Source organism: Alteriqipengyuania abyssalis (assembly GCF_019857185.1).
Taxonomy (GTDB): domain Bacteria; phylum Pseudomonadota; class Alphaproteobacteria; order Sphingomonadales; family Sphingomonadaceae; genus Alteriqipengyuania; species Alteriqipengyuania abyssalis.
The window spans coordinates 226,443-283,209 of sequence record NZ_JAHWXP010000001.1; the positions used below are offsets into that span (position 1 = coordinate 226,443).

A 56,767-nucleotide genomic window follows, 5' to 3' on the forward strand; every position below is an offset into this window, starting at 1 on the left:
CCAGAGGATGGGGGTATCAATGGGGGTATTTCTTAGACGTTCGCCAAATTAAATGAGTAGAAACAAGCGGATAAATGTTCACTATATGTTCCTCCTCCGCTACCATTGGATTGGATTGATTTTCCCTCCTAAGCGTCGATGTGTCCGCCGTTGTCAGCATTCCGACGCGTCGGGCGAGCGGGTGTGCAGAACTGCGAGAGGCATGTTCCTCGTTCTGCGGTGAGGGACTAGGGCGCTCGCGCGCCAGATTGCGGCGCGTCCTCATCGACGAGTTTCTTATGAAATCCTCCGGTTACGCCGTCTTCTCGCTGGTTGCCTGTTGCATCCCTGCTGGTGCCATGGCGCAAGGGGCAAACGAAGAGCTCCGCTCCGGTAACGAGGCGATCGTGGTCACTGCCACGCGGCAGCCCCTGTTGATCGAGCGTGTCCCCGGCTCGGTCCTGCTGCTCGATGAAACTGCGCTTGAGCAGGCGGAGGGGGCCACAGGTGCCGAAGACCTCGCCGAACTGCTGCCCGGGGTCGAAGCTGCAGTGGCGAATGGTACGCAGGTTGCCTTCCAGATTCGCGGCATCGGGGCGGTCGACCATCAGGCGCTGACCCCGACCGCCGCAGCGGTTTATGCCGATGGCGTATTCCAGGCGACGAATGTCCAGACCAGCGCGCTGCTTTACGACCTTGAACGGGTCGAGGTCCTGAAGGGGCCGCAAGGCGCGCTTTACGGGCGCAATGCGTCTGCCGGGGCGGTCAATCTTATCAGTCGTCGGCCCGATGCCGAGGGCGCGAATTACGCGCGTCTGGGATACGGGAATTTTGATCGCGTCGATCTCGATGCAGCGTTCGGCGGACGCATCGGCGAAGGGGCCTATGCGCGTCTTGCGACCACTTATGTGCGTCGCTCCCCGGTGCTTGAGAATGTCGCCGGTCCGGCCGAGGCTGGCGGAGAAACTGACGAGTTCGGCATTCGCCTTTCGACATTGCTCGATCGGGGCGGGCCGAGCCTGCTGCTGCGCGGGCACTACGAGCAAGACAGAGGGATCAACACGATGCCTCGCAACTCCTCTCTCGAACTCGGAAAGCATCAGATCGAGTCGGCGGGCGATGGCGTGCAGGACAGCGACAACGCCTTCTATGGCGTGTCGGCGGAGTACACGGCGCCTCTGGGCGATTGGGAGCTGTTCTCGCTCACAGCGTTCGAGGGCTATCGCCAGAATTACGGGTTCGACTTCGACGGAACGGCGGCGCCTTTCGGCGACCCTTCGCTGAACGCCAACCTCTCCTACGCGCGCGACTTTGCGCAATTCTCGGAGGAAGCGCGGCTGAGCCGACAGTTTACCGGCGGGTCGGAGATGCTGGGCGTCGCGGCCTCTCTGGAGGATTTCAGCCAGCGCTACACCATCTGGTGCGGCGAGCTCGATCCGCAGACCCTGGTCGGCTCGTGCGACTATGTCGGTGCACCAGGTCGGGTGGGGCCGACCCCGGCCAGCACATCGCCGGCTTCGACGCTGGTGACCGATATTGCACAGGAGCGCGTGTCGCTCGCCGCATTCACCTACAACACGCTCGAACTGACCGAGCGGCTGACGCTCACCGCGGGGCTTCGCCTGACCTACGAGGATATTCGCGGGCAGGGCGAGGGCGTGCATGTCTTCCGCGACGGGGTGCGTGCGCTCAACAATCGCGATGGCCTGGGCCCGGCGATTGGCGGCAATGTGATCGAGACGACCCGGCTTAGCGGTAACGTCGCGCTGAGCTACGCCTTCGGAGGCGCAAACGCCTATGTCTCCATCGCCAATGGTTACAAGTCGGGCGGCTTCAATGGCGAGATCGCGAACAACGCACTGCATTACGCCGACGAAGGACTGTTCGCGGCCGAGACCGTCACGACGATCGAGGCGGGAGTGAAGGGCAAGACGGCTACGCTGCGTTATTCCCTCGCGGGTTTCTACAGCGATTATCAGGACCCTCAGGCGAGAATCTTCGTCGAATTCGCATTGCCGGACGGATCGAGCATCGTTTCGAACTCACTATCCAACCTCGATGAGGCGCGATCCTATGGTGTCGAAGCGCAGCTGGGCTGGACTCCCGTGAGCGGGCTCGATCTCGAGCTGGGAGGGGTCTGGAACCGAGCGCGCATCCGGCAGGACAGCGCCATCGGCGGGAATGCCGACCTGTATGATGGCCAGCCGCTTCCATTCGCACCGGAATTCTCGGCCAACGCCCGTGTCGCTTACCAGGCTCGGGTGAGCCGCGAGGTCCGGCTTGGGCTCAGCGGAAGCGCCAATTTCCGCAGTCGCTTCTATCTCGATCCGTCGGGCTTGCCCGAGCGCAGCCAGGGCGATGTGCTCACGCTGGCAAGCCGTGCAAGCCTGGCCTTCGAGAGGTCCGGGATCGAGATAAGCATCTGGGGTCGCAACCTTACCAACCGCGACTACGCGGTCTCGGGCTATGGATTCATCGGCTACAACACCTTCCGTTCGGACCCCCGAACCTTCGGAGGTTCGGTGTCCATCACGTTATAGGGCAATGCGCTGGATCGAGGGGGCTCGCCGTTATCCGGCTCGCCACCAATTCAGCGATCCCGCGGGCGAGCCTTCTTCGGCGCGCCCTTGCCTTTCGGGCCCGGCCTCGCGCCCGCGGCGTTGTTCTTGCGATGCGGTTTGGGCTTTCCGTTGTGCCGGCCCTGAGGCGGGCCCTTGCGGTTGGCGCGCGCTGCATCTCGCGGAGCCTCGGCCGATGCTTCGATGCGGATGTCGTCGCCATCGGCCCCGTCATCGGCGGTGCGGGCGACGGCAGCGGAGAACTTGTCTGCGATCGCCCGAGGAATCTGGAAGAACGTCTCGTCCGGGCCGATCCGGATCGCGCCGACTTCGTTGCGGGTGATGTGCCCGCGGCGGCACAGCAGCGGCAGGATCCAGCGCGGGTCGGCATTGCGGCGGCGGCCAATGTCCATCTTGAACCACACCGTATCCTCGAACCCGGGACGGTGCTTCTCCGCCTGTGCAGCGCGCCGTGCCTCGGGCGTGTTGGCGATCAGGTCTTCCGGTTCGGGCATCTTGGCCCGGTGCGAGGCGACCAGCATCGCCGCGAGTTCGCGCGGAGTACGCTGCGCGAGCAGGGCGTCGACCAGGTCGGCGTCGCCTTCGTCAGGCTCCGCCGCAGTCAGCAGGGTCTGCATCAGGCGGTCGCGATCCTTGGCCCTGATCGCCTCGCGATCGGGCGCGTCGGTCCACTTGGCGTCGATCTTCGCATTACGCAGCATCTGCTCAACCCGGCGGCGGCGCGAGAACGGCACCACCAGCACCGCAGTGCCCTTGCGGCCTGCACGGCCCGTGCGGCCCGAGCGGTGCTGCAGCGTCTCCGCATCGCGGGGAATTTCGACATGAACCACCAGGCTCAGCGTCGGCAGATCGATACCGCGCGCGGCGACATCGGTCGCGACGCACACACGGGCCCGCCGGTCGCGCAGCGCCTGCAGCGCCTGGTTACGCTCCGACTGCGAGTTCTCGCCCGAGAGCGAGACGACCGCAAAGCCGCGTTCCTGCAAGGTCGCGTGCATGTGGCGGACCTTTTCGCGCGTCCCGCAGAACAGGATCGCGGTCTCCGCTTCGTGATAGCGCAGCAGATTGACGACCGCGTTCTCGACCTCGGGCGGAGAGACGACGACCGCTTCGTAGGAGATGTCGCCGTGGCCGCGATCGGCACTGACGGTCGAAATGCGCAACGCGTTGTTCTGGTAACGCCGGGCCAGCGCCTCGATCGGCTTGGGCATGGTTGCGGAGAACAGCAGCGTGCGGCGGCCTTCCGGCGTCGCGTCGAGGATCGTCTCGAGCTCTTCGCGAAAGCCCATGTCGAGCATCTCGTCCGCTTCATCCAGCGTGACCGCCTTCAGGGCCGAGAGGTCGAGCGCGCCGCGCTCCAGATGGTCGCGCAGGCGGCCCGGGGTGCCGACGACGATCGTCGCGCCCGAGCGGAGCGCCTTGCGCTCTGCGGACGGGTTCATCCCGCCCACGCAGGTCGCGACGCGGCCACCCGCCTTGGCGTAGAGCCACGAGAGTTCGCGGCTGACCTGCAGGGCAAGCTCGCGCGTCGGGGCGATCACCAGGGCGAGCGGTGCGACCGCGAACGGCACCTTGCCGTTCTCGTCGAGCAGCTGGCGGGCGACGGCCAGCCCGAAGGCAACCGTCTTGCCCGAGCCGGTCTGCGCGGAGACGACGAGGTCGCGGCCGCGCGCTTCGGGCTCGAGGACGGCGGCCTGCACGTCGGTCGGCTCGGAATAGCCGCGCTCTGTAAGGGCGGTCTGCAGGGTGTCGGGGAGTTCGGAGAAATTCATATCAAAACCTTGGCAAGCAATGCACGCGCGGCAGACGCCTCATGCGGCTGAAAGTGGCCATCGACTATATGGGATGGGGTATCGTCGAGCGTCTGCCGGTCGGCGATGTTGAAGGCCCCTTACGCTATTATTGTTCTTTTGGCTTGCGATTTCTTGCGCGCCCTAATTCGCTCCCGTTGGGGTGCCCGAAGCTCAGCCCGCCTGTTCGGGCTTCCCTTGCAGCAGACCTGCAAGCAGGGGGTTGGGAAAGCGCCGCCTGAGCGTGATGGCGTAGAATATCTCTTCGAGGCCTGACAGGCGCTCGACCTCGACCAGAGCGGCACTCTCCAGCTCGTCCTTGACGACGATCGGCGGCACGATGGCGAGGCCCACACCCTCGCGGGCAAGCAGCCGGATCATCGCCATGTCGTCCACCTCCGCCGCGATCTTCGGGCGGATGGCGAGCCGGTTGAACAGAGCGTCGAGGCCCGAGCGAATGCTGGTGTCGATCGTGGGCAGGATCAGCGGGCGCTCTGCCAGCAACGTCTCCAGCTGCGCAGCCTTGCCGACAAGCTCGGGCGTTCCGATCAGGCTCACCGGCTGGTCCGCGATCGTATGGGTGATCCAGGGGGTCGCCGCGTCGCGCTGCGGGGCGATGTTGGCGAGCACGATATCGATCCGGTGCGCCTCCAGCCCGGCGAGCAGTTCGCCCAGCGCGCCGGAGCGGATCACGATCTCGACATCGTCGCGCCCGATCAGCGGCTGGAGAAAGCCGATCTGGAAGTTGCGTGACAGTGTCGCCTGCGATCCGACCCGCAGCACCTGTCGCTGGCGCGAGTGACGCTCCCCCAGAGTATTGAGGAGCTCATCGCCGGCGGCGAAGATTGCGTCCGCGTGATCGAGCGCGATCCGCCCCGCCTCGGTCAGGATCAGTGTGCGCCCGCGCCGTTCGAAGAGGGGGTAGCCCAACCGCTCTTCAAGCAGGCGGATCTGGGTCGAAACGGCGGACTGCGACACGTTGAGGCGCTGCGCGGCGCGGGTCAGGTTCCCCTCGTGCGCGACCATGTGAAAATAGCGCAGGTGATGGAAGTTCAGTTCGGCCACTCGTTCTTTTAAACAGAACGAAATACTCTGAACAATGTATTTTTCTTATTATCACAGCACGCATAGCTCCCGGCCCGTCGTTCACAGCCACGGGAAGACGCCTGCTCATGACCCTCGATTTCCTGCTCCTTGGCGCGCCGGCGCTGCTGTTGCTCGCCGCCGCGATCGCGCCCTTCGCATCAAGGCATCGCTGGGGGCTTATCCCACGCTTGGTCGAGGCCGCATCGCTCGGTGCGCTGGCCATCAGCGTGGCGGCTCTTGTTTTGCTCGTCGTCGATGGTCCCCAGACAGGGGTATTGCTTGGTGTGGGAGGTCTGGGCTTCTCCGCGCGGCTCGATGTGGTCAGCGCGACCATGCTGGCGCTGGTCGCATTCATCGGCTGGATCGTGCTGCGCTATTCGATCACCTATCTTGACGGTGAGGCGCGGCGCGGGCCGTTTCTCGGATGGATGGCTGCGACGCTGGCGGCGGTGCTGCTGCTGGTACAGGGCGGCAACCTGTTCCATTTCGTAGTCGCCTGGATCGCGACGAGCCTGTGCCTCCATCGGCTGCTGCTGTTCTACCCGGACCGGGTGCAGGCCGTGCGCGCCGCTCGCAAGAAGTACCTTGTCGCGCGGATCGGTGATGCGGCGCTGCTCGGCGCCGCAGCGTTGCTGTTCTTCGGCTATGGCACCGCCGATATTGCCGCGATAGCGGACGCTGCCCGCGCGGGCGTGGCCCCCGGGGGATCGGGACTGGCAGCAGGGCTGCTGGCGCTCGCCGCGATCCTCAAGTCCGCACAGTTCCCCGTCCATGGCTGGCTGACCGAGGTGATGGAGACGCCAACGCCTGTCTCCGCACTGCTCCACGCAGGCGTGGTCAATGGCGGCGGGTTCCTGCTGGTCCGCTTCGCCGATGTCATGCTGCTGAGCCCCGGCGTGCTTGCCGTGCTGGTCATCATCGGCGGCTTTTCCGCCCTGCTCGGCGGGCTCGCGATGCTGACCCAATCGGCAGTCAAGAACTCGCTCGCCTGGTCGACCATCGCGCAGATGGGCTTCATGATCATGCAGTGCGGCCTCGCGCTGTTCCCGCTCGCGCTGCTGCATATCGTCGCGCACTCGCTCTACAAGGCACACGCGTTCCTGTCCTCGGGCGGAGCGGTGGAAGTTGTCGCTGCGATCCGTCGCCCCGGGCCGATCGCGATCCCCGATGGATGGGCGGTCGCGCGTGCGTTCGCGCTCGCGCTGGCGATCTATGCCACCATCGGCCTTGTCTTCGGGATCGGGCACAAGTCGCCCCAGGCGATAACGCTGGGCGCGATCCTGATCTTCGGCGTTGCCTACCTGCTCGCGCAAGGGCTCGCCGATGCGGCGCCACGCGTGCTCACCCGGCGCACCGCGCTGGCCGCCATCGCAGCCTCGATCAGCTATTTCGCGCTCCAGACCATCACCGAGTGGCTGACCAAAGGCGCGCTCCCGTCAACGCCCACGCCGGGGCCGCTCGAATGGGCGCTGCTGGTACTGACCGTGTGCAGCTTCGGCGTCGTCGCGGTGGCGCAGGCGATGTTTCCCATCTGGTCGAACCACCCTGCCGCAGCAGGCCTGCGCGTCCACCTGTCCAACGGGCTCTACGCCAATGCCGTGTTCGACCGTCTGATCGGCAACTGGACCACCCCGCGCAGCCCGCGGTGAAGGAGAGAAAAGCAATGCTGATGTCCTGCCAAGACCCCGTGAACGAGGCCATCGTGTCCCGCGCGGCCGAGGCCGCTGCCCGGCAGATCCCTCCGCTATGGCCGCTGTCGTCCTCGGTCGCGGTCAATCCCTTCCTCGGCCAGAGCGAGGCCACGCTGGCCCAGGCCGCGGCCCGCCTGTCGCGGGTCGGAGAGGTGCCGGTGGTCATGCCGCGCAGCTGGTATGCAGAGCGGATCGCTTCGGGCGAGATTGCGCAGGCCGACCTGGCCGCCGCGCTCGCCAGCTCCCCGCACGAAAACAAGCCGCGTGACCTCGCTATGCTTGAGTCTGAGATGGACAAGGATCTTCCGATCCCCAACGCGCTGCGGACCGTGGCGGACCTCGTCGCAGCGCGCAGCGGGACGGACTGGCCGGGCATTGTCGCCGAACGGATCGGGCTCTGGGCGGGTGGCTATTTCGATCGCGGGCAGGCGCTGTGGGCCGCCCCGCGCGACCGCTCCGCATGGGCCGCTTGGCGCGCCTACGCGACGCATGATCTCACGCCCGAAATCATGGGGCTGAGAGGGTTCGCGCGCTTCGTGGCGGAGGCGCCCGAGAACGCGCGCCACGCCATCGCCCGCTCGGTCGCGCGGCTGGGGCTGGGCGAGGCGGCGCTCGACACGGTTTTCCATCAGCTGCTGATGTCGCTGGGCGGCTGGGCGCAGTTCGCGCGCTACGAACTGTGGCGCGCGGAGCTTGCCGGGACGACCGACGAGACGCTGATCGATCTGCTCGCGATCAGGCTCCTGTGGGAAGAGGCGCTGTTCCTGCAGCACGCGACGCAGATCGACGAAGACTGGACCACCATGCGTGCCGCGCACTCCGCACCGATCAGGCCCTCGCGCCGACAGGTGGTGGACGAGATCCTGCAGGAGGCCGCCGAACGGGCCGCACAGCGCAAGCTTGCCGCGACGCTCGCCACCGCGCTGCCCGACCGCGCGCCCGATCGCCCCGCGCTGCAGGCAGCGTTCTGCATCGACGTGCGCTCAGAAGTGTTCCGGCGCGCGCTGGAGGCGGTCGATCCCGCGATCCGCACGCTGGGCTTCGCAGGCTTCTTCGGCGTTGCTGCCGAACACCGGCGGTTCGCATCCGATGTCGACGAGCATCGCCTGCCCGTGTTGCTCAATGCTGCCGTCACCTCACGCGCCGGCGACTTGCAAGATGCGGAGGCTGACCTGGCCCAGCGCTATCGCGCCAGGGCAAAGCGCGCCTGGGGTCGCTTCAAGCTTGCTGCAGTGTCCTCCTTCGCCTTCGTCGAGGCGATGGGGCCGGTCTATATCGGCAAGCTGGTGCGCGACGGTCTGGGCTTGGCTTCGGCCCCGGCTCGCGATGATCCAGCCCCGCGCTTCGATCCCGAACTCGCGCCCGAGGCGCGGGTGGATGCGGCGGAAACCGTACTGCGGGCGATGTCTCTGGTCGATGGGTTCGCGTCCGTCGTCCTGCTGGTGGGTCACGGCGCCAACGTGGTCAACAACCCGCATGCGAGCGGCCTGCACTGCGGTGCCTGCGGTGGCTACTCGGGCGAGGTCAACGCGCGGCTGCTGGCGCAGCTCCTCAACGATCCGGCGGTTCGCGAAGCGCTGGTCGAACGGGGCATCGCCATCCCGCGCGATACGCTGTTTGTCGCCGCGCTACACGATACCACCACCGACCGGGTCACGCTGTACGATCGTGACCGGCCAAGCGATGCGCATAGCGCTCAGCTCGACCAGGTGCGACAGTGGCTGGCGGCGGCTGGCGAGATCGCACGGGGCGAGCGCGCGCTGCGGCTTCCCGGCGCAGAGCGGGCGCGGGATGTGTCTGCGCGCGCGCGCAACTGGGCCGAGGTGCGGCCCGAATGGGGGCTTACCGGATGCCAGGCGTTCATCGCCGCACCGCGTCAGCGGACCTCCGACCGCAACATGGAAGGGCGCACCTTCCTGCACGACTACGACTGGCGGCTGGACGAGGAGCGCGGCTTCCCCGTGCTCGAACTGATCATGACCGCGCCGGTCGTGGTGGCGAGCTGGATCAGCCTGCAATATTATGGCTCGGCAGTTGCTCCGCAGGCGTTCGGTGCGGGTAACAAGCTGCTCCATAATGTCGTGGGCGGGGTGGGCGTGCTGGAGGGAAATGGCGGCCCCTTGCGTACAGGCCTGCCGTGGCAATCCGTGCATGATGGGGAAAAACTGATCCATCAGCCGCTGCGTCTGTCGGTGTGCATCGAGGCACCGTGCGAGGCGATGAGCGATATCCTTTCCCGGCACGACGGGGTGCGCAGCCTGTTCGACAAGCGTTGGCTGCATCTCTTCGCGATGGGAGCGGAGGGCCTGACCCATCGCTATCTCGGCGGGTTGCAATGGGAGGCATTGCCTGCGGACAGGGAGGCGTACGATGCCGGTCGATGAGCGCACGCAGGAAGTCAGGCTGGTCAAGGATCGGCTCGCCTGGGCGCTAGCGCATCCTGCTGTCAGCGATTGGGTCAAGCGTGGCTTGGCAAGCGCGCGGCAGCGCGACCCGGTCGAGGTGCTCAACGATCTGGAACTGATGACCCATGTGGTCAGGCAGTGGGCCAGCGCCGACGCCGACACCAGGAGGGCTGAGACGATGCGCGCCGAGTCGCTCCCATAGGGTGGGCAGACACGGCCCGAGCGGTCGCAATAACCTATCGCATCGTCATTCGGACATCCGGTGACGCTCTGCGGGTGGGCTCGCCTTCCGCGCCGCGGGAAGGTCTCGCATCTGTCCGATGGCCCGGCTGCTTTCACCTTGCGGCGCTCGGGATATTGTGCGACGTAAATGTAAATAGACACTCTATTGTGTCTGGTATGTTGTACATTTGCTTAGGGGCCTTGCCGTGTCGATGCTCAGTTTCGAGCGCAAATATCGGGTCGCAGGGGGCACGCTGGTTGGCGGCGATCTCTTCGACTTCTGGGTCGGGCCGTTCTACGTCGGCTTCTTCGGTGTCACGACCGCGTTTTTCGCGCTGCTCGGCACCAGCCTGATCGTTTATGGCGCTGCCATCGGCGGCACGTGGAATATCTGGCAGATCGACATCGCGCCGCCCGCGATCGAATATGGTCTTGGCCTAGCCCCCTTACGCGAAGGCGGGCTGTGGCAGATCATCACCGTCTGCGCGATCGGGGCGTTCGTTTCATGGGCGCTGCGGCAGGTCGAAATATCCCGCAAGCTGGGCATGGGCTTCCATATCCCGATCGCGTTTTCCTTCGCGATCTTCGCCTACCTCAGCCTCGAGGTCTTCCGGCCGATCATGCTTGGCGCATGGGGGCATGCGTTCCCCTACGGCATTTTCAGCCATCTCGATTGGGTCTCCAACGTCGGCTACCAGGGGCTGCACTTCCACTACAATCCGGCGCACATGCTGGCGGTGACGTGCTTCTTCGGCACCACCTTGATGCTGGCGATGCACGGTGGCGTCATCCTGTCGGCTGTCAATCCGCCCAAGGGTGAGGAGGTCAAGCACGGCCAGCACGAGAACCAGTATTTCCGCGATACCATCGCCTACTCCATAGGGCCGCTCGGTATTCACAGGCTCGGCTGGTTCGCGGCGATCAATGCCGGGTTCTGGAGCGCGATCTGCATTCTCATCAGCGGTCCCTTCTGGGTCAGCGGCTGGCCCTATTTTTACGACTGGTATCTGCAGCTGCCCTTCTGGAACGACATGGGGCTGGGGGGGCTCGGCTGATGGCTTCGTTTCACTCTCTCTATTCGCAGATCCAGATCCACGGGCCATACGACCCTGGGCTCCCGCTGAAGGGCCATGAGTCTCCGCGCCTTATCAAGCCGGTCCTCAACCGGTGGATCGGCAAGATCGGTGATCCTCAGATCGGGCCAACCTATCTGGGGTTCTGCGGCATCGCCTCGCTGATCTGCGGCTTCATCGCGATCGAGATCATCGGTCTCAATTTCTGGGCCTCCGTCGACTGGAATCCGGTCGCATTCATCGAAGGGATCGCGTGGCACCGGCTCGATCCGCCGGAGGCGAAGTGGGGCTTCACCCCCTTCGTGCCGCTGACCGAAGGGGGCTGGTGGATCTGGGCTGGCTTCTTCCTCACTGCCTCGATCCTGCTGTGGTGGTGCCGAATGTACCTGCGCGCCAAGGCGCTGGGGATGAGCACGCATGTCGCTTGGGCCTTCGCCAGCGCGATCTTCCTCTATCTGAGCCTCGGTTTCATCCGCCCGATGCTGATGGGGTCATGGCACGAGGCACCGCCCTTCGGGATCATCCCGCACCTCAACTGGACCGCGTCTTTCTCCGTCCTGTACGGCAATTTCTACTACAACCCGTTCCACTGCTTCTCGATCGTGTTCCTGTACGGATCGGTGCTGCTGTTCGCGATGCACGGCGGCACGATCCTTGCCGTGTCGCGCTTCGGGGGCGAGCGGGAGACGGAGGAGATCGTCGATCGCGGCACTGCGGCGGAGCGCGGCGCGCTGTTCTGGCGCTGGACCATGGGCTTCAACGCGACCTTCGAGTCCGTTCATCGCTGGGCCTACTGGTTCGCCATCCTGACGACATTCTCGGGCGCGATCGGCATACTGCTGACCGGGACCGTGGTCGACAACTGGTATCTGTGGGGCGTCAAATGGGGCCTCGCGCCCGAGTACCCCGCGACCTATCCCGACATGACGCTTCCGCCCGAGATCGCAGAGCAGGTTCGCGCGGCCACCGGCGGAACCGGCGCTTCGCTCGATCTGTCCGCACCGCCTGCACCTGCTCCTTCGCCGGAGGTATCCCGATGACCCCGCTGGAAAAGCGTCCGCGGTCGAGCCTTCTCGGCGTATTCCTGCTCGCTGCGGCATTCGCGACGCTGCTGTTCGTCGTGCTGGTACCGACGTGGGATGCCCCTTGGGATCCGATCGAATCGCGCGAATGGGGCTGGCGCGGTATCGCCATGAACACCTTCACCTCCGAACGGACCCGCAGCGATCCGCTCAATCTCGTGCCGGCATCGATCGAACCGTTCGAGGCACGCGGAGTATCCGCTGGTGAGGCGTATGAGAACATCCAGGTATTGGGCGATCTCGACGCCGCGCAGTTCGATCACCTGATGCTGTCGATCACCGAATGGGTCGCGCCCGAAGAAGGCTGCGCCTATTGCCACAACCCTGACGCGAGCTTCGCGGCGGACGACATGTACACCAAGAAAGTCGCCCGGCGGATGCTGACCATGGTCCGCGATATCAATGCGAATTCCAGGCACGTCGGCAATGTCGGGGTAACCTGCTACACCTGCCACCGCGGGCAGGGCGTGCCGCAGCGCCACTGGTTCAAGGCAGCCGAGCCCAAGCCGCCTATGGGCGGTATCGTCGGCAAGCCGCCTCCATGGAACAGAACGGCAAAGACGATGCGCGATTTCTTCCCGCGTGCGCCTTTCGAAAATTATCTGCTGGACGATCAGCAGATCATGGGGGCGCAGGCCCGTTCGGTCTCGGGTGAAGTCACCGATCTGGCCGATCTCGAAAATATCTACATCCTGATGATGCAGATGTCCGACGGGTTGGGGGGCAATTGCAACTTCTGCCACAACAGCCGCGCCTTCGCCGACTGGTCGCAGAGCACTCCCAAGCGGATCACCGCGTGGTACGGCATCCGCATGACGCGGGGGATCAACCGCGACTATCTGACCAAGATGCACGACCTGTTTCCTGCCGATCGGCTTGGGCCACTCGGAGATGTTGCCAAGGTGGATTGCGGCACCTGCCACAACGGCATGTCGCGCCCGCTGGGCGGTGCACCAATGGCGCGCGGTTACGAGGGATTGCGGGGCCCGGGTTCGGGCAGCGCGATCACACGGGAGACGGCGTTTGAGACCCGACTGCCGTACGAAGCCGAAATTACCGAACCCGCGCCAACGCCCGCCAGTTTGCAGCAGGGCGGCGAGTAGGGGACGGAACCTCGGCCAGGTGCCGCGAACACGGCCTGGGAGTCTAGCGGGTTGGAGAGATGTGGTGCGTTACCTGAGCGCAGCCACAGCGATCCGGCGCGCTCAGCCGGGTGCGTAGTGCCCGTCACCGGCGTCGAGATAGCGAGCGAAGGCCCTGGCGCTCGCCTGGCCGAAGCCCTGCAGCTTGACCGTACGCCCGGTATCGGGATCGGCTAGTTCGACATGCCCGGCACCATCACGCTGGACGAGCAGGCGAAATTCTTGCGCGAACTCCCGATCATCGCGCTGCATGGCGAGGGCGCGCACGGCCGCCATCGCGAAGGTGTCTCCTTCGATCACGAGATGCGCGACCGGCTTCCGGCGCTCGCTCAGCACCATCATTTCGCCATTGGGAAGCGGTTCGAAGATCAGCATGCGGCGTTCGCCTGCCTGTGCCGTCTGCACGGTCAGCCGTCCGACATCGTAATGGCGTGAGGTGGTGATCGCGGTTACGGTAAAGCCGATCAGAAGCGCCGCACCGATCAGCGCGCCGCGCGGGACGGTGATCTCAGACATGCTGCGGCCTTGCGCTTATCCCGAGGGGGCTTCGCTCAATGCGGGGAACGTGGACAGCGCCCGCCGCCGCCCGCCTGACCGCGTCGGCAAGGATGGCGGCTGCCGGGCTTGCCGGTGGCAATGCGCGCAGCATCGGCACCGGTGCGGAAAACTTCGTGCTACGCGCATGCGGCCACAGGGCGAGCCACGCGATCTTGTTGGGCCGGCGCAGCGTCAGCGCGATGTCGATTCCATGTTTGCGCTCCCGCGAGGATACGTCTGTCACCAGAGCCAGCGGAATGTTGATCGTGCGGGTAAATGCCACGCCAACCTGGAAGACGACCCGCCTGTCGGTGATGACATAGGTGGTGGTCCGCGACATGAGCCAGGCGAACAGCAGCACCAATCCGGCGATCGGCAGTGCCACCGGCAGCAGCAGCAGCGGGCTGAACGCGATCTGCGCGACGCTGGCGCCAGCGCGGGCGGTGGCGGCAATCGGCAGCAAGGCGAATAGTGCGAAGTACCCGGCCAACCATGGCCAGCGAAAGAGGTAGCGTGCGAGCGCGGCGCGATCGGGTTTTCCGTGCCACAGGATCTGCTCGCCATCGGGCAGCGGCCCGGGGAGGCCCAGAGCAATGTCGATCGGCAGGTCGTTCGGGGCATCACTGCTCGAACTCTCGGTCTCGTGCGTCCCGTTGGTGGCCGTCGCAAAAGGCATCACCGTTGCCATCAGGCGGGATCGTGGATCTGGCCGTGCCCGGTGGAGAAGCGGAGGCCACCGGCAAAGAAACCGTTGAGCCGGTCTTCCTCGCGCATGGTGATGCAGCTGTCGTCGGCGCGTATCGGCGCGCGCCGCAGATCGCGGGCGATCAGCGTCGTTGCTCGAACGGCGCTGTCGCGCGGCAGGGCCTCCGCGAAGAAGGATGGAATCAACCGCCGTCCCTCTGCTCCGTCGATCGAGACCTCGAAATAGCGCAGGAAGAACTCTGCACGGTTGAACCACAGGTCATGGACCTTCCCGACAATCTTCTCGTCGGCGGAAACCAGCACCCACCCGCGCGGATCGGGATCGCCGGTCGGGATGTAATATTCAGGGTGATCGTTGAGAGAGATCAGCTTGGGTTCGCCTTCTACATCGAGATCGGGCTCGTCCTCGCGCAGGGTCGTATAGGCTGCAGCGCCTATCCCTTCTTCGAGCGGGTCGTGCCCCGGATCGAGCGGGAAGGCCATCGGCGGCAGCGTCCGCCCGGGGCGGACCGTTTCCGGTTCCTCCACCCGCGGGGCCTGCGCCACGCCGCGGCCATGCGGGCGGTAGAAGAGTTTGGGTCTGGGCATTGCCGGAAAGCCTTCTGCGGCGTGCGTGCGGCCCATGAAGCCCGACACCTCGACAGGATATCCCTCGCGCTTGTCCTCGCGTCGCAGGTACACGACCAGACCGACAAAGAAGGTCACGAAGGCGATGACGCACAAGATGGCGACATCGAGATTGCCGACGACGTTGCTTTCCATGCCTCGGATATACTCTACCCCTACTCGGGTGTAAATATAAACGGACATAGAAAAGTGTCAGGATGGAGGATCATCCGGCGAATTCCGGCTGCCATTCCAATTTCGTGGTGCGCGCCACATGCGGGTCTGGCGGGCGCACGCAGATCGCGATAGGGCCGGGGCATGAAGTCTCTGCTCGCCGGAATGACCGTGGTCGAGGGTGCGGCCTTCGTCGCCGGCCCGTCATGTGCGCTTTACCTCGCGCAGATGGGCGCGCGGGTTATCCGTATCGACCAGATCGGCGGAGGGCCCGACGCGCGCCGCTGGCCGCTCGGCCCTCAGGGGGAGAGTCTCTATTGGCAGGGTCTCAACAAGGGCAAGCTGTCGATCGCGCTCGACTATCGTAGCGCAGAGGGGCGCGAGCTTGCCCAGCGAATTGCCACGGGTGGGACGGGCCTGTTCGTGACCAATTTCCCGGTCGACGGCTTCTTCGCACACGAGGCGCTGCAGGCATTGCGCGCGGACCAGATCACCCTGCGCGTGATGGGCTGGCCCGATGGCTCGCCTGCGGTGGACTACACGGTCAATGCCGCCGTCGGCCTGCCGCTGATGACAGGCCATCCGGACGACGACAGACCGGTCAACCACGTCCTGCCTGCGTGGGATCTTCTCGCCGGAGCCTACGCCGCCTTCGCACTGCTCGCCTCCGAGCGGGAACGGCAGGCGAGCGGCCAGGGGCGGGAAGTGCGCGTTGCGCTGTCGGACATCGCCGCGACCAGTCTCGCGCATCTGGGCAATGTGGCCGAAGTGATGCTTTCCGGGCATGATCGCGAGAAGGCGGGCAACAACCTGTTCGGTGCCTTCGGCCGCGATTTCTCCGCCAGCGACGGCGCGCGTTTCATGCTGGTCGCGATCACGCCCAAGCAGTGGGGCGGGATGGTCGATGCGCTTGAGATAGCCGATGAGATCACACAGCTGGAGCGAGCGCTGGGCATCGATTTCGCTGCGGATGAAGGCGCGCGCTTTACGCATCGGGACAAGCTCGATCCGGTGATCGAACGAGGGTGCGCCAGGTTCAGCTCTGCCGAACTGGAAGCGCGGTTCGATCGCGCCGGGGTCACCTGGTCGCGTTATCGCAGCCTGCACGAAGCGGTGACGCAGGATGCGCGGTTGTTCGCGGACAATCGCGCTTTCTCGACGGTCGAGCACGCCGGTGGCGTAGCCTATCCGACGCCCGGCGCGGCGGCGCATAGTCCCGGTGTGCCGCGCGAGCCTGCAAGGCCCGCGTCTACGATCGGGGCGGACACAGATCAGGTTCTTGCCGAGCATCTCGGCCTTGGTAGCGGCGAGATCGGGCGTCTGCATGATCGGGGGATCGTTGGGTGAGCGACATTATCGACCTTTCGCGAGAGGCGTGTGCGGCAGGCCAGCGTTATATCGAAGCTGCACGCGCTGCGACCGCCGGGATTGTCGCGCCGGATGGCTCGCCCGACCCATCGCTGATCGAGCGCGAGCAGCGCCGGGTGCACGGTCTTGCATGGGCGGCGACCACGCTCGCTGCGCTGGAGGCGCTTGCCGACTGGGCCGCGCGGGCCCGGCGCGCTGGGCGTTTCGGTGCGATCGAGGAACAGACGCTGCGGATCGGGTTCGGCGAATATCTGCACCAGCTGACGTCGGCCTTGCCGATGGGGCAGGGCGAGTTTGTGCGCCCGGTCGATCTGGACGCTGGCGCCGCTGCCGACGCAATGCGCGCGGACCCCGCGGTGGCGCACTTCTTGACCCAAGGGAACACAGCCCAAACCCGCGCCCAGCTGGCTCCGCTGCTCGCCGAGGGCGCGTTGCCGGACGAGGCTTTCGGCGACGAAACGCTCGACATGATCCGCGCCCAGTTCCGCACCTTTACCGCCGAGCGGATCGCGCCTCACGCGCATCAATGGCATCTGGCGGACGAGCTGATCCCGATCGAGGTGGTCCAGCAGATGGGCGATCTCGGCGTGTTTGGCGTCTGCATTGCGGAGGAATATGGCGGCCTCGGCCTTGGCAAGACCGCGATGTGTCTCGTCTCCGAAGAGCTGTCGCGCGGGTGGATCTGCGCGGGTTCGCTCGGCACCCGATCGGAAATCGCGGGCGAGCTGATCGGAGAGAACGGCACGCCGGAGCAGAAGGCCGCGCTGTTGCCCAAGCTCGCCGATGGATCGATCCTGCCCACCGCTGTTTTCACGGAGCCGGATACCGGCTCCGACCTGGCATCGGTTGCGACGCGCGCACGCATGCAGAATGACGGAAGCTGGCAGATCACTGGCGCGAAGACCTGGATCACCCACGCCGCGCGCGCCGATCTGATGACCGTGCTGTGCCGGACCGATCCCGACACACCCGGCTATGGCGGCCTCTCGATGCTGCTCGCGCACAAGACGCGCGGGACGCAGGACGATCCGTTTCCCGACGAAGGGCTCTCGGGCAGCGAGATCGAGGTGCTCGGCTATCGCGGGATGAAGGAATATACGCTGGGGTTCGACGGGTTCGCGGTCGCTGCGGACGGTCTGCTCGGCGGTGCGCAGGGTCGCGGCTTCAAGCAGTTGATGCGGACTTTCGAGAGCGCCCGGATACAGACCGCGGCGCGGGCGGTGGGGGTGGGGTGGAACGCCTTCGATCTCGCGCGGCGTTACGCGCTGGAGCGCAGGCAGTTTGGCAAGCCTCTGATCGAGTTCCCGCGCGTCGCGGACAAGCTGGCAATGATGGTCGCGGAACTGGTGATGGCGCGAGAGCTGACCTATTCCGCCGCGCGTCACAAGGATGCGGGCAAGCGCTGCGATATCGAGGCGGGGCAGGCCAAGCTGCTCGCCGCGCGGGTCGCGTGGACCGCTGCCGATAACGGCGTGCAGATCCACGGCGGCAATGGTTATGCGCTGGAATACCCGATCAGCCGGCTGCTGTGCGACGCGCGGATTCTCAATATCTTCGAAGGCGCAGCGGAAATTCAGGCGCAGGTGATCGGGCGGGGACTGCTGGTCGGCCAGCCCTGAGCGCGCCCTCTGCCTTCCCCAGATAAGCGAAGGGGCGCGTACGTTTCGGTGCGCGCCCCCTCAAAAATGGCCTGCGTAGTCCGATTGAATTGATCAGAACGCCGCGGACAGAGTGAACACCACGGCCCCGTCCTGACCCGCAATGTCCGGCAGGTCGGTATCGACATAGGCGACCCCCAGGGTGAGGATGTCATAAGACACGCTCGCCCCCAGCGACCAGTCGAGATAGCCGCCCGATCCGTAGTCCAGGCTGCCGTCCGAATAGCCAAGATGCGCCGAAAGGCTGATCGGGGTATCCGGAATGCCAGCGCCCAGATCGCCGTAGACGTAGATGTTGTCGTCGGTCAGCGCGCTGCCCTGTTCGGGCGCGTAGGCCGCGCCGACGGTTGCTTCGACCGGACCCAGCGCCGCAGTGATCGAGGCATAGGGTTCGAAGTAGTCGCTGTCGCCGACAAGGTCGTTGCCGTTGGGATAGATGTAGTAGAGCACACCGGCATCGATGCTCAGCCCGGTGGCGACATCGCCCGACCACCCGGCATAGATGTCCAGCTCCGAGTTGCCGTACAGCGCGCTATCCTCGAGCGACGAAGCCCATGCGCCGACGTAGAAACCGCTCTCGTGAGCGACGTCGAAACCGCCCTGGATCGCGATGTCTTCACCGCTGAAGGAAACGCCGCGGAACCGGTAGTCGGTGGTCAGCGCGACGTTGGCGCTGATTTCGATCGGGCGGGATTCCTCGGCTTCTGCCTCTTCGTCCTGAGCCAGCGCGGGGCTGGCGAACATCGTGGTGGCGAGCAGCGCCACCGGGGCAATTCTGGAAAAACGCATTTTCTCATTCTCCTTGAACAATCGCCCTCTCCCCCCTCATCCGGAGGGGGCCGCGTCCCGATCTGGTTTGCCGGGATCACGGACCCCTCCGGTCCTAAGTCACTCTCAGTAATTATAGGCGCGTTCGCCGTGTTCGCTGAGGTCGAGGCCGTCGCGTTCCTTCTCTTCGGAGACGCGCCCGCCGGTCACCAGCTTGGCGATGAACCATGCGATTGCTGCACCCACAGCGGCCCACACGATCGCCACACCCACGGCCTTGGCCTGGATGATCAGTTGCGCGATCGCGTTATAGTCCGCATCGCCCGGTCCGCCGATCGCGGGCATCATGGTGAAGGCAGTGCCGAGCGAGCCGACGATGCCGCCGATCCCGTGGATGCCGAAGACGTCGGCAGTATCGTCCAGCCCCAGCTTGGGCTTCAGCATGGTCACGAACCAGAAGCACACCAGCGCGGCAGCCGCACCGATCAGGATCGCTCCGAACGGCCCGCTGTTGCCTGCCGCAGGAGTGACTGCGACGAGACCTGCGATCGCGCCCGAGCAGCCACCCAGCAGCGAACCCTTGTGGCCGGTCACCTTCTCGCCCAGCATCCAGAACAGCACGCCCGAAGCGGTTGCCACGAAGGTGTTGAGCACTGCGAGCGAGGCGACGCCGTCGGCTTCCAGCTCGGAACCGCCGTTGAAGCCGAACCAGCCCACCCACAGCAGGCCGGTGCCGATCAGCGTCATGGTCAGCGAGTGCGGCGGCATCGGCTCTTTCGGATAACCGATACGCTTGCCCAGGATCAGGCAGCCGACCAGCGCGGAAACGCCCGCGTTGATGTGGACGACGGTGCCGCCTGCGAAGTCGAGTGCGCCCCAGTCGAAGATCAGGCCGCCGGTCGCCCACACCATATGCGCGATCGGGAAGTACACGATCGTCAGCCAGATGGCGGTGAACACCATCATGGTCGAGAACTTGGCCCGCTCCATCGTGCCGCCCACGACCAGCCCCGCGGTGATCGCGGCGAAGGTCATCTGGAAGGCGATGAAGATATATTCGGGAATCTCGACGCCGTCGCTGAAGGTCGCCGCGCCCGAATCAGCCGTAACGCCCTTCAGGAAGACTTTGCCGAAATCGGCGATGAAGGCGTTGCCGGTGTCACCGAACGCCATCGAATAGCCGTAGGTGACCCAGATAATCATCGCGAGGCACGCGACGCCGAGCACCTGGGTGAGGACCGAGGCCATGTTCTTGGTCCGGGCAAGCCCGCCGTAGAAGAGGGCGAGGCCCGGCACGATCATCAGCATGACGAGCACGGTGGCGATGATCATGAAGGCGGTATCGCCCTTGGCGATGGTCGTCGCAGCCTCGGCCGCGGCCATCGCAGGCGCGGTCGGTGCCGGTGCTTCGAGTGCGAAGGCGGGAGAGGCAGCGAGCGTGGCAAGCCCCGCTGCGGCAAAGTATTTTATCTTATCCATCATGTCTGGCCCCCTCAAAGCGCGGTGTCGTCGGTTTCGCCGGTGCGGATGCGCAGCGCGGACGAAACGTCGATGGTGAAGATCTTGCCGTCGCCGATGGCGTCGGTCTTGGCAGCGGCGGAGATCGCTTCGACCGCCTTGGGGGCGACTGCGTCGTCGACCACGGTTTCGATCCGCACCTTGGGCACGAAACTGGTCGAGTATTCGGCCCCGCGATAGACTTCCGTGTGGCCCTTCTGTCGCCCGAAGCCCTTGGCTTCGGTGACGGTCAATCCCTGTACCCCCACACCGGTCAAAGCTTCGACGACCTCGTCGAGCTTGAACGGTTTCACGATTGCTATGATCAGCTTCATCGATTCCCTCCGCAACAAAACCTCGTGTCCGCTCTCGCGAAGCTAAAAAGCTTGCTTGAAACGTAACTCCTTTGTCATTTATGGTGCATCGCACAACACGGCGTAGATCGTCAATCGCTCAAAGATGATCGGCAAATTGCGTCGAGGAGGCTGATAAAGAAGGGGAAATCGAGCATGAGTGCGGCGCAAAACTCGCGTGAAATATTCACACGGCCTGATTGCAGTGCACAAATCGCTGCGAGTGCGAAGTTAACCGGCGAACGCGACGCCATGCTCGTGTCGATGCACCCGGAGGAACTGCGCGAGACGATGGAGGCGCTGGGATGTACCACGCAATCCGCGCTGGCCGCCGCGATCGGGGTCGACCGTTCGACGATCAGCCTGTGGCTCGACGGGCGGGTCGGCGTGCCGCGCCCGGTTTCCAAGCTCCTGCGGCTGATGCGCGCGCTCTGATCTGCTCCGCCGCCGACCCGTCGGGCGCGCGTTCACAAGTGTACACAGGTGCGCACAGACGCACACACAGGTGACTTAACTTCAGCTAGGTACGCTCACCGGGGGTTTACCGGCCTGTATGGTGCTGTATTTCAGCATGTTTGAGGGATGCCGTTGGATTAGGGGCCTCCATCGGACGGGAGCGGTTCATGAAACGAGGGGTGCGCTGTGCCCAGGCAGGGCGGGGCGACAATTCGCCACGCACGTGCCGCAGGGTGCGTGGCGCGGCCATGTGGCTGGCGACTTGTGCGCTGCTGGCGTTGATGCCGCTGCCGGCAGCGGCGCAGGACTCGATCGTCGGGCCGGTGGCAGATGATGGCGACGATCCCGTCCTCGCTTTTGCGCGCGAGGCGTCGGACCTCGAGGAACTGCGCGCAGCGGTGCTTTCCGCGATCGAGCGCAGCGGATCGCTGGGCGAGGCGCGGGCTGCGCGGGACGAGGCGGAGGCGCGCCGCAACGAGGTGCGCACGCAGGAGACGCCGACCCTCGAACTTGGCGTCAGTTCCTTCCGCGTGATCTCGCGCGACTTTTCCAACGATCCGCAGAACTTCCTCGAGCGCTCGCGTCCGTCCAAGCGGACCGACGCCACGCTGCGCGCGAGCCAGCTCCTGTTCGATTTCGGCGCGACGGTGCAGCGGATCGAGGCGGCCAATGCGCGTATCGAGGTCGCCATCGCGCAGATCGACGACACTGCCAACCAGACCGCCCTGCGCACGGTTTCCGTCCAGAGCGATGTCCATGGCCGGCGTACCCTGGTGCAGCTGGGCAGCGCCTTCGTCGCGAGCCTTTACGACCTGCGCGCCAAGATGGTCGAGCGGGTCGGCGAGGGCGTGTCCTCCGAAGTCGATCTGGCGCAGGTCGATGGCTACATCGCGCAGGCAGAGGCGCAGCAGGCCGATTTCGAGCGCGGGCTGGCCGCCGCCGAAGCCGCCTATTTCGAGCTGGTCGGCGCTCCTGCGCCACCCGGGCTGGGGCGCCCCCCGGTGCCCTTCGTGCTCGCCGGATCGGTCCCCGCAGAGGGTGGGCAGACCGCCGCGCTGCTCGATACATTGCCCCAGGTACGCGCCGCCAGCGCGGGCCTGCGCGCTGCCGAGCGGGAGGCGAAGGCGGCCCGGGCCGACATCCTGCCCAAGGTCACGCTGTCGGTCGATGCAGGGCGCTACGACATTATCGAGAGCACGCGGGACTACGACATCCGCGCCACCGTCAACCTCAATTTCCGCCTGTTCGGAGGTGAGAAGCAGCGCGCCGACCAGGCCGAGGCGCGGCAGGCCGGCGCGCAGGCGCGGCTCGACCGGCTGCGCGACGAAGCGCTGCGCAATGCGCGAATTGCCGCGACCGACGTGGCCGCGCTGGAGAAGGCCGAAGCGGCGGTGCGGATGAGCTACTTGTCCAGTCGCCGCGCAAAGAGCGCTGTTTTCGAGCGGTTTCAGGTGGCGCGCGCAGCCCTGCTTGATGTACTGGTCGCCGAGTCGAACTATTTCGATGTCGCCACGCGCTATCTGCAGACCGTCACCGAGCTTGATGTTGCGCGCTATGTTTTTCTCGCCCGGACCGGTAGCCTTCAGGATGCCCTGGGTATCGACAGCGCGATGATCGCGGACACACCATGACCGACAGTGCGATCCCCGATCCCAAGCCGCGTTTCGCGCGCTGGCTGATGGAGCCGATGCTGGCCAACAAGGCGATCTACATAAAGGTCGGCCTGGCGGCGACGATGATCAACCTGTTCGGGATCGTCACCTCGCTCTACACGATGACGGTCTACGACCGGGTGCTGCCCAACAACGCGTTCAATTCGCTGCTCGCGCTGTCGATTGGCCTGGGCATCGTGATCGTGTTCGATTTCGTGCTGCGGGTGCTGCGCGCCTATTTCATCGATTTCGCGGGCGTGGATATCGATGCCAAGGTCGGCGCGCAGGTGTTCGACAAGCTGCTGACCATGCGGCTCGACGGCAAGCGCCGCTCCACCGGCGCGATCACCGGGGTGATGCGCGAGCTGGAAACGCTGCGCGATTTCTTCGCCTCGGCCACGATGACCGCGCTGGTCGATATTCCTTTCATCCTGCTGACGCTGGTGATCATCGCGATGATCGGCGGGGTGGTGGTGTTCGTGCCGCTGGTGCTGATCCCGATCGTGATCGCGGCGGGCTGGATCACCAGCCCCGCGCTCGACCGGCTCGCCGCGCGCTCGCTGGGCCAGGCGCTCGACAAGCAGACCGTGCTGGTCGAGACGGTCGGCTCGCTTGAAATGGTCAAGAGTGCGGGTGCGGGCGGTCTGCTGACCGAACGCTGGCTGCGCTCGCTCCAGATGCATGGAGACTATTCCTCGCGCCAGCGCCTGATCTCGACCATGTCGGTCACCATCGCGGCCTCGGCCAACACGATTTCCTATGCCGGGGTGGTCGTCGTGGGCGTGTTCCAGATCGCGGACGACAAGATGACGATGGGCGCGCTGATCGCGTGCTCTATCCTCGGCGGGCGAGCGATGCAGCCGCTGGCGCAGATCGCCTCGCTGCTTTCGCGCATCTCGACCACGCGGCTGGCCTATCGCCAGATCGACGAGATGATGGAGCAGAAATCGGAGGCGGGCGGGGACGATGCGCTCAAGCCCGCCCGGCTGGATGGCAGGGTGGAGCTGCGCAATGTCACCTTCACCTATCCTGGGGCTGCGGAAAAGACGCTCGACGGGCTGTCGCTGACGGTCCAGCCGGGCGATCACATCGCGCTGCTGGGGCGCGTGGGGTCAGGCAAGTCGACCATCGCGAAGCTGCTGCTCAATCTCTACGATCCGCAGGAAGGCCTCGTGCTGGTCGATGGGACGGATGTGCGCCAGTACGATGCCAAGGCCGCGCGCCGCCATGTCGGCGTGGTGCTGCAGGACCCCTCGCTGCTGACCGGGACCGTGCGCGAGAATATCGCGCTGGGCCGGCCCGAGGTCGACATGGAAGAGGTGCTGCGCGCGTGCAAGGTATCGGGCGCGCACGACTTCCTCGGCCGGATGGCCAATGGTTACGACCTGCGGCTGGCCGATCGCGGCGACAGCCTTTCGGGCGGGCAGCGCCAGTCGATCGCGATCGCCCGCGCGCTGGCGGGCAAGCCGCCGGTGCTGGTGTTCGACGAGCCGACCAGCGCGATGGACAATGCCACCGAATACGAGATGATCACGCGGCTCGAGCAGGAAATCAAAGGGCGTACCTTCATCCTCATCACCCATCGGCCCGCGCTGTTGCGGCTGGTGAACAGGGTCGCGGTGATCGAGAACGGGCGGGTCGCGGTCGATGGCCCGCGTGATGCTGTCCTGAAGGAACTGCAGCGGCCCAAGTCGGCGACGGTATCTGCATCGTGAACGCGAATACGCCTCCTCCTCCCGCAGACGGCGCAGGCCAGAACCGCTCGGCAGCCGAGCCGGCGCAGCTGCTGCGGTCGCCCTTTGCGCCCGAACCCGAGGTGCGCGAGGTGGGCGCCGCGCCGCCCGAGGATCAGGAACCCAGCGGGCTGGAAACGCTGATCGAACGGTTCAGGCCGGGCGGGGCGGCCAATCTGCTGCTGGTGATGATCCTGCTGTTCACCGTCGCGGCGGTGACATGGGCTGCGGTGACCGAACTCGACCGCACCGTGCGGGCCACCGGGCGGGTGATCCCGCTGGGGCGGTTGCAGGTCGTCTCCAACCAGGAGGGCGGGATCGTTTCGGAGATTCTGGTCGAGACCGGCGACCTGGTCGACAAGGGCCAGCCGATGGTGCTGCTCGACCTGACCGAAGCGGGGTCCGATCTGCAAAGCAAGCAGGCGACGCTGGACGCGCTCAACGCCAAGATCGCGCGGCTGGAGGCAGAGATCGCCGGGCGGCGGCCGGTCTATCCGGTGGCGGATAATCCCGAAACCGCGGCGCAGATCCGGATCGAACAATCGCTCCATGCCGCGCGGCTTGCAGAGCTGGCCGATGCTGAGTCCGTGGCGCGCGCGCGGATCGGCCAGGCGCAACGCTCCGTGACGCAGGCCGAGGCGGCACTGGCGGGGCGGCGCACCGCGGCGCAGCTCGCCCGCAGCGAGGCGGATACGATCGCCGGGCTGGTTGCCAAGGGCATCGAGCCGCGCCTCGCCGGGCAGCAGGCGGAAGCGCAGGCGTCGATGGCGCAGAGCGAGGCGGAGCAGGCGCTGGCCGCGGTCACGCAGGCGCGCGATGCGGTGTCCGAAGCGCGCGCCGGGCTGACCCAGGTGCGCAATTCGTGGCGCGCGCAGGCGGGCGACGAACTCGCCACCGCGCAGGCGGAACTGGCGAGCCGGCAAGAGGTGATGCCCGCGCTGGTCGCCCGCGTCGAACGCTCGACCATCACATCGCCGGTGCGCGGACGGGTCAACCGCGTGCTGGTGACCACGATCGGCGCGGCGGTCGCTCCCGGTGCCGAAATCGTCGAGGTGGTCGCATCGAGCGAACAGCTCGCGATCGAGGCGAGCGTGGCACCGCAGGACATTGCCTCGGTGCGGCTCGGCCAGCGTGCAACGATCGACATCAGCGCCTATGATTCAGCGGTATACGGCTCGATCCACGGAGGGGTGATCTCGATCTCTCCGGATGCCACCGTCAACGAGCGGACGGGCGAAAGTTTCTACGCGGTGCAGGTGCGTGCCGATCTCGACGAACTGCGCGAGAAGACGGGACGCGAGCAGCCATTGACTGCGGGTATGACTGCCTCCGTAAACTTACTCGGCGACAAGCGATCGGTTCTGTCCTATATCCTGACGCCGATTACGCGGCTGAGAGACCGTGCGTTCCGCGAATAGACCCGAGGCGTCAGCGCTCGTCTGATTGGCGGATATCGGCCCGGGGAGTGGGATAGCTATGCGGACATTGCGGCCATGCCAGCGACCCATGCGGATCGTCCGGTCGAGTCTTCTTACCGCCGGGCTTGTGGGAGGGATTTTGCTGATGACGACCGGCTGCACCGCTGCGACCGTTCCGGGCGACACCCGTTTCTACTGCTCGATCGAAGGGGCCAAGCTGTTCGAACAGCGGATGACCCGCGACCAGATCTGTGCCCGGCTGAAGGCCCGGCTGGATGCCGCGCTTGGTCGACAGACGGTTATGGCCGAAGACAGCGCGCCCGCCGGTGACGGCGGCGACTGGGTCCAGGCGAGCGCAAGCTTCTCGGCCAACGGCATTGCCAGATTGAACATTACCCGGTCGCAAGCGGGCGACAGGACCGAATTTCCCGAAGTCGAATACATGCTGCTGGATCGTCCGGCAGATGGCGACTTGGTAGATCGCTTGGCCGATCAGGCAGTTAACACCATTTCGACGAATCAGTAACCGTGTTATCCACGATCAGTTTTTCTTTGAGGGGAGAGTAAGATGCCCGATGGCGTGCTGGGGTCGACCGCGACGACGACCAATGTTTCCGTACCTGGAACCTACAGCGGGGAGGCGATCGACACTTCGGGTGACCACGACTGGTATCGGGTCTTTCTGACTGCGGGGCAGACGTACTCCTTCACCACCAGCGCGCCGCAGAGCGGAAGCGGTGTCGATACGATCCTGACCTTGCGCGACGCCAACGGCAACCAGATCGCGACCAACGACGACATCGCCTATCCGGGAAACACCTATTCGGAGATCAGGTTTACAGCGACCACCTCGGGCGGATATTATCTCGATGTCGGCGCCTACAGCACCGGCACCGGCGGCTATACCCTCACGACCGCGCTTGCCGAAGCGCTGCCGATCTTCACCAACGACCAGATTTCGGACCAGCTGACCTCGGGTTACTGGGGCGGTAGCACCCGCCGCTGGAACGTTGTCCCGGGCGGTACGATCACCGTCAACCTGACCGGTCTGACCGCCGAAGGGCAGTTCCTCGCCCGCGAGGCGCTCAACCTGTGGACCGACGTCACGGGGATCAATTTCAGCGAGATCACGACCAGCGCGCAGATCACCTTCGACGACAACGAGTCCGGTGCCTTCGCCGGCGGCTCGACGTCCAACGGGTTCTTCACCGGCAACAGCAGGGTCAATGTCTCGACCGATTGGCTGACGAATTACGGCACCACGCTGAACACCTATTCGTTCCAGACCTATATTCACGAGATCGGCCATGCGCTGGGGCTTGGTCACGGTGGCAACTATAACGGATCGGCCAACTATCCGGCCGACGCCCTGTACCAGAACGACAGCTGGAACACGACGATCATGTCGTACTTCTCGCCGGGCGAGAACACCTATTTCAGCCAGCAGGGCTTCACCTATCAGTACACCATCACGCCGATGGTGGCCGATATCATCTCGACCAATGGCGGGCTCTATGCCTCCTATGCGGGCACCCGCACGGGCGACACGACCTACGGGTTCAACAATACCTCTGGCCGCGCGGTTTACGACGCATCGGTCAACGCCAACGCGACCGTGGCGATCATCGACCATGGCGGGATCGACACGCTCGACTATTCCTTCACCAATGCTTCCTACACCCAGCTGATCAACCTCAATCCTGAGGTCTTCGGCAACACCCGCGGGCGTGTCGGCAATCTGGTGATCGCGCGCGGCACGGTGATCGAGAACGCCATCGGCGGAGCCGGGGTGGACACGATCATCGGCAATAGTGCGGACAACATCCTGCGCGGCAATGCGGGCAACGACACGATCGATGGCGGTCTGGGCACGGATACCGCGGTGTTCTCCGGCAACCGTGCGGATTACACCATCACCAACCTGAGCGGTGGCCGCGTACAGGTATCCGGGACCGACGGCACCGATACCCTGACCGGTATCGAGCGGCTGATGTTCGACGACATGGTGCTGGGGCGCAGCGGTGCCAGCTTCGGCAACGCAACCCAGGCCTATGCCGGCTTTGGCTACAGCCAGTCGGCCGGTGCCTGGTCCGATGACACCACCTATCCGCGCATCGCGCAGGATATGAACGGCGATGGCCGGGCCGACCTGGTCGGGTTCGGCGGAGATGGCGTGTACGTCGCCTTGTCGAACGGTTCGGGCGGCTTCGGCAATGCCTTCCTCGCCTATAACAGCTTCGGTGCCAGCCAGACCGGTGGCGGCTGGAGCAGCAACGACGTCTATCCGCGCACCATTGCCGATGTGAATGGCGATGGCCGTGTCGACCTGATCGGTTTCGGTTCGGCGGGCGTGTACGTGGCGCTCGGCCAAGCGCCGTCGGGTGGGCAACAGCTTGCCTTCGGCGACGTTGCGCTGGTCTATAACGGCTTCGGTGCGAGCGATGCGGCCGGCGGGTGGACCAATGACTCCACCTATCCCCGTACGGTCGCGGACGTAAACGGCGATGGTCGTGCGGATCTGATCGGCTTTGGCGCCGCGGGCGTTTACGTCTCGCTCGGCCAGGCCAATGGCACTTTCGGCGCAACCAATCTGGCGCTCAACGGATTTGGTGCGAGCGATAGCGGCGGCGGCTGGTCGTCGGTCGATCGCTTCCCGCGGCAGATCGCCGACGTCAACGGCGATGGCCGCGCCGACATCGTCGGCTTCGGCGGCAATGGTGCCTACGTATCGCTGGGTCAGGCCGACGGCACGTTCGGCTCCACGATCCTGGGCATTGCCGGCTTCGGTTATTCCGCTGCCGGTGGTGGCTGGGCCAGCGACGATACCTATCCGCGACGCGTGGCCGACGTGAATGGTGACGGATATGCCGACATTGTCGGCTTCGGTTCGGGTGGTGCCTTTGTTTCGCTTTCGCAGGGCGACGGCACCTTCGCCTCTCCGATCCTCGCGATCGCTTCTTACGGGGCCAGCGATGCCGCAGGTGGCTGGACCTCCAATGATCGCTTCGTGCGCACCATCGCGGATGTCGATGGCGACGGGATCGGCGATATCGTCGGCTTCGGTGGGGACTGGACCTACGTCTCCTACGGCGGGTCGGACTTCACCCAGGTCCAGGCGACCTCGGGCGAGCTGCAGTTCGCTGCCGAGGCCGCGGCGAATGAAGCGAACCTCGCCAATCGCGGGATCGAGATCGAGCCCGATCTTACCATCCCGATCGAACAGTATAGCGGTTGCCCGTGCGGCGGCGCGGCCTGCAGCCATGGCTATGATGACGCGGTGGCCGCGTTGCAGAACCTGGGCGAGGGTGATGGTGCCTTCGTGGCGGAGAACCCCGCCGACGTGTTCTACCCCGTGGCAGATTATGTGCCCTCGCAGGCAGTCGAAGGCATTATGTTCGCCGATGGTAATTTTGCGGCACCAGGCATGATGTTCATGGGCGGCGGCCGGGGCGGCATGATCGATCCCGATCCCGTGCTGATCTACTGACGCCACATCCTATTTCTCAGGGCGACCCCACCGGTTGGCGCAGGCCGACCGGTGGGGTCGTTTCGTTCTGCCGCGCGCAAACTCCCCCCTCAACCGGTCGCCTCTCTATCGACGTCGCGGCTTGACGGTCGGGGCGCGGGTTGCAAACTTCCTCCTGCGCAAAGGTTCTGCGAACCGCTGTGGAGGGGGAAAGGCAATGGTTCACAAGATCGCACCGGCTGCGGTGCTGGCGGCGCTATGCGCCTGCCCGTCGATGGCGCAACAACCGCAGAGGGCCGAACTGGTCCGGGTCGAGCGCGGGGTGGAGAGCGCTTTTTTCAGCGACACCAGCGAGGCGCGGCGAGAGCTGGCGGCGAAGGTTGAGATGGCGGCGCGCATGGCCTGCGCGGATTCGTGGACGCCACGCACCACGATCTACGAATCGATCGATTATCAGGTCGACTGGTCGGAGGGCGACCGTGCGCATCCGGACAAGCGCAAGGCGATCGCGCGCAATATCAGCGTGCGCTGTCGCCTCTAGCGGGCGCTCTGGTTACTCGGGCGTGGCCGCGCTAGAGCCGTGCGGATGAACACGCATGCACCGAAGGCGGCCGCAACGCCCGCCGCGACCATCCGCCCGTGGACCGCACGTTCGCTCCTATTCGTGCCCGGCGATTCGCCGCGCAAGCTTGAAAAGGCGCTGGCGGGCGAAGCCGACCTGATCATCCTCGACCTGGAGGACTCGGTCGCCGAGAGCGCCAAGCCTGCCGCGCGCGAGCATGTGGCCGGGGCGCTGGCGGAGCAGGGCGAGCGGGCCAAGCCGCTATGGGTGCGGATCAACCCGATGGATACGGCCCACGCGCTGACCGATCTGGTTGCGATCGTGAAGCATCGCCCCGACGGGATCATGCTGCCCAAGGCGACGCCGGACGAAACACGCCTGCTGGGCCACTATCTCACCGCGCTCGAGGCCGCCGCCGGGCTCGAGGCGGAGAGTATCCGCCTGATCGTGGTCGCGACCGAAACCGCGCCTGCGCTGTTCCGGCTGGGCGACTATGCCGGCGTGCCCCGGCTCGACGCGCTGACCTGGGGCGCGGAAGACCTCGCGGCGGCCTTCGGCGCGGCAGCCAACCGCGATGCGCAGGGCAATCTGCTCGAACCCTTCGCGCTGGCGCGCACGCTGTGCCTCGCGGGGGCAAGCGCGGCAGGCATTGCCCCGATCGAGACGATCGACCCCAATTTCCGCGATGAGGAGCGGATGGACCGCACCGCGCAGGCGGCCCGCACGCTCGGCTTTCGGGGCATGATGTGCATTCATCCCGCGCAGATCGGGCCGACCAACCGCGCCTTCACACCCTCGGACGAAGATCTTGAGTGGGCACGCCGGATCGTCGCCCTGTTCGAGGAGAACCCCGATGCAGGCGCGCTCCAGCTCGATGGCGAAATGGTCGACATTCCGCACCTGAAACAGGCGCGCGGCTTGCTGGCGCAGGCGGGCGAATAGACGCCCGCCTCGCGCGGCATATCTCGCGCGGCGACTAGCGCCCCTTGAACTGCGCCTCGCGCTTGCCGAGGAAGGCTTGAACGCCTTCCTTGAAATCCTCGCTGTTGCCGGCGATCCGCTGTGCCTCGGCCTCGGCATTCATTGCGTCGGACAGGCTTTGCGACTGCGCATTGCGGACCAGCCGCCGGATCTGCCCCATCGCAACCGTGGGGCCATTGGCGAGCCGGGTGGCCAGCGCGCGCGCCTCGTCCATCACCGCCGCATTCTCGACGCAGCGGTTGATCATGCCCAGTTCGTAAGCGCGCTCTGCGGGAATGCGCTCGCCCAGCAGCATTGCTTCCATCGCTGCCGGGATGCCCGCTGCCTTGGGCAGCACCCAGGTCGCGCCGCCATCGGGCACCAGGCCGATATTGATGAAGGCCTGCAGGAAATAGGCGGACTTGCCCGCCACGATCAGGTCGCCCGACAGCGCCAGCGTGCAGCCGATACCGGCAGCCGCGCCGTTGATCGCTGTCACCACCGGAATGTCGAGCCCGGCGAGGCTCAGCATCAGCGGGTTGAAACTGGTCTGCAGCGACCGGCGCGAGGCATCGCCTGGATTGCCGCCATCGAAGGTGCGCCCGCCCAGTTCCGCGCCCGAACTGAACCCGCGTCCCTCTCCGGTGATGATCAGCGCGCGCGCGCGCATCGCGGGCAGTGCATCGAATGCCTTGAGCATTTCGCCGACCATCTCCGGCCCCATCGCATTGAGCTTGTCCGGCTTGTTCAGCGTCAGGGTCACGATCCCGTCGGTCTGTTCAACGCGAATGGTTTGGTAGTCTGCCATGCTTTGCTCCTCGATCCCGCTTTCGTTTGGGCCATCGGTTCGGGCAAATGAGCGGATTTGGCAAGGGTTGCGGTTTGCAATTTGTCGTCGGTGGTTGCGCGCGCCCGGCGCTCCTGCCAACCGATCCAGCATGAGTACAGAGAGCGACGCCACCTTCCTCGCCACCGAGGGGATTCACAATTTCCGCGATTACGGCGGTTATCCCACGCAGGGCGGGGGACGCGTGGTGAGCGGGCTGCTCTACCGCTCCGGCCAGCATGTCGAGGCGACCGACGCGGACCTGCGGACCTTTGCCGATCTGGGCATCCGCACGGTGATCGACCTGCGCGGCAATGGAGAGCGGGAACGCCACCCATGCCGCCGCCCCGATCTGTGGGATGGCGAGGTCGTGTTCTACGACGGCGAAACCAGCTCCAGCCCGCCGCACATCCCGCAGGAAAAGCGCGAGCTTACGCCGAAAACCGCGCAGGAGCGGATGCTGACGCTGTACACCCGTATGCCGGAGAACCCGGCGATGCAGGTGATTTTCGGGCAGTACCTGCGCACTCTGGCGGAGCGGGACGGGGCTAGCCTGGTCCATTGCTTCGCGGGCAAGGACCGCACGGGGATAGCGGCTGCGCTGCTGCACCATATCCTGGGCGTATCGCGTGCCGACATGGTCACCGAGTTTCTGCGCACCAATGACGCGCCCACCTACGACATCCTCGAGAGGCAGTCCCTGCCGGGGATCGAGGCGCGGCTCGGCCCGCTCGACCGGCCGACGATCGACGCGCTGATGCAGGTGCGCGAGAGTTACTTCGAGCGCTTCATCGGGACGGTGGATCAGCGCTGGGGTTCGCTCGATGCGTTTCTGGTGCAGGCGATTGGTGTGGATGACGCGCTGCGCGACCAGCTTCAGGCGCGCTTCGTGGCGTGACTCTGCGCGCCATGATCCCCATATTCGCCGCAAGACTTTAGACTGACAGGAGACGCTTCGCACATGGCGACGCACCGCACCAAGATGCTCATCATCGGTTCCGGCCCGGCGGGTTACAGCGCGGCCATCTATGGCGCGCGCGCGATGCTGGAGCCGATCATGGTTCAGGGCCTGCAACCGGGCGGGCAGCTGACCATCACCACCGATGTGGAGAATTATCCCGGCTTTGCCGATGTGATCCAGGGTCCATGGCTGATGGAGCAGATGCGCGCGCAGGCCGAGCATGTCGGCACGCAGATGATCTGGGACACGATCGTGGAGATTGATCTCAAGTCGGGCCCGCCGTTCCGCGCCAAGGGTGACAGCGGCGACGAGTATATCGCCAGCACGGTGGTGATCGCGACCGGCGCCTCGGCCAAGTGGCTCGGCGTGCCGGGCGAACAGGAGCTGGGCGGGAAGGGCGTGTCGGCCTGCGCGACCTGCGACGGCTTCTTCTACCGCGGCAAGAAGGTCGCGGTGATCGGCGGCGGCAACACCGCGGTCGAAGAAGCGCTATACCTGACCAACCACTCCGACGACGTGACGCTGATCCACCGTCGCGACGAACTGCGCGCGGAGAAGATCCTGCAGGAACGGCTCTTCGCTTCGGACAAGATCACCCCGCTGTGGAACAAGGCGGTCGAGCGGTTCGTGCCGGGCGAGAACGGCGCGCTGGATCATCTGGTCCTCAAGGACACGCAGACCGGCGAGGAATCGACTCTGGAGGTCGACGGTGCCTTCGTCGCGATCGGCCATGCCCCCGCGACCGAGCTGTTTCAGGGCCAGCTGCCGCTGGAAGACGGCGGTTACCTTAAGGTCGAGCCGGGCACGCCGAAGACCGAGATCCCCGGCGTGTTCGCCTGCGGCGACGTGATGGACCACACCTATCGCCAGGCGGTGACTGCGGCGGGGACCGGCTGCATGGCTGCGCTGGATGCGGAGCGGTTCCTGTCAGGGATCGAGATCGACCTGCACGGCCATGTCGAGGAAGCTGAAGCGGCGGAATAGCCTGCAACTCCTCCCCCTTGAGGGGGAGGTTGGGTGGGGGTGTACTGCGATCGTGGCTTGGGCCATTAACGTCGAACCCCCACCCCCAACCCCTCCCCAAGGGGAGGGGAGATATGTGGTAGGGCTGCTACCGAATCAGCCCCCAAACACCCGTACGGCGGCGATTCCGATCAGCGCCATCAGCACAGCGCTGGAAACCGCGAACAGCACGAAGCGGACCAGAACGCGGTTGGCGGTGACCTGCACAATGGTGTGGATCACCCGCAGGCCGGTGTAGATCCACGCCAGCAGCGCCGGAACGCCGTCACCCGCGCCGATGATCGCGAGCACGATCCCGACTGCGTAGAACACCGTCGGCTGTTCGTGCAGGTGGTTGTAGTTGTCCGCCTTCCAGTTGACCCGATCGGGCAGCATCGCCCGCAGGCTGGCACCCGTCGCGCCGACCAGCCGGTTCGCGTCGATATCGGGGTGCTTCTGCATCGCCGGAATGCGGGTCGCGTACATCCAGACCCACATGATCATGGTCCAGATCATCAGCGCGACGACGGGTTGCAGGATATCCATGCCAATCATGAGGGCGCTCCGAGAGTTGCGATAAGTGCGTGCACGGCTAGCGCGGCCAGCACCAAGGTCGACGCTATGAAGAGCAGGAAGCGGACCATTACAATATTGACCGTAGCCTGCCAGAGCGAGTGAACGATCCGGAGCCCGACGTAGATCCACGCGAGCAACACATTGATCGGATCGGGCTGGAGGAGCGCGAGGATCACCACCACCGCATAGAACAGCGTCGGCTGTTCCATCAGGTGGGCATAATTATGCGATTTCCATTGGACCTTGTCGGGTACCACGCCTTCCAGATCCTGCCCGCGACCGCCGGGCTTCGAGTTGCCGAAGCCGACCTGCGCCTTCTTCATCGCGGGGAGGCGCGTCAGCGCCATCCAGATCAGCATGACTAGCGACCACGCAACGAGCACCGCCGCCGGCGCGAGCATTTGAGCCTGCATTGATTCCTCTCCCTGAAATCAGTTTTTAATCAAAACCTACGTCCGTTATTGTTGACCGTCAATCCGTGGCCCCGGCGTCGCGGTACAGCCGCTCCAGCCGGTAGTAACCGCCCATTCCATCGCGCCCCTCGCGCCGCCAACCGGGCTGCGCGCCGATCTCTTCCGCAACCTCGGGCAGGTTGAGCCGGGGGGAGACGTGGAACTGCTTGAGCCACCACTTGAGGATACGCGCGCCCAGCGTGTCGCGTGCGCTGTAGCTGCCGAAGTCGACCACGTGCAGCGACCCGCCCGGCGCCACCAATGTGGCCGCATGGCGCATCGCGCGCTCCCAGTCGGGGATCATCGAGATCGAATAGGAGAGGATCACCCGCTCGAATGTCGGGCGACCAAGCATTGCGCGCGCATCGAACTGGCGCGCATCGGCCGACGCAAGGATCGCGCTGGTACCCAGCTTGGCCTGCGCACTGCTGAGCATCTCCGCCGAAATATCGATCCCGAACAGCTTCGTGCCGGGGTAGGCGTGCTGCACCTTCGCCAGATTGCGGCCCGTGCCGCAGGCGATTTCCAGCACCGCATCGCCCGACGCGCAATTCAGCCCGCGGATCAGATCGTCGCGCCCGAACAGGTAGTACTTGCGCGTGACGTCGTAGATGTACTTCTGCCCGCGATAGATCGAATCCATCAGCGCGGCGTGATCGTGGTTGCCCCCCGCGTCTGCCATCACGTCAGCTCGTAAAGGTGGACGCCGCCGTAGATCGAGCTGCGATCGCGCTGGGTCAGATCCTTCGACTGCTCGTCGTGATAGGTCCACTGGTCGAGGATCTCGTTCGGCACGCGGCCCGGCAGCAGGCTGGGCTCGGCAGCGGTGCGGAACAGCACGCGTGCACCCTTGCGCGCCGTCCGGGTCACTTCGCGCCACAGATCGGTCAGCTGGTGATCGTCCATCCAGTCCTGCGCGTCGAGGAAGACGTAGCGATCGAGGCTCATCGCGGGTTGCGAGGAGAGGAATTCGGAAAGGTTGGCGCGCTGCACGCTCAGCCGCGCGACCCGCTCGCGCAGGTCGGCATAGTTCTCGCGCTGGAGGTAGGGCGGCAGCGAGGCGTTCTCGTCCTTCGAATAGCCGCGATTGAAAGCCTGCCACGCGAAATAGTTGTCCTTCACGTCGAAATCGCAGGCCAGCTTCTCCAGCCGCTTGCGCAGCACCTCGGCCATTTTCTCGTCACCTGCCAGCGCGTCGTACTGCGCGGGCGGGATGCCGAGGCCGAAGAGAGAGGCGGGCTGGTTGGTCACCCAGCGGACGAACTTCTTGTCGAACACCGGAGCCAGTTCGTTCTCGAACACCTCGCGCTGTTCCTCCACGCTGGGGGCTTCCAGCACCTTGCGCAGGTCCACACCGTAAAGCTTGGCGAACAGGTGGGCCATGCCGATGAAGTTGCCCAGCAGGCCCTGCTTGTAGATCCCGCGCTGGAACTGGGTGATCCGGCGGCGGCCGCGAATGTCGCGGCCTTCCCAGTACTTGCGGCTTTCCGCATCGAGCAACGGAGCGATCCGGTCTTCGTAGATCGACACGTTTTCCTTGTAGTCGGAATGCGCGAAGAAGCGGCGGAACAGGTCGTAATTGGGCAGCGCGTTGATCGCGGCGATCTTCAGCCGGCCCAGCGCGATATGCGCGCGGTTGAGGTCGACCGCGGTGATCGCCGCGGGGTTCGCGGTGAGGTAGCTCAACGCGTTGCAGCTGCCGCTGGCGATGCACAGCACGCGGCTGTCCTCGTTGATCTGCAGGCCTTCCATGTCGACCACCGGGTCTTCCCAGATCTGCGCGTAGACCAGCCCGCGAAACGCGGTGGCGAAGGCCTTGTCGAGCAGCGTGTCCTTGAGGCCCGAACTCTTGCGGACCACCGAACGGTCGATGATGTGGGTATCGCCTTGCGGCATGGGGGGTAGTCTCCGGTTGCGGTGTTCAGGCTGCGTCGGGCGCGATGGTTGCGGCGTAGGCCGTGGGGTCGACATTGCGTCCGGTCAGCATGATGACGGTATCATCTTCAAGCGCTAGCTTACCGGCAAGGGCTGCCGCAAGGGCCGCCGAGCCGCCGGGCTCTGCCACGAGGCCGAGTTTCGCGAAGGCGAAGCGCTGCGCGGCGCGCACGTCTTCGTCGGAAACGGTCACGCCGGGCTGCGCACGACCGCGCAGCACATCGAGGTTGATCTGCTGGGTCGCCGGCGGCTGGAGCGCATCGCAGATCGTTTTCGGAGCATCGGGCGCGACCTGCACGATCTCGCCCTTGGCGAGCGCCTGACCGACCATGTCCCACCCTTCGGGCTCGACCGGCACGACCTTGCTGTCCGGGCAGGCGAGCGCCAGCCCCGCGGTCAGCCCGCCACCGCCGCAACAGGCGAGGATCATCGGCGGTTGTTTGCCCAGTTGTTCGGTAAACTCGATTCCGGCGCTGCCTTGCCCTTCGATCACCCAGGCATCGGCAAAGGCGTGGACCAGCACTGCGCCGCGCTTTTCGATCTCGCGCGCGGCGACCTCGTCACGATCCTCTCCGGGACGGTCGTATAGGATGATCTCCGCGCCCAGCGCTCTGGTCGCTTCAAGCTTCACCTTGGGCGCATTGCGCGGCATCACGATCGCGGCCTTGATGCCCAGCTTCCTCGCCGCCCAGGCGACGCCCTGCGCATGGTTGCCGGAAGAGACCGCGACCACGCCGCGCGCGCGTTCCTCTTCGTTCAGGCACGAAAGCCGCCACCAGCCGCCACGAATCTTGAACGCGCCGATTGGTTGCAGGCTTTCCGCCTTGATCCAGCAGCGCACGCCGGCGATCTCGACCTGCAGCAGCGGGGTGGGGGGCAGGATCTGCGCGATGCTGCGCGCAGCGGCGATCACGCCATCGCGAGTCGGGGTGCGCATGTCGGCCATCAGCTTGTCGCTCCTGCGGGGCGGCTGACACACCTGACACAGTGTCTTGAGGCGAAAAATCCGGCCGGGTCATGGCGCCCCGGTTCAGGCAGTTCGATGATGGGATTTGGCGCACTCATGCGCCCCCGTTAGAACCCCCGACCGGGTTAGGAAAGCACGCTTTGCCGCAATGCGCGCCGGATCGTTTGGAGGCGCGCGTCCGTTTGGCTAAGGGCGCGCGCAAAGATTCGTATTCGAAAGGAAGACACACATGGCGAAGGTTCTGGTTATCGGGGCAGGGGGCGTGAGCTCGGTCTGCGTCCACAAGATGGCGATGAACAAGGACATCTTCAGCGACATTCACCTTGCCAGCCGCACCAAGTCGAAGTGCGATGCGATTGCCGCTTCGGTGAAGGAGCGCACGGGCGTGGAGATTTCGACCTACGAGATCGACGCCGAGGAAGTCCCCGCGATGGTCAACCTGATCAAGAAGATCGGGCCCAAGCTGGTGGTCAATCTGGCGCTGCCTTACCAGGACCTGCCGATCATGGATGCCTGCCTCGAAGCGGGCGTCGATTACCTCGATACCGCGAATTACGAGCCCAAGGACGAGGCGAAGTTCGAATATCACTGGCAGTGGGCCTATCAGGACCGCTTCAAGGATGCGGGCCTCACCGCGCTGCTCGGCTCGGGCTTCGATCCCGGCGTGACCAGCGTGTTCACGATGTGGCTCAAGAAGCACAAGCTCAAGACCATCCGCCAGCTCGACATTCTCGACTGCAACGGCGGCGATCACGGGCAGGCCTTCGCGACCAATTTCAACCCGGAAATCAACATTCGCGAAGTGACCGCACCCGCGCGCCACTGGGAAAACGGCGAGTGGGTGGAAACGCCCGCAATGCAGGTGAAGACCGAGTTCGACTTCGAGGAAGTCGGCCCCAAGAACGCCTACATGATGTATCACGAGGAGCTGGAAAGCCTCGCCAAGTTCGTCCCCGAGCTGGAGCGCGCGCGCTTCTGGATGACCTTCGGTGATGAATACATCAAGCACCTCAGCGTGCTGCAGGCGGTTGGCATGACCAGCATCGAGCCGGTCAAGTACCAAGGCCGCGAGATCATCCCGCTGCAATTCCTCGCCGCCGTCCTCCCCAAGCCCGAAAGCCTGGGCGAGACCACGAAGGGCAAGACCAATATCGGCGTCATCGCGACCGGCGAAGCGCTCGACGGCAGCGGCGAGAAGACGTTCTACATCAACAATATCTGCAGCCACGAAGCGGCCTACGAGGAAACCGGCAATCAAGCGGTCAGCTACACCACCGGCGTGCCCGCGATGATCGGTTCTGCGATGATGGTGCAGGGCACGTGGGACGGCGACGGCGTGTTCAACATGGAACAGTTCGATCCCGATCCCTTCATGGACATGCTCAACGAACACGGCCTGCCGTGGAACGTGAAGGAGCTGGACGGGCCCGTCGAGTTCTGACCCGAATTAAGATCGCCGCCACCACGATCGAGGCCGTGAAGGGCAACATCGTGACGATGCAGTTCGACGCGATCGTCAACGCGGCCAATTCCTCGCTGCTGGGCGGGGGCGGCGTGGATGGCGCGATCCACCGGGCGGCGGGGCCGGACCTCGTTCACGAATGCCGCCTGCTGGGCGGGTGCAAGACCGGACAGGCGAAGGTCACCAAGGGCTATCGCCTGCCCGCCGACCACATCATCCACACCGTCGGCCCGGTCTGGCGCGGCGGCGATAATGGCGAGCCCGAGCAGCTAGCGAGTTGTTACCGGGAATCGCTCGCCCGCGCGGCGGAAATCGGCGCGCGCAGCGTGGGCATTCCCGCCATCTCGACCGGAATCTAAGGCTATCCGCTCGATCGCGCGGCGCAGCTCGCGGCACGATCGGTTACGGATGTGGTGGCGAATAATCCCGACGCCTTCGACCGCATCGCGCTGGTATGTTTCGACGATGAGGCACTGGCGACTTTCCGGAATGCTCTGGAGACTGTGCAGTGAGCCCGAAACTTGCGCTGCTGGCACCCATCGGCCTGCTGGCCCTGTCCAACATCGTGATGAATGTCGCGTGGTATGCCAACCTCAAGGCACCGGAAAAAACGCTGGTCTGGGCCATCGGTGTCTCGTGGCTGATCGCGCTTGGCGAATACGTGTTTGCCGTTCCCGCCAACCGGATCGGTATTGCCGCCTATTCGCTGGCCGAGCTCAAGACGATCACCACGGTTTTCTCGCTGGTCGGCTTCGTTATCGTCGCCTTCTTCATGTTCGGGGAGAAGCCCGGTCTCAACCAGCTGATCGGGTTCGCGCTGATCGGCGCGGGGTCGTTCTTCATCTTCAAGCCCTGATGGCGCAATCGGTGGGCCGGGCGGTTCGGGCCGGTTGACACACGCGCACCCGACTGCGTTTGGCTGAACGCCGAACGAACGAAACAGCCGGAGACTTTCAGACCATGCGCAAGATCGCCCTCGGGTGCCTGCTTCTCGCTTCGCTGAGCGCGTCCATGCCCGTTGCCGCGCAAGACGCTGCGAGCGAGTCCGCGCCGGATGCAGCGGCCTTCGATGCGGCTGCCGCATGGGAAGAGTTCGAGCATCTGCTGCGCGACAAGTACGCCTATATCGAGCGCGACGATATCGACGTCGAAGCGCAGCTGGACCGCTCCCGCGCGCTGGCCGCGAAGGCGCCCGACAAGGCGGCGCTGCGGCGGATCATGCACCGCACCGCACTGACCTTCATGGACCCGCACCTGATCGTCGGCCCGTTCGAGGATGACGACTACGCGATCGTGATGACCGCCGCCGATCTTGATGCGCGGTTCAAGGAGGGCAGGGCGCTGATCGTCGACGTTCGGCGCGGCTCGCCTGCCTTCGATGCCGGGCTGCGGCCGGGCGACGAGGTGCTTTCCATCGGCGGAACACCGGCGAAGGATGCCGCGCAGGCTCCGTTCGGCGAGGTGCTTCCCGATCCGACCGCTGCACAGCTCGATTACGGGCTGACGCTGGCGGTCAACGGGCGGCGCAAGGGCGACCGTTCGCTGAAGGTCCGCACGGCAACGGGCCAAACCCGCACCTTCGAGCTGGCCTCGATGCGGGACTGGGCCAATTCGCTGCGCGAGCGCAAGCTGGTCGACCTCTCCTTCGTCGGCACCGGCGGCGATGTCGCGGTGCTCACGCCGCTCAATTCCCTTGGTGACAATGGCACGATCCCCGCCTTCGACGCGGCGATGAAAGAGGCCATTGGGGCCGGTGCGCGGGCGATCATCCTCGACATGCGCGAGACGCCGAGCGGGGGCAATACGGAGGTCGGTCGCTCCATCATCGGGCACTTCACCGACCGGGTGAGCCCCTACCAGATGCACCGCATTCCTGCGCTGGAGCGCGAGTTCACTGTGCCGCGCCAGTTCGTCGAATATGTCTTCCCGCGCGAACCGCGCTTCGACGGCCCTGTGGTCGTGCTGCACGGGCGCTGGACCGGCAGCATGGGCGAGGGGATCGTCATCGGGATGGACGCGGCGACCAATGCGACCACGATCGGCTCCAACATGGGCGATTTGCTGGGAGGGCTGTGGAACGAGCAGCTCGAACTGAGCGGCGCGCGCGTCGATCTGGGCGGCGAAGCGCTGTTCCACGTTGATGGCACCCCGCGAGAGGATTACGTCGCCGCCATCCCGATCGAACCCGCCAGCACCGGCGCCGATGGGTCGGACCCCGCGATTGCGCGGGCGCTCAAGCTGCTGGAGAAGCGGTGACGCCGGCCACCGGTCAGCCGGTTGCGGGACGCCCGCTATAGGCAATTGCCAGCCGCGCCACCGTCCACACCAGCCCGAGAACCGCGGTCGCCAGCAGCAGCAGCGCCATATCGGGCTGGTACTCCCGCAGTGTCGATAGCGAGACGCCGAAGAGCTGCGGGATCAGGACGACGCAGACCCATGCCAGCGCGATCATTGCGGGCAGCGGGAACCACAGGCTGAACAGGCCGAACCGGCTCGCTCGCTTCGCGCGCAGCGCGCCGCGCTTCCACCACGCCCAGATTATCGCCAGCAGGAAGATCACCGGCGCGGCGGCGAGGGTGAGGAAATTGGCCTTGCGCATCGTGGCGCCGTTATCCTGAGCCTGCGGCAGGTCGAGCGCGCGGGCGACCAGGCCGAGGCGCAGATCGGTGCTCTCGGCAAAACCCATCCCGCTGCTGCCATTGGTCAACACCACCACGCCGCGGCGCTTGGCCGGGATCATCGCCGCGATCGTATCGAAGCCGGGGCTGGTGCCGGTGTGATAGGCGCTGCCCTCTGCGTTATCGAGCATCCACCCCAGGCCATAGCCGGGGGTGGCATCACTCGCGGGTTGCAGCATCCGCGCCTTGCCCGCCGCGCTCAGGATATCGTCCCGCCCGTTCATCATCATCCGCAGATAGCTCGCCAGATCGCCCGCAGTGGAGACGATCCCGCCCTGCGGGGCCGAGGCCAGCGTTGCGCCTTGGGCGGCAACCGGGCGCATCGATCCGAACCACGGCGTATGCCCCCGGGCCATCGCGTGGCGCTCTCCGGCACCCGATACGAAGCTGTGCTCCATCCCCAGCGGCCCGAAGATCTTCGTGGTGACGTAGTCGGGGTACGGCATGCTGCCGACGACCTCGATCAGGTGGCCGAGGATCAGGTAATTGGCGTTGGAATAGGCCCACCGGCTGCCGGGCGGGTACGCTGGTGACTGGTCGGCATACCAAGCCGCGCGGTGGGCAATCGCATCGGCCCCTGCATCGCTCTCCTCAGGTGCGCTGTTGCCCTGCAGGGTCGAATAGCCGCTGGTGTGGCCGAGCAACTGGCGCACGGTGATCGCGCCAGCAGGCGTGTTCGCAAACTCTGGCAGATAGCGCGCGATCGGCGCGTCGAGATCGATCTTGCCCGCCTCGACCAGCTGCATCACCGCCAGCGCGGTAAAGCTTTTCGAGATCGAGCCGAGCAGGAAGGGCGTGTCCTCGGTCACCGCGGCGCTGCCGCCCGCTTCCAGTGTGCCGCGTGCGCCGGTGGTGATGGCATCGCCGTCGACCACGGCCCACGCCACGCCCGGCAGGGGCGTGCGCTCCATCTGCGCATCGACGAACGCATCGATCTCGCCCGCGCTCGCGCCCGCCGCTCCCAACAGAGCAAGCAGACACAAAATCATTGCCAAAAGGCGGAGCATTCTCCGTTCCCCAATGTCCCCGGATCATCCCGACCTACCACCGATCGCCGCGCGCGTCACAAGTGCTCGACCGACACACGACATGCCCCGATGACATGACCCGATCGCTTCCCTATCTGGCGCTCCATGGAAACAAAAGCCGGCGACCCGGGCGCCTTCGCCCAATTCGATCTCTCCCGCGTCGATACGCCCGCCTTCGTGGTGGATGCGGCGAAGCTGCGCGAGAATTGCCGTATCCTTGCGGAAATCCGCGACGAGGCGGAGATCAAGATGCTCAGCGCGCTCAAAGCCTTCAGCATGTGGAGCACCGCGCCGATCATCGGCGAATATCTCGATGGCGTGTGCACCTCCGGACTGTGGGAAGCGCGCCTTGCCTCCGAGTTCTACGATGGCGAGATCAGCACCTATTGCGCGGCCTACAAGCCGGAGGAGCTGGAGGAGGTCGCGCGCCTCTCCGACCATGTTATCTTCAACTCGCCCGGCCAGATGCGGCGCGCGGCGCTGATTCTGGAGCAGGCGAAGGCGAGCGGCGGGGCGTTCGATGTCGGCCTGCGCATCAATCCTCAGGTGCCCACCGGCGAAGTGCCGCGCTATGATCCGTCTTCGCCCGGCAGCCGCCTCGGCTTCCCGCTCAGCCAGCTGACCGAAGAGCACATGGAGGGCGTGGAGGGAATCCACTTCCACAATCTGTGCGAGCAGGGGTTCGAGCCGCTGCACCGCACGTGGGACCGCGTTTTCGACGCGATCGAGCCGTATTTCGGCCAGCTCAAGTGGATCAACATGGGCGGCGGGCACCACATCACCCGGACCGACTACGAGCGTGAGGAGCTGATCGAGTTCCTGCGTGATGCGAAGGAGGATACCGGCGCGGAAATCTATCTCGAACCGGGCGAGGCGGTCGCGCTGGATGCAGGCATCCTGGTGGGCACGATCCTCGACACCGGCGAGAACGACGGCCCGATCGCAATCACGGACATCTCCGCCACCTGCCACATGCCCGACGTGATCGAAGCACCGTACCGGCCCGCCATGCTGCACGAGAAGGCGGGTGAGCCGCCGGTGCGCCTCGGCGGCCCCTCGTGCCTCGCCGGAGACGTGATCGGCGAATATTCGCTACCCGTGCCCAACGAGCCGGGCCAGCGGATCGCCTTCCTCGACCAGGCGCATTATTCGATGGTGAAGACCAACACCTTCAACGGCGTCCCGCTCCCCTCGATCTGGCTGTGGGACAGCGAAACCGACGTGCTCGAATGCGTGAAACGCTTCGGGTACGAAGAATTCCGCAACCGCCTGTCGTAACGCGAAAAGGGCGGTTTCCTGCCCGCTCATGGCGGGGGCGACGGGGGTTGCGGGACCCTCTTCGGAACTCCTAGGCTGGGCAGCGTTGAATCATCAGATGCTGCGCATACCGATTTCTCTTGCATCATGCTGCGGAACGCCTATTTGCGCGCCTCCGCTGCCCCAAGGGGACTCTAACCGCAAGGCAGCCCTTGTCTGAAACCTAACCGTTTTGGGGGTCCCTTGAATTGGCCACTTATCCCGACGCTCGATCCGTAGTTGCGGCGCTTTCGCCTGACGAACCGGTTATCCTGAACCGTCCGCACGCTGCGGCACGCGCTGCGCGTTTCTTCGTGGACGGCTTTCGCGGGCGTGCACTCTATGCAGTAAAAGCGAATCCCTCGCCCGAGCTGATCCGCATCCTGTGGGACAACGGGATCACCCATTACGACGTCGCCTCGATCGCCGAGGTCCGGCTGGTGCGCGGGCTGCTGCCCGATGCGGAACTGTGCTTCATGCACCCGGTCAAGCCGCGCAGCGCGATTGCCGAGGCGTATCACCAGCACGGCTGCCGCACCTTCAGCCTCGATAGCGAGGAGGAGCTGACCAAGATCGTCGACGCGTGCCGCGCGCCCGACGGCAGCCCGGCAAAAGACCTCAAGCTGCTGGTGCGCCTGCGCGTCTCTTCCGAATTTTCCGAGCTGTCGCTCGCCAGCAAGTTCGGCACCGACCTGATTGATGCGCCCGTGCTGCTGCAGCAGACCCGCCAGCATTGCGACTGGCTGGGCGTGTGCTTCCATGTTGGCAGCCAGGCGATGACGCCATTCGCCTATGTGCAGGCGCTTGAGCGTGCGCGCGCCGCGATTGCTTCGTCCAGCGTGGTGATCGACATCATCGACGTGGGCGGGGGCTTCCCGAGCATCTATCCGGGCATGGAGCCGCCGCCGCTCGAAGACTATTTCGACGTCATCTTCCGCGCATCCGAATCGCTGCCGATTTCCTATTCGGCGGAGCTGTGGTGCGAACCCGGCCGGGCGCTGTGCGCGGAATATTCCTCGCTGCTGGCGAAGGTCGAAAAGCGCCGCGGGACGGAGCTGTACATCAACGACGGCGCCTATGGCGCGCTGTACGATGCCGCGCATCTGGGCTGGAAATTCCCGGTCCGCGCGCTCGGCCGTGACGAGCATGCCGCAAGCGAGGATTTCTCCCTCTACGGCCCGACCTGCGACGATGCGGACTATATGGAAGGGCCCTTCGCGCTTCCGGCCGACATCAAGGCGGGCGACTATGTCGAGATCGGCATGCTGGGTGCCTATGGCGCGGCGATGAAGACCGATTTCAACGGCTTCGGCGCTAATATGGCGATCGTGGTCGGCGACGATCCGATGCAGACTCTCTACGATGGTCGCCGCGAACGCCCAGAGACGGACAACGTGGTCAACCTGCGCTAGTTTGTGCTGCGGGGCGATGGGATGGCCTGCCGCTCCGCCGCCTTCTGCGCTTCCCATTCGGCCATGCGCATCGCCTGATAGCGGCGCAGCAGCTCGACCCTGCGCGGGCGGAAGCTCGTCTCCCCCAGCTCCAGCCGTTCCATCCGCGCGACCTCGAAGGTGCGGTATCCTTCGCGCAGCAGGCACCAGCCGACGACCATCAGCGTGGTCGGGCTGTAGGACAGGCCCAGCGGGAGGATTTCGCGCTGCGTGACCCGCTCCTGCCGGTCGCGATAGGTAATCGTCACGCTCATCTCGTCCCAGCAGGCCTGGCGTAGCAGGTCGACATCGACCGCGATTTGCGGGCGCTCTGCGGGCATGCGCCACGATCGCATGATCGCGTGCATCGACTGGCGCGCCTGACGGTCGGGCAGGGTGGCAATGATCCGCGCCATCGCGTCGCGGCCCGCCTTGGCGAGTCGCTCGTCACCCAGCTCGTCCAGACTGCCCACCGCCAGCATCAGCGCCTCTGTTTCGAGGCGCGTGAAGCTTTGCGGGGGCAGCGCCGGGTCTTCGGTCAGCGTATAGCCATAGCCTGCCGCACCATCGATCAGCACGCCCCCTGCGCGCAAGGTGGCGATGTCGCGATAGAGCTGGCGCTGCGAGATCTCGGTTTCCGCCGCCAGCCGCTCCGCCGTGACGGGCGAGGGCAGCCGCCTGAGCGCGGCGAGCAGTCGCATCAACCTGTCCTGTCGTGCCATCGCTGCTGCCTCTTTCTGTCAGGAGGGCGGGCATATCCCTGCGCCATCGCAAACGGAAAGGAAAAAGCACATGCTTACGCTCTATCACTCGCCCCAGTCACGCTCGGACACGGTCGTCGATCTGATCCGCATGCTCGGCGCGGATGTGGATATTCGCGAGGTCACGATCCGCCGGCAGGATGGCTCGGGCGCGCAGGACCCGGACAATCCGCACCCGGAAAAGAAGGTGCCTTACCTGGTCGATGGCGACGAGCATGTGCGCGAGCGCGGGGCGATCATGCTCTACCTGACCGACAAGTATCCGCAGGCGAAGCTGGGACCGCTGCCGGGCGATGCGGGGCGCGGCGCTTACCTGTCTTGGCTGTCCTATTATCAGGGCATCATGGAGCCGCTGCTGATCCTCCAGTGGGCAGGCATCGAAAATCCGGTCGTCACGGACGGGTTGGGCGACATGGAGCGGATGCTGGAGACGCTCGCCACTCCCTTGCGCACCGGCCCGTGGCTGCTGGGCGAGCGGTTCAGCGCGGCGGACATGCTGCTGAGCTCGCCGTTCCAGTGGTTCGGCGATGCCCTGCCCGCGGGGCCGGAGGTGAAGAGCTGGGTGGAGCGCTGCGCGGCCGAGATGGCCGAAGTTACCGCCTAGGAGAGTTGGGGGAGGGCCGGGCAGGCTCTCCCCTCAGCCGTCGAACCCGACGAAGCGGACGGTTTCGTCCAGCGGCTTGCGTTCGGAGACCACCGCGTTGGCGGGGAAGTCAGGGTCGGGCCAGCCCATCGCGACGCAGATCATGATCACCTGATCCTCGGGGATGTCTGCATGCTCGCGCACCACCGGGCTCTGCATGATCCCCTGCGAGTTGATCACGCAGCCCAGCCCGCGGGACCATGCCGCGTTGACCAGCGCATTGGTGATCGCACCGCAATCGAACGGCGCAATGTCGCTGCCGAGAATGTCGCGATCATAGGTCACCACGATCGAGACGGGCGCATCGAACTGGCGAAAACCGCGCAGCGTCCAGTCCTGCCTGCGCTCCTTGTCCTCACGCTCGATCCCCATCGCGCCGAACAGCTGCTTGGCGACGTCGATCTGGCGGCGGCGGTGGTGCTCGGGCATCTCGCCTTCGGGCCGGCGGAATTCGCGCGTGTCGGGATTGCCGGCGAGGATGCCCTCGGTGTTGCCCCGCCGGATCGCGTCGAGCGGGTCGCCGGTCACCACGGTGAAGTTCCAGCACTGGTTGTTGTACGAGGACGGAGCGCGGGTCGCGAGGGTGATGACCTCCTCGATCAGCTCGCGCGGGACCGGCTTGTCCAGAAAGCCGCGAATGCTCCTGCGGCCGGTGACGACCTCGTCGTAAGTTTGATTGCGATTCCCGCCCACGCGTGTCTCTCCCTGTTTTAGGCCGACCGGGTAGCGCGGGTGTGGGGGCGCGGCAAATCCGTTACGGAAGTGCGGGTCAGGGGCGCGCGGCGGGCAGGCAGCGGCCGGTCGCGGGCTGGGCGAACAGGCGGCAATCGAAGAACACCGCCTCCGGATTGCCGTTGCGCGGCGCGAGGTAGCTGAAGCGCAGCTGGCGGCGTGCCTCGTTCGATAGCGGCAGTTCGCTCGGAATCGCGCTCGCCTCGCTCCAGCCATAGACCTGGCAGAAGCGCGAGCCGGGGCACAGCGTGCGCGCCTGCGCGACGATCGCCGCAGGATTGTCGCCCGCGCCGACCAGCACGAAATGCGCGCCCGGGCCGGGGCCTTGCGGGGCTGCTGGTGCGGGTGCGGGGGAGGCGCTCGCGGAAAGCTCTGTCTTGTCCTGTCCGCCCACATCCTGTGTGGCGGTGATGCTGCGCACCGCGCGCTCGTCACCCAGCAGGTGGGGCAGCAGCGTCTCGTCGCGCACGACCGCCTGCGCGGTGCTGCGCAGCGCCATCGGATCGGGCTCACCCCCGCGATAGGTCGCGTTGAGCGCGGTCCCGGTGCCCCAGAAACCGCGCCAGCGGAAGAACAGGTGCGGGCCGACCGTGGCGATCTTGTCCAGCTTGGGGCTCCACCAGGGATAGACGTAGTTCGCGTGGTAATGGGTCGCGATGCCGACCGTTTTGTCGACCCGCCCGCCGAGCGCTTCCTCCGCGCGCTGGCGCGCCGCGCGCCACTGGGTTTCGGGGTAGCTGCGGGGGAGCGATCCGTCGCAAGTGAAGGTGAACTGGCACCCGGTGCGCCGCTCCGCCCCCTGATAGACCACGCCGCACACCGTGTTGGCGAAGGCGGGGTGGCGCGTGCGGTTGAGGATGACCTGCATCACCGCGCGCTGGTCCGCATCGCCATAGCCCGCCTCCGCCATCGCCGCGAGCGCGAGGCAGTCGCGCGCACGCGTGCGGTCGGCGGCGCTGCCGGTGAAGCGGAAGGGCGGGGCGATCCCGGGGCCGCCATCGACGATGTCGACCGCAGCATTCTGCGCCTGCGCATCGTCGGGCGCGAGCTGCGATTTCAGCGTGTCCGCCTCCTCGCCACTGGCGGGAAGTGCTTGCACGCTCTCGAGCGGCGGAGCGTCTGCTTGTGCGATCGCATGCGGCGGCTCAGCCGAGGGCGCACCTGCCAGCGCCAGCCCGGCGAAGGTCGCCAGCAACACCGCCAGCACGCCGACCAGCGGAACGTTCTCCCGAAACCAGGTCGATCGCACGAAATCCATCGCGCCTATTTAGAGCCTGCGGGCGGCAATTCCATTGCTGTTCGTGCCAACATGCGAGTGGCTTCGACGAACTTCGCTGCCCGACGCGCGCCTAGCTGTGCGCAGGCCGGTCCCGGTGCTTCTGCAAGGTGCCTGCCACTTGGCCGAGCGCCGCACCGACCTTTTCGGGAAACTCGCCCGGAGCGAAATCGACCGTGGTGTTGTGCGCGGTGGCGACGCGGCGGGCATCCGCCCAGTCCTGCGCCATGCCGATCGCCCATTCGCGGAAGGCGTCTGCGGCGTAGGGGTTGGGCTCCAGCGCCTTGGCCAGCGTCGGGTGGAACGCCAGCTTGCCGGTAAATGGCAGCAGCGAGAGCGGGAAGGGCGCCTTGATGCACGACAGCGTGTCGTCGACGAAGATCGTCTTGCTGGGGCGGTGGTAGGCCAGCACCGAGGAGAAATGCACGTTCTCGTCCTCGCACACCATCTGCACGCCTTCGGGGACGGAGAAGGTCAGCGCATCGCCGAACAGCCCGTCGAGCGCGCCCGCCTCGCAGAAGTCGCTCTCCCACTGGAGCTGGGGAAACTTCTCGTGATGGCGGCGCGTGCCGTAGAGCTTCGCGTGCGGATAGGTCTTCGCCATCCACTCGATATGCAGCGTGTGGAAGGGGTGAACGTTGATGATTGCGGCGACCTTCTTGCCGCCATCGGTCAGCGCGTCGACCTTGGCCTTCAGGTCATCGTCCAGCGTATAGCTGTCGAGGAAGACGAAGCGCCCGTCGGGCAGCTCGACCAGCGCGCAATGCGTGCCGAGGTCGACCACGCCGCCCAGCTTGAACGATCCGCGGATGTGATGGAAACCGTCGCCGAAATCGGTGAGGGTTCCGGGCTTCACTTTTGTTATCTCTGCCATGATGGCCAAGCGATCAAAGAGCCGCTCGGTTCCGCAGTGCAGCAATTAGCCCGCGGCTATGCCGCCTGCCGCAGCTCCAGCTCCAGCCGGTCCCAGATCTCGGCCAGGGCATCGACCAGCTCGCGCATCATTTCCTCGGTGTGCGCGGGGCCGGGGGTGAAGCGCAGGCGCTCCGTTCCGCGGGGCACGGTGGGGAAATTGATCGGCTGGACGTAGACGCCGTATTCGGCGAGCAGGATGTCGCTGATCCGCTTTGCCTTGACCGGATCGCCGACCATCAGCGGCACGATGTGCGTGGTGGAATCCATTACCGGCAGGCCCGCATCGCGCATGATCTGCTTGAGCATGGCGGCGGCCGCCTGCTGCGCGTCGCGTTCCTCGCTGCTGGCCTTGAGGTGCTTGACCGAGGCGAGCACGCCCGCGACCAGCACTGGCGAAAGCGAGGTGGTGAAGATGAAGCCCGGGGCGTAGCTGCGGATGCAGTCGACGATGCGCTTGTCCGCCGCGATATAGCCGCCCATCACGCCGAACGCCTTGCCCAGCGTGCCTTCGAGAATGTCGATCCGGTGTGCGGCCTCGTCGCGCTCTGAAATCCCGCCGCCGCGCGCGCCATACATGCCGACCGCGTGGACTTCGTCGCAATAGGTCAGCGCGTTGTACTTTTCCGCCAGGTCGCAGATCGCGTGCAGCGGGGCGACGTCGCCATCCATCGAATAGACGCTTTCGAAGGCGATCACCTTGGGCACGTCGGGATCTTCGGCGGCCAGCAGCTCCTCGAGATGTTCGAGGTCGTTGTGCCGGAACACGCGCTTGGCGCAGCCCGAATTGCGGATGCCCGCGATCATGCTGGCGTGGTTGAGCGCGTCGGAAAAGATCACGCAGCCGGGCAGCAGCTTGGCCAGCGTGGAGAGCGTTGCGTCGTTGGAGACGTAGCCGCTGGTGAAGATCAGCGCCGCTTCTTTGCCGTGCAGGTCGGCGAGTTCCGCCTCCAGCTCGATATGGTAGTGCGTGTTGCCGCCGATATTGCGCGTGCCGCCCGAACCCGCGCCGACATCGTGCAGCGCCTGCTCCATCGCTTCGGTCACCTTGGGATGCTGGCCCATCGCGAGATAGTCGTTGGAGCACCACACGGTGATCGGCTTCGGGCCGTTATGGCCATGGAAGCAGCGCGCATTGGGGTAGGCACCCTTGTTGCGCAGGATATCGATGAAGACCCGATACCGGCCCTCTTCGTGCAGGCGATCGATCGCCTTGTCGAATATATGGCTGTAGTTCGTCACGGTGGGGCACCGTTTAAAGGTCAAAAACGGCAGTTTCCAGCGTGATCTTTGCGAGTGATTCGCAAAGGCGGAGGATATATTGCAATCAGAATTGCGTTGCGTGCATCAGCCCGTGACGCTCGAGCATGGGGGTGAGGGGGGTCAGGCTGTCCGCGCTGCCCGTCGCCACCGCGAAATCGATGCCCTCGCGGGCGAAATCCTGCCCCTGCGTCAGCGAGGCGATCCGCCGGGCGATCCCTTGCGCGCCGTCGACCAGCTTGATGTCCTGCCCGAACACCGCCCGCAGCTCGTCGGCCAGCAGCGGGAAGTGCGTGCAGGCGAGCACCAGCGTATCGAGGTCTTGCGCCTGCGGATCGTCGCGCAGGCCAGCGACCGCTTCCGCCACCGCACCATCGGCCAGTGTCTCGCCGCGCATCTTCGCTTCGGCCAGCGGGACCAGCGCATCTGATGCGTGGCGGATCAGGCGCTTGTCGGCGGCGAACTCCGCCTCCAGCCGGTCGACATAGGGCTGGCGCACGGTCGCCCCGGTGCCGAGCAGGCCGATCACGCCGGTTTGCGTCGCCAGCGCGGCGGGCTTGATCGCGGGGACGGTGCCGACGATCGGCACCTCCAGCACGTCGCGCACCATCGACAGCGCGATGGTGCTGGCGGTGTTGCACGCGATGCAGATCAGGCGCGGCTGATAGCGCTCCGCCATCCGGCCGAGCAGGCCGCACACGCGCGCGGCGACCTCGGCCTCGCTCTTGGTGCCGTAGGGAAGGCCGGCGAAATCGGCGGCGTAGATCACCGGCGCCTGCGGCAGGGTTTTGCGTAGCTCGGCCAGGATCGTCAGCCCACCGACGCCGGAATCGAAAATCAGGATGGGGGCGGCGGGGTTCATGCGCTGGATCGCATGGCCCCGCGCGCCCTCTTGGTCAATTCTCCGAAGGTTTCTGGACCTTCAGCACGGTGGAGATCTCGATGCCGAGTTCCGCCAGGCGCGCCCGGCTCCAGCTGGTATATTCGCGAAAGGAAATGCGTCCGTCTTTGTCAGTGTCTGCAGCGTCGTAGAATTCGGCAAGCTGCACCGGATCGCTCGCATCGCCCAAGGTCGCTGTGCCAGTCAGCATCTCGCCCTGCTCGGCATCGGTGAAAACGGCTGCATCCGTCGTGCTCTCTCCGCCATCGGACATCGTGTCCCGGTCCTCGAAGACGAGGGTGACGAACGGCGACTCGGGCTTTTCCAGAAAGCCACTGCCGTTCTTGTCGAGCTCGTCGAAAATCTTCTCCGAGTTGCCGTTCAGCTCGATCTCGCGGGTCTGATCCACGGTTTCTGGAGCGGGGGTGGTCGGGGCGAGGGCGAGCGCGGCTACGAGTGTGACAAACATGGCAATAGCTCCAAAAACAATGGTTGGGAGTTGCCTCGATTTGCGCGTGACGGGCGGCGGAGGAAGGTCCGGTGAGCCGGTTACGGGCCGGTCGTACCCTTCGGCACGGGCCAGAACGCGCGCCGCTTCCAGCGATGTCGCCACGTTCAGCTTGGTGCGCGCCATTTTCAGGCGTTTCTCGACGGCATGATGCGAGACATCGAGTTGCAGTGCGATTTCCTTGGCCGTCTTGTGTTCGAGCCAGAGCCACAGGCACTCGCGCTCCTTTTCGGTCAGCCGCTCAATGGCGGAAGTCGGGATGGAGGGCTGATCGGCTGGCATCGGGCGAAGGATTGCCGCTGGAGATGCTCGGGGCAAGGTACGGTCGGCTGGTACCGCCGAATTTATCCGGTGTGGTTGCGGTGTGGGCTTCGACAAGCGGCGCCGACGGGCTATGGAACCGGCATGGACGTTTTGCTCGCTGCCGCGCTCGGCTACCTCCTCGGTTCGATTCCCTTCGGCTACCTGCTCACCCGCGCGGCGGGGCTGGGCGATGTGCGCGCGCAGGGCAGCGGCAATATCGGTGCGACGAACGTGCTGCGCACCGGCAGCAAGAAGCTGGCGGCGGCGACGCTGCTGCTCGATCTGGCCAAGGGCCTCGCCCCGGTACTGATCGCCCGCGCGCTGTTCGACCAGCCCGATGCGATGCCGCAGGCGGCGTACGGCCCGGTGCCTGTCGCCGCGCTGTTCGCGGTCATCGGCCACTGCTTCCCCGTCTGGCTCGGCTTCAAGGGCGGGAAGGGCGTGGCGACCAATGCGGGCGTGTGCTTCGGCCTCGCCTGGCCGCTGGGGCTGACCTACGCGCTGGTCTGGATCGGCGTGCTCGCGACCTTGCGGATCAGCTCGCTCGCCGGGATGAGCGCGGTGGTCTGCGCCGCGATCGCCGCCGCGCTGCTGGGATACACTCCGTTCGTGCCGGTGCTGGTGCTGATCGCGCTGCTGGTGATCTGGCTCCACCGCGCAAACATCGCGCGGCTTGCCAAGGGTGAGGAACCCAAGGTCGGCGCCAAGAAATGAGCGCGCTGTCGCAGGCAGAAGCGTTCGCGCGCATCCGCCTGCTGCGCAGCCCCCGGATCGGCCCGGTCAGCTTCGCACAGCTGCTTGCCCGCTATGGCAGCGGAGAGGAGGCGGTCGAGGCTCTGCCCGGCATCGCGAAGAAGGGCGGCGGGCACTATACGCTCGCGAAGCAGGACGCCGTCCGAAGCGAGATCGACGCGGTGAAGCGCCATGGCGCGCGTTATCTGTTCCACGACCAGCCCGACTATCCGCAGGCGCTCGCCGAATGCGACGGCGCGCCGCCGATCATCACCTACAAGGGCGACCTGTCGCTGGCGAGCAAGCCCGTGGTGGCGATGGTTGGCGCGCGCAACGCGAGTGCGGCGGCGGTGAAGCTGGCGCGCGATTTTGCGCAGGCACTGTCTGCTGAAGGGTTCGTGGTCGTCTCAGGGCTCGCACGCGGGATCGACGGGGCGGCGCATGAAGGCGCGATGCCGCACACCATCGGCGTAATCGCGAGCGGGATCGAAATCGCCTATCCGCCGCAGCACGCCGAGTTGCAGGAACGTATCGCCAGTGAAGGCCTGCTGATCGCCGAGCAGCCCCCGGGCACCGAGCCGCGCGGCAGCCACTTTCCCAGTCGCAACCGGATCATCGCAGGACTGGCGCTGGGCACGCTGGTGGTGGAGGCGGCGGTGAAGTCCGGCAGCCTCATCACCGCGCGGCTGGCGGGTGAGTACGGGCGCGAGGTGATGGCGATCCCCGGCAGCCCGCTCGACGCGCGCAGCCACGGATGCAACCACCTGATCCGTGAGGGTGCCGTCCTCGTGCAGGAGCCGTCCGACGTGGTCGAACTGCTGAGCACCTTCGACGGCGCGCCGCGCAGCACCTTCCGCGAACCTTCCGCCGCGTTCGAGGCCGTGCCTGAGGATATCGCCGAGGCCGAGCCGGCCGAGATCGCGCAGCTGCTGACCAGCGCGCCGGTTTCGGTGGACGAGCTGATCCGCCAGTCCGGCGCAGGCTCCGCCGCCGTGCAGCTTGCGCTGCTGGAGCTGGAGATCGCCGGGCGGCTGGCACGGCACGCCGGGGGCAAGGTCAGCCTTTCCTAGCATTCCCCCTCGCGGTAAGCCCCGGGCGGAATCGGGCGAAAGGGGGCGCGCAGATGGAACGGGAAGCAAACGTCAGCGGAATTTTGAGCCAGACGGTCGACGTGATCGGTGCTGCGGGCCGTGCGGTTCTTATCTACGTGGTGGTGCTGGGACTGTTCAACGGGATCGGCGGGCTTGCGGGGCTGGCCGAGATGGACGACAATGTTTTCTCCGTCGGCATCCGCAGCGGTGTGCTGAATGCCGACACGCTCGGCCTTGCAGCGGTGCTGTATCAACTGCTCGGGCTGGTTCTCTACGTCGTCGCGGCGTTTTTCCTGCTGCGGCAGATGCTGAAGCAGATCGGACGACCGGCGCGCGGCGGGAACCTGCTGAGCTATCTTGCGATGTCGGTCCTCGCGATGATCGGGCTGATGATCGGCTTGGTGCTGCTGATCATTCCTGCGCTCATCCTGCTGGTCCGCTGGTCGGCCGCCAACGGCTTTCTGCTGAGCGGCGACAAGGGCATTACCGGCGCGCTGGGCGCCAGCTGGGAGGCGACCGACGGGCGCGGCCTGTCGATCTTCGGCGCGGGGCTGGTCCTGTGGATCGGGCTCGCGGTGCTGAGCAGCATCGTGGTCGGCATCGTCGCAGCGACAGGCTTCACGGCGTCGGGCGGATTCTCGCCGCTCTTCGGAGTTGCGATGACCGTGTCCGGCCTGATCGAGGCATTCAACAACGCGGCCAGCTTCGCTTTCAGCATTGCGGTGTTCCACCTCGTTGCGCCCGCCGACACCAGCGTGGCGGATGTGTTCGAGTAGATCCTGTGCGGGGGGCATGAGCATGGAACGCGATGCATCGTTCGGCGATCGGGTCGGCATCATCTGGAGCGAGGCGTGGCGGCTGCTGGTAGCAGTACCGGTCGATGTCGCGATCTATCTGCTCGTGACGATCATCGGGACCACGCTTGCCGACCTCTTCGCTCCCGAAGCGGGCGGAACCCTCGCGGTGAGCATCGGCGCGCTTGCCGCCGCTTACGCTGTTACTCTCAAGATCGTCAGGAAAGGCGTGGAAGGCGGCCTGCGCGGGGGTAGTGGTTTTCCGACCTATTTCGGAATTTCTTTCTTGTCCGGGATCGCCATTGCGCTGGCCCTGCTGCTGCTGATCGTGCCGGGATTGATCCTCTGGGCACGCTGGTTACCCGCCTATGGCTATGGCCTTGGGGAGGGGCGCGGAGCGACGGAAGCCCTCTCCGACAGCTGGGAGGCGACCACCGGGCATGTCGGCCCGATCATCGGTTCGATCCTGCTGCCCTTCATCATCGGCACAGGTGGGGCCCTGGCCGTCATGTTCATCGTGGAAGGGGGCGGGCCCCCGACTTGGTGGTCCTCGCTGATCGCAAACACACTGATCTACAGCTCCCAAGCGGCGGGTATAGCGATCGGTCTGGCGGTCTTCTCACTCTTGGCCCGCAGGGACAGCGGGCTGGCAGAGGTGTTCGAATAAATCACGCCGGTCCGAGCGATCCCGCTTGACGAACCGCTCTCCCGATTCCCACTCTCGCGCGTACGTACACGTGAAGGAACGCCCCCACTCTTATGCAACTGGTCATCGTCGAATCGCCCGCAAAGGCGAAAACCATCGAGAAATATCTTGGCAAGGACTTCAAGGTTCTCGCCTCCTACGGTCACATCCGCGACCTGCCGCCCAAGGATGGCAGCGTGCGGCCGGACGAGGATTTCGCGATGGATTGGGAGATCTACTCCGATCAGCGCAAGCGTGCGCAGGTCAAGGCGATCGCCGATGCTGCCAAGAACGCCGACCGCCTCGTCCTCGCAACCGACCCTGACCGCGAAGGGGAGGCGATTAGCTGGCACGTGCTGGACATGCTCAAGAAGCGTAAAGCCCTTCCGACCAATGTCGACCGGGTGACCTTCAACGCGATCACCAAGGGTGCGGTGACCGAGGCGATGAAGAAGCCGCGCGCGCTCGACCAGGACCTGATCGACGCCTATCTGGCGCGCCGCGCGCTCGATTACCTTTTCGGCTTCACGCTTTCGCCGGTGCTGTGGCGCAAGCTGCCCGGTGCCAAGTCGGCCGGCCGCGTCCAGTCGGTCGCGCTGCGCATCATCGTCGACC

General features: G+C 65.5%; 53 protein-coding genes (1 of these 53 running past the window's edge). 31 read left to right on the forward strand and 22 right to left on the reverse strand.

Features of this window, described 5'->3' with window-relative positions; translation table 11 throughout:
• Nucleotides 1-278 precede the first annotated feature (278 nt).
• Complete coding sequence (locus KYN89_RS01075; protein ID WP_222823411.1) at nt 279-2,519, forward strand: TonB-dependent receptor; 2,241 nt, start codon at nt 279-281, stop codon at nt 2,517-2,519.
• Nucleotides 2,520-2,569: 50 nt separating this feature from the next.
• On the opposite strand, the gene KYN89_RS01080 is transcribed toward KYN89_RS01075, so the two are convergent.
• On the reverse strand, nt 2,570-4,330 hold the full coding sequence (locus KYN89_RS01080) for a DEAD/DEAH box helicase (RefSeq protein WP_222823412.1): 1,761 nt from the start codon (nt 4,328-4,330) through the stop codon (nt 2,570-2,572).
• Nucleotides 4,331-4,522: 192 nt separating this feature from the next.
• Entirely contained in the window at nt 4,523-5,413 is an 891-nt protein-coding gene (locus KYN89_RS01085) for a LysR family transcriptional regulator (protein ID WP_222823413.1), read from the reverse strand.
• 107 nt (nt 5,414-5,520) lie between these two features.
• Between KYN89_RS01085 and KYN89_RS01090 the strand changes: the two genes are divergently transcribed.
• The 6 genes from KYN89_RS01090 (at nt 5,521) to pufC (ending at nt 13,010) form a co-directional block, all read left to right on the forward strand.
• Nucleotides 5,521-7,083, forward strand: a complete 1,563-nt coding sequence (locus tag KYN89_RS01090; protein WP_222823414.1) for a proton-conducting transporter transmembrane domain-containing protein — start codon at nt 5,521-5,523, stop codon at nt 7,081-7,083.
• 14 nt (nt 7,084-7,097) lie between these two features.
• Entirely contained in the window at nt 7,098-9,509 is a 2,412-nt protein-coding gene (locus tag KYN89_RS01095) for a YbcC family protein (RefSeq protein ID WP_346727169.1), read from the forward strand.
• Nucleotides 9,496-9,732 (forward strand): hypothetical protein, encoded by a 237-nt coding sequence (locus tag KYN89_RS01100; RefSeq protein WP_222823415.1) that lies wholly within the window; start codon nt 9,496-9,498, stop codon nt 9,730-9,732. Before KYN89_RS01095 ends, KYN89_RS01100 begins: the two co-directional genes overlap by 14 nt.
• A gap of 226 nt (nt 9,733-9,958) precedes the next feature.
• Nucleotides 9,959-10,807 (forward strand): photosynthetic reaction center subunit L, encoded by an 849-nt coding sequence (gene pufL, locus KYN89_RS01105; protein WP_222823416.1) that lies wholly within the window; start codon nt 9,959-9,961, stop codon nt 10,805-10,807.
• Entirely contained in the window at nt 10,807-11,865 is a 1,059-nt protein-coding gene (gene pufM, locus KYN89_RS01110; RefSeq protein WP_222823417.1) for a photosynthetic reaction center subunit M, read from the forward strand. Before pufL ends, pufM begins: the two co-directional genes overlap by 1 nt.
• Nucleotides 11,862-13,010 carry a photosynthetic reaction center cytochrome PufC gene (gene pufC / locus KYN89_RS01115; RefSeq protein ID WP_222823418.1) on the forward strand — a complete coding sequence of 383 codons (1,149 nt, stop codon included), beginning with the start codon at nt 11,862-11,864 and terminating at the stop codon, nt 13,008-13,010. Before pufM ends, pufC begins: the two co-directional genes overlap by 4 nt.
• A gap of 102 nt (nt 13,011-13,112) precedes the next feature.
• Here the strand turns inward: pufC and puhC are convergent, their stop codons facing one another.
• From puhC to puhA, 3 genes are read right to left on the reverse strand one after another with little or no spacing between them, the layout of a single operon-like run.
• Nucleotides 13,113-13,565, reverse strand: a complete 453-nt coding sequence (puhC, locus tag KYN89_RS01120; protein ID WP_222823419.1) for a photosynthetic complex assembly protein PuhC — start codon at nt 13,563-13,565, stop codon at nt 13,113-13,115.
• Nucleotides 13,558-14,274, reverse strand: a complete 717-nt coding sequence (gene puhB, locus KYN89_RS01125; RefSeq protein WP_222823420.1) for a photosynthetic complex putative assembly protein PuhB — start codon at nt 14,272-14,274, stop codon at nt 13,558-13,560. The genes puhC and puhB overlap by 8 nt, the downstream gene beginning before the upstream one ends.
• Nucleotides 14,274-15,053 carry a photosynthetic reaction center subunit H gene (puhA, locus tag KYN89_RS01130; protein WP_222823421.1) on the reverse strand — a complete coding sequence of 260 codons (780 nt, stop codon included), beginning with the start codon at nt 15,051-15,053 and terminating at the stop codon, nt 14,274-14,276. The genes puhB and puhA overlap by 1 nt, the downstream gene beginning before the upstream one ends.
• 162 nt (nt 15,054-15,215) lie before the next feature.
• On the opposite strand from puhA, the gene KYN89_RS01135 reads away from it, so the two are divergent.
• Both KYN89_RS01135 and KYN89_RS01140 read left to right on the forward strand, forming a co-directional pair.
• Nucleotides 15,216-16,418 (forward strand): CoA transferase, encoded by a 1,203-nt coding sequence (locus tag KYN89_RS01135; RefSeq protein WP_222823422.1) that lies wholly within the window; start codon nt 15,216-15,218, stop codon nt 16,416-16,418.
• The gene (locus KYN89_RS01140; protein ID WP_222823423.1) at nt 16,415-18,058 is read left to right on the forward strand and encodes an acyl-CoA dehydrogenase family protein; all 1,644 of its coding nucleotides are present in this window, start codon (nt 16,415-16,417) and stop codon (nt 18,056-18,058) included. Before KYN89_RS01135 ends, KYN89_RS01140 begins: the two co-directional genes overlap by 4 nt.
• A gap of 93 nt (nt 18,059-18,151) precedes the next feature.
• On the opposite strand, the gene KYN89_RS01145 is transcribed toward KYN89_RS01140, so the two are convergent.
• The 3 genes from KYN89_RS01145 to KYN89_RS01155 form a co-directional block, all read right to left on the reverse strand.
• On the reverse strand, nt 18,152-18,886 hold the full coding sequence (locus KYN89_RS01145; RefSeq protein ID WP_222823424.1) for a TorF family putative porin: 735 nt from the start codon (nt 18,884-18,886) through the stop codon (nt 18,152-18,154).
• A gap of 105 nt (nt 18,887-18,991) precedes the next feature.
• Nucleotides 18,992-20,347, reverse strand: coding sequence for an ammonium transporter (locus KYN89_RS01150; RefSeq protein WP_222823425.1), 1,356 nt, complete (start codon nt 20,345-20,347; stop codon nt 18,992-18,994).
• An 11-nt stretch (nt 20,348-20,358) separates the two neighbouring features.
• Nucleotides 20,359-20,697, reverse strand: a complete 339-nt coding sequence (locus KYN89_RS01155; protein WP_010237152.1) for a P-II family nitrogen regulator — start codon at nt 20,695-20,697, stop codon at nt 20,359-20,361.
• A 270-nt stretch (nt 20,698-20,967) separates the two neighbouring features.
• Here KYN89_RS01155 and KYN89_RS01160 point away from each other — a divergent pair, with 270 nt between their 5' ends.
• The 8 genes from KYN89_RS01160 to KYN89_RS01195 all read left to right on the forward strand — a co-directional run bounded on the left by KYN89_RS01160 (nt 20,968) and on the right by KYN89_RS01195 (nt 30,944).
• Entirely contained in the window at nt 20,968-21,150 is a 183-nt protein-coding gene (locus tag KYN89_RS01160) for a helix-turn-helix domain-containing protein (protein WP_054524035.1), read from the forward strand.
• A gap of 269 nt (nt 21,151-21,419) precedes the next feature.
• Nucleotides 21,420-22,802 (forward strand): TolC family protein, encoded by a 1,383-nt coding sequence (locus KYN89_RS01165; protein WP_222823426.1) that lies wholly within the window; start codon nt 21,420-21,422, stop codon nt 22,800-22,802.
• The gene (locus KYN89_RS01170; RefSeq protein ID WP_222823427.1) at nt 22,799-24,538 is read left to right on the forward strand and encodes a type I secretion system permease/ATPase; all 1,740 of its coding nucleotides are present in this window, start codon (nt 22,799-22,801) and stop codon (nt 24,536-24,538) included. The genes KYN89_RS01165 and KYN89_RS01170 overlap by 4 nt, the downstream gene beginning before the upstream one ends.
• Complete coding sequence (locus KYN89_RS01175; RefSeq protein ID WP_222823428.1) at nt 24,535-25,974, forward strand: HlyD family type I secretion periplasmic adaptor subunit; 1,440 nt, start codon at nt 24,535-24,537, stop codon at nt 25,972-25,974. Before KYN89_RS01170 ends, KYN89_RS01175 begins: the two co-directional genes overlap by 4 nt.
• Before the next feature lie 145 nt (nt 25,975-26,119).
• On the forward strand, nt 26,120-26,500 hold the full coding sequence (locus KYN89_RS01180; protein WP_222823429.1) for a hypothetical protein: 381 nt from the start codon (nt 26,120-26,122) through the stop codon (nt 26,498-26,500).
• Between the two features lie 42 nt (nt 26,501-26,542).
• Entirely contained in the window at nt 26,543-29,461 is a 2,919-nt protein-coding gene (locus tag KYN89_RS01185) for an FG-GAP-like repeat-containing protein (RefSeq protein WP_222823430.1), read from the forward strand.
• A gap of 196 nt (nt 29,462-29,657) precedes the next feature.
• Nucleotides 29,658-29,981, forward strand: coding sequence for a hypothetical protein (locus KYN89_RS01190; RefSeq protein ID WP_222823431.1), 324 nt, complete (start codon nt 29,658-29,660; stop codon nt 29,979-29,981).
• 45 nt (nt 29,982-30,026) lie between these two features.
• On the forward strand, nt 30,027-30,944 hold the full coding sequence (locus tag KYN89_RS01195; RefSeq protein WP_222823432.1) for an HpcH/HpaI aldolase/citrate lyase family protein: 918 nt from the start codon (nt 30,027-30,029) through the stop codon (nt 30,942-30,944).
• A 34-nt stretch (nt 30,945-30,978) separates the two neighbouring features.
• On the opposite strand, the gene KYN89_RS01200 is transcribed toward KYN89_RS01195, so the two are convergent.
• A complete protein-coding gene (locus KYN89_RS01200; protein ID WP_222823433.1) occupies nt 30,979-31,770 on the reverse strand; it encodes an enoyl-CoA hydratase-related protein in 792 nt (263 codons plus the stop codon).
• Nucleotides 31,771-31,900: 130 nt separating this feature from the next.
• Here KYN89_RS01200 and KYN89_RS01205 point away from each other — a divergent pair, with 130 nt between their 5' ends.
• A complete protein-coding gene (locus KYN89_RS01205) occupies nt 31,901-32,686 on the forward strand; it encodes a tyrosine-protein phosphatase (RefSeq protein ID WP_222823434.1) in 786 nt (261 codons plus the stop codon).
• A gap of 63 nt (nt 32,687-32,749) precedes the next feature.
• Nucleotides 32,750-33,733, forward strand: coding sequence for a thioredoxin-disulfide reductase (gene trxB / locus KYN89_RS01210; protein WP_222823435.1), 984 nt, complete (start codon nt 32,750-32,752; stop codon nt 33,731-33,733).
• 135 nt (nt 33,734-33,868) lie between these two features.
• Here the strand turns inward: trxB and KYN89_RS01215 are convergent, their stop codons facing one another.
• The 5 genes from KYN89_RS01215 to KYN89_RS01235 are packed head-to-tail and all read right to left on the reverse strand — an operon-like array spanning nt 33,869 to nt 37,660.
• Entirely contained in the window at nt 33,869-34,306 is a 438-nt protein-coding gene (locus KYN89_RS01215) for an MAPEG family protein (RefSeq protein ID WP_222823436.1), read from the reverse strand.
• On the reverse strand, nt 34,303-34,740 hold the full coding sequence (locus KYN89_RS01220; RefSeq protein ID WP_222823437.1) for an MAPEG family protein: 438 nt from the start codon (nt 34,738-34,740) through the stop codon (nt 34,303-34,305). The genes KYN89_RS01215 and KYN89_RS01220 overlap by 4 nt, the downstream gene beginning before the upstream one ends.
• Nucleotides 34,741-34,798: 58 nt before the next feature.
• Complete coding sequence (locus KYN89_RS01225; RefSeq protein WP_222823438.1) at nt 34,799-35,461, reverse strand: class I SAM-dependent methyltransferase; 663 nt, start codon at nt 35,459-35,461, stop codon at nt 34,799-34,801.
• A complete protein-coding gene (locus KYN89_RS01230) occupies nt 35,461-36,675 on the reverse strand; it encodes a BtaA family protein (RefSeq protein WP_222823439.1) in 1,215 nt (404 codons plus the stop codon). Before KYN89_RS01230 ends, KYN89_RS01225 begins: the two co-directional genes overlap by 1 nt.
• Before the next feature lie 25 nt (nt 36,676-36,700).
• Nucleotides 36,701-37,660, reverse strand: coding sequence for a threonine ammonia-lyase (locus tag KYN89_RS01235; RefSeq protein WP_222823440.1), 960 nt, complete (start codon nt 37,658-37,660; stop codon nt 36,701-36,703).
• Between the two features lie 250 nt (nt 37,661-37,910).
• Between KYN89_RS01235 and KYN89_RS01240 the strand changes: the two genes are divergently transcribed.
• From KYN89_RS01240 to KYN89_RS01255, 4 genes are all read left to right on the forward strand, one after another.
• Nucleotides 37,911-39,122, forward strand: a complete 1,212-nt coding sequence (locus KYN89_RS01240; protein ID WP_222823441.1) for a saccharopine dehydrogenase family protein — start codon at nt 37,911-37,913, stop codon at nt 39,120-39,122.
• A gap of 35 nt (nt 39,123-39,157) precedes the next feature.
• Nucleotides 39,158-39,502 (forward strand): macro domain-containing protein, encoded by a 345-nt coding sequence (locus tag KYN89_RS01245; RefSeq protein ID WP_346727171.1) that lies wholly within the window; start codon nt 39,158-39,160, stop codon nt 39,500-39,502.
• A 149-nt stretch (nt 39,503-39,651) separates the two neighbouring features.
• Nucleotides 39,652-39,999, forward strand: coding sequence for a DMT family protein (locus KYN89_RS01250; protein WP_222823442.1), 348 nt, complete (start codon nt 39,652-39,654; stop codon nt 39,997-39,999).
• A 104-nt stretch (nt 40,000-40,103) separates the two neighbouring features.
• Entirely contained in the window at nt 40,104-41,399 is a 1,296-nt protein-coding gene (locus tag KYN89_RS01255; protein WP_222823443.1) for a S41 family peptidase, read from the forward strand.
• A gap of 13 nt (nt 41,400-41,412) precedes the next feature.
• Here the strand turns inward: KYN89_RS01255 and KYN89_RS01260 are convergent, their stop codons facing one another.
• Entirely contained in the window at nt 41,413-42,810 is a 1,398-nt protein-coding gene (locus tag KYN89_RS01260; protein ID WP_248284933.1) for a serine hydrolase domain-containing protein, read from the reverse strand.
• 144 nt (nt 42,811-42,954) lie between these two features.
• On the opposite strand from KYN89_RS01260, the gene KYN89_RS01265 reads away from it, so the two are divergent.
• Both KYN89_RS01265 and KYN89_RS01270 read left to right on the forward strand, forming a co-directional pair.
• On the forward strand, nt 42,955-44,127 hold the full coding sequence (locus KYN89_RS01265) for a carboxynorspermidine decarboxylase (RefSeq protein WP_222823445.1): 1,173 nt from the start codon (nt 42,955-42,957) through the stop codon (nt 44,125-44,127).
• 227 nt (nt 44,128-44,354) lie between these two features.
• Entirely contained in the window at nt 44,355-45,557 is a 1,203-nt protein-coding gene (locus KYN89_RS01270; RefSeq protein WP_222823446.1) for a type III PLP-dependent enzyme, read from the forward strand.
• Here KYN89_RS01270 and KYN89_RS01275 read toward each other — a convergent pair.
• A complete protein-coding gene (locus KYN89_RS01275; RefSeq protein ID WP_248284934.1) occupies nt 45,554-46,276 on the reverse strand; it encodes a helix-turn-helix transcriptional regulator in 723 nt (240 codons plus the stop codon). The two genes, KYN89_RS01270 and KYN89_RS01275, sit on opposite strands and share 4 nt — an antisense overlap.
• Before the next feature lie 91 nt (nt 46,277-46,367).
• On the opposite strand from KYN89_RS01275, the gene KYN89_RS01280 reads away from it, so the two are divergent.
• The gene (locus KYN89_RS01280; protein WP_222823448.1) at nt 46,368-46,940 is read left to right on the forward strand and encodes a glutathione S-transferase family protein; all 573 of its coding nucleotides are present in this window, start codon (nt 46,368-46,370) and stop codon (nt 46,938-46,940) included.
• 33 nt (nt 46,941-46,973) lie between these two features.
• Here the strand turns inward: KYN89_RS01280 and KYN89_RS01285 are convergent, their stop codons facing one another.
• The 6 genes from KYN89_RS01285 to KYN89_RS01310 form a co-directional block, all read right to left on the reverse strand.
• Nucleotides 46,974-47,672: a nitroreductase gene (locus tag KYN89_RS01285; protein WP_222823449.1), complete on the reverse strand. Its 699-nt coding sequence runs from the start codon at nt 47,670-47,672 to the stop codon at nt 46,974-46,976.
• Between the two features lie 76 nt (nt 47,673-47,748).
• A complete protein-coding gene (locus KYN89_RS01290; RefSeq protein WP_222823450.1) occupies nt 47,749-48,969 on the reverse strand; it encodes a cell wall hydrolase in 1,221 nt (406 codons plus the stop codon).
• 91 nt (nt 48,970-49,060) lie between these two features.
• Entirely contained in the window at nt 49,061-49,843 is a 783-nt protein-coding gene (locus KYN89_RS01295; RefSeq protein ID WP_346727172.1) for a hypothetical protein, read from the reverse strand.
• Between the two features lie 74 nt (nt 49,844-49,917).
• Nucleotides 49,918-51,141: a 5-aminolevulinate synthase gene (gene hemA / locus KYN89_RS01300; protein WP_222823452.1), complete on the reverse strand. Its 1,224-nt coding sequence runs from the start codon at nt 51,139-51,141 to the stop codon at nt 49,918-49,920.
• An 85-nt stretch (nt 51,142-51,226) separates the two neighbouring features.
• The gene (murI, locus tag KYN89_RS01305) at nt 51,227-52,021 is read right to left on the reverse strand and encodes a glutamate racemase (protein WP_222823453.1); all 795 of its coding nucleotides are present in this window, start codon (nt 52,019-52,021) and stop codon (nt 51,227-51,229) included.
• A 34-nt stretch (nt 52,022-52,055) separates the two neighbouring features.
• Nucleotides 52,056-52,829, reverse strand: a complete 774-nt coding sequence (locus KYN89_RS01310; RefSeq protein WP_222823454.1) for a sigma factor-like helix-turn-helix DNA-binding protein — start codon at nt 52,827-52,829, stop codon at nt 52,056-52,058.
• A 123-nt stretch (nt 52,830-52,952) separates the two neighbouring features.
• Here KYN89_RS01310 and plsY point away from each other — a divergent pair, with 123 nt between their 5' ends.
• The 5 genes from plsY to topA form a co-directional block, all read left to right on the forward strand.
• Nucleotides 52,953-53,564 (forward strand): glycerol-3-phosphate 1-O-acyltransferase PlsY, encoded by a 612-nt coding sequence (gene plsY, locus KYN89_RS01315; RefSeq protein WP_222823455.1) that lies wholly within the window; start codon nt 52,953-52,955, stop codon nt 53,562-53,564.
• On the forward strand, nt 53,561-54,652 hold the full coding sequence (dprA, locus tag KYN89_RS01320; protein WP_222823456.1) for a DNA-processing protein DprA: 1,092 nt from the start codon (nt 53,561-53,563) through the stop codon (nt 54,650-54,652). Before plsY ends, dprA begins: the two co-directional genes overlap by 4 nt.
• A 53-nt stretch (nt 54,653-54,705) precedes the next feature.
• Nucleotides 54,706-55,449 carry a hypothetical protein gene (locus tag KYN89_RS01325; RefSeq protein WP_222823457.1) on the forward strand — a complete coding sequence of 248 codons (744 nt, stop codon included), beginning with the start codon at nt 54,706-54,708 and terminating at the stop codon, nt 55,447-55,449.
• Nucleotides 55,450-55,471: 22 nt separating this feature from the next.
• A complete protein-coding gene (locus tag KYN89_RS01330; protein WP_222823458.1) occupies nt 55,472-56,134 on the forward strand; it encodes a hypothetical protein in 663 nt (220 codons plus the stop codon).
• Nucleotides 56,135-56,226: 92 nt separating this feature from the next.
• On the forward strand, nt 56,227-56,767 hold the beginning of the coding sequence (topA, locus tag KYN89_RS01335; protein ID WP_222823459.1) for a type I DNA topoisomerase. 2,051 nt of this gene lie beyond the right edge of the window; 541 of the gene's 2,592 nt are visible here — the first part of the coding sequence; the start codon lies at nt 56,227-56,229; its stop codon lies beyond the right edge, outside the window.

What these genes read in the sequence shown, in the direction of transcription:
- KYN89_RS01075 (WP_222823411.1), top strand. Translation starts at nt 279, where the DNA reads ATGAAATCCTCCGGTTACGCCGTCTTCTCGCTGGTTGCCTGTTGCATC.
- KYN89_RS01080 (WP_222823412.1), bottom strand. Translation starts at nt 4,330, where the DNA reads ATGAATTTCTCCGAACTCCCCGACACCCTGCAGACCGCCCTTACAGAG.
- KYN89_RS01090 (WP_222823414.1), top strand. Translation starts at nt 5,521, where the DNA reads ATGACCCTCGATTTCCTGCTCCTTGGCGCGCCGGCGCTGCTGTTGCTC.
- KYN89_RS01095 (WP_346727169.1), top strand. Translation starts at nt 7,098, where the DNA reads ATGCTGATGTCCTGCCAAGACCCCGTGAACGAGGCCATCGTGTCCCGC.
- KYN89_RS01100 (WP_222823415.1), top strand. Translation starts at nt 9,496, where the DNA reads ATGCCGGTCGATGAGCGCACGCAGGAAGTCAGGCTGGTCAAGGATCGG.
- pufM (WP_222823417.1), top strand. Translation starts at nt 10,807, where the DNA reads ATGGCTTCGTTTCACTCTCTCTATTCGCAGATCCAGATCCACGGGCCA.
- pufC (WP_222823418.1), top strand. Translation starts at nt 11,862, where the DNA reads ATGACCCCGCTGGAAAAGCGTCCGCGGTCGAGCCTTCTCGGCGTATTC.
- puhC (WP_222823419.1), bottom strand. Translation starts at nt 13,565, where the DNA reads ATGTCTGAGATCACCGTCCCGCGCGGCGCGCTGATCGGTGCGGCGCTT.
- puhB (WP_222823420.1), bottom strand. Translation starts at nt 14,274, where the DNA reads ATGGCAACGGTGATGCCTTTTGCGACGGCCACCAACGGGACGCACGAG.
- puhA (WP_222823421.1), bottom strand. Translation starts at nt 15,053, where the DNA reads ATGGAAAGCAACGTCGTCGGCAATCTCGATGTCGCCATCTTGTGCGTC.
- KYN89_RS01135 (WP_222823422.1), top strand. Translation starts at nt 15,216, where the DNA reads ATGAAGTCTCTGCTCGCCGGAATGACCGTGGTCGAGGGTGCGGCCTTC.
- KYN89_RS01145 (WP_222823424.1), bottom strand. Translation starts at nt 18,886, where the DNA reads ATGCGTTTTTCCAGAATTGCCCCGGTGGCGCTGCTCGCCACCACGATG.
- KYN89_RS01150 (WP_222823425.1), bottom strand. Translation starts at nt 20,347, where the DNA reads ATGATGGATAAGATAAAATACTTTGCCGCAGCGGGGCTTGCCACGCTC.
- KYN89_RS01155 (WP_010237152.1), bottom strand. Translation starts at nt 20,697, where the DNA reads ATGAAGCTGATCATAGCAATCGTGAAACCGTTCAAGCTCGACGAGGTC.
- KYN89_RS01160 (WP_054524035.1), top strand. Translation starts at nt 20,968, where the DNA reads ATGCTCGTGTCGATGCACCCGGAGGAACTGCGCGAGACGATGGAGGCG.
- KYN89_RS01165 (WP_222823426.1), top strand. Translation starts at nt 21,420, where the DNA reads ATGTGGCTGGCGACTTGTGCGCTGCTGGCGTTGATGCCGCTGCCGGCA.
- KYN89_RS01170 (WP_222823427.1), top strand. Translation starts at nt 22,799, where the DNA reads ATGACCGACAGTGCGATCCCCGATCCCAAGCCGCGTTTCGCGCGCTGG.
- KYN89_RS01180 (WP_222823429.1), top strand. Translation starts at nt 26,120, where the DNA reads ATGACGACCGGCTGCACCGCTGCGACCGTTCCGGGCGACACCCGTTTC.
- KYN89_RS01185 (WP_222823430.1), top strand. Translation starts at nt 26,543, where the DNA reads ATGCCCGATGGCGTGCTGGGGTCGACCGCGACGACGACCAATGTTTCC.
- KYN89_RS01190 (WP_222823431.1), top strand. Translation starts at nt 29,658, where the DNA reads ATGGTTCACAAGATCGCACCGGCTGCGGTGCTGGCGGCGCTATGCGCC.
- KYN89_RS01195 (WP_222823432.1), top strand. Translation starts at nt 30,027, where the DNA reads ATGAACACGCATGCACCGAAGGCGGCCGCAACGCCCGCCGCGACCATC.
- KYN89_RS01200 (WP_222823433.1), bottom strand. Translation starts at nt 31,770, where the DNA reads ATGGCAGACTACCAAACCATTCGCGTTGAACAGACCGACGGGATCGTG.
- KYN89_RS01205 (WP_222823434.1), top strand. Translation starts at nt 31,901, where the DNA reads ATGAGTACAGAGAGCGACGCCACCTTCCTCGCCACCGAGGGGATTCAC.
- trxB (WP_222823435.1), top strand. Translation starts at nt 32,750, where the DNA reads ATGGCGACGCACCGCACCAAGATGCTCATCATCGGTTCCGGCCCGGCG.
- KYN89_RS01215 (WP_222823436.1), bottom strand. Translation starts at nt 34,306, where the DNA reads ATGATTGGCATGGATATCCTGCAACCCGTCGTCGCGCTGATGATCTGG.
- KYN89_RS01220 (WP_222823437.1), bottom strand. Translation starts at nt 34,740, where the DNA reads ATGCAGGCTCAAATGCTCGCGCCGGCGGCGGTGCTCGTTGCGTGGTCG.
- KYN89_RS01225 (WP_222823438.1), bottom strand. Translation starts at nt 35,461, where the DNA reads ATGGCAGACGCGGGGGGCAACCACGATCACGCCGCGCTGATGGATTCG.
- KYN89_RS01230 (WP_222823439.1), bottom strand. Translation starts at nt 36,675, where the DNA reads ATGCCGCAAGGCGATACCCACATCATCGACCGTTCGGTGGTCCGCAAG.
- KYN89_RS01235 (WP_222823440.1), bottom strand. Translation starts at nt 37,660, where the DNA reads ATGGCCGACATGCGCACCCCGACTCGCGATGGCGTGATCGCCGCTGCG.
- KYN89_RS01240 (WP_222823441.1), top strand. Translation starts at nt 37,911, where the DNA reads ATGGCGAAGGTTCTGGTTATCGGGGCAGGGGGCGTGAGCTCGGTCTGC.
- KYN89_RS01255 (WP_222823443.1), top strand. Translation starts at nt 40,104, where the DNA reads ATGCGCAAGATCGCCCTCGGGTGCCTGCTTCTCGCTTCGCTGAGCGCG.
- KYN89_RS01260 (WP_248284933.1), bottom strand. Translation starts at nt 42,810, where the DNA reads ATGATTTTGTGTCTGCTTGCTCTGTTGGGAGCGGCGGGCGCGAGCGCG.
- KYN89_RS01265 (WP_222823445.1), top strand. Translation starts at nt 42,955, where the DNA reads ATGGAAACAAAAGCCGGCGACCCGGGCGCCTTCGCCCAATTCGATCTC.
- KYN89_RS01275 (WP_248284934.1), bottom strand. Translation starts at nt 46,276, where the DNA reads ATGCGACTGCTCGCCGCGCTCAGGCGGCTGCCCTCGCCCGTCACGGCG.
- KYN89_RS01280 (WP_222823448.1), top strand. Translation starts at nt 46,368, where the DNA reads ATGCTTACGCTCTATCACTCGCCCCAGTCACGCTCGGACACGGTCGTC.
- KYN89_RS01290 (WP_222823450.1), bottom strand. Translation starts at nt 48,969, where the DNA reads ATGGATTTCGTGCGATCGACCTGGTTTCGGGAGAACGTTCCGCTGGTC.
- murI (WP_222823453.1), bottom strand. Translation starts at nt 52,021, where the DNA reads ATGAACCCCGCCGCCCCCATCCTGATTTTCGATTCCGGCGTCGGTGGG.
- KYN89_RS01310 (WP_222823454.1), bottom strand. Translation starts at nt 52,829, where the DNA reads ATGCCAGCCGATCAGCCCTCCATCCCGACTTCCGCCATTGAGCGGCTG.
- plsY (WP_222823455.1), top strand. Translation starts at nt 52,953, where the DNA reads ATGGACGTTTTGCTCGCTGCCGCGCTCGGCTACCTCCTCGGTTCGATT.
- dprA (WP_222823456.1), top strand. Translation starts at nt 53,561, where the DNA reads ATGAGCGCGCTGTCGCAGGCAGAAGCGTTCGCGCGCATCCGCCTGCTG.
- KYN89_RS01325 (WP_222823457.1), top strand. Translation starts at nt 54,706, where the DNA reads ATGGAACGGGAAGCAAACGTCAGCGGAATTTTGAGCCAGACGGTCGAC.
- KYN89_RS01330 (WP_222823458.1), top strand. Translation starts at nt 55,472, where the DNA reads ATGGAACGCGATGCATCGTTCGGCGATCGGGTCGGCATCATCTGGAGC.